The 54788-nt window shown below is 62.1% G+C and carries 60 protein-coding genes and 1 pseudogene; 41 read left to right on the top strand and 20 right to left on the bottom strand.

All coding sequences use genetic code 11. From position 1 onward, the window contains the following. Window positions 1-57: 57 nt before the first annotated feature. Complete coding sequence (locus MK745_RS10005; protein WP_243613152.1) at window positions 58-963, bottom strand: DMT family transporter; 906 nt, start codon at window positions 961-963, stop codon at window positions 58-60. Window positions 964-1030: 67 nt separating this feature from the next. After that, complete coding sequence (gene betI, locus MK745_RS10000) at window positions 1031-1639, bottom strand: transcriptional regulator BetI (protein WP_243613151.1); 609 nt, start codon at window positions 1637-1639, stop codon at window positions 1031-1033. 106 nt (window positions 1640-1745) lie between these two features. On the opposite strand from betI, the gene betA reads away from it, so the two are divergent. Both betA and MK745_RS09990 read left to right on the top strand, forming a co-directional pair. Beyond that, window positions 1746-3404, top strand: coding sequence for a choline dehydrogenase (gene betA / locus MK745_RS09995; RefSeq protein ID WP_243613150.1), 1659 nt, complete (start codon window positions 1746-1748; stop codon window positions 3402-3404). Between the two features lie 97 nt (window positions 3405-3501). Next, complete coding sequence (locus MK745_RS09990; protein WP_243613149.1) at window positions 3502-3741, top strand: YdcH family protein; 240 nt, start codon at window positions 3502-3504, stop codon at window positions 3739-3741. Here the strand turns inward: MK745_RS09990 and MK745_RS09985 are convergent. The 3 genes from MK745_RS09985 to MK745_RS09975 all read right to left on the bottom strand — a co-directional run bounded on the left by MK745_RS09985 (window position 3723) and on the right by MK745_RS09975 (window position 7258). Then, window positions 3723-4583, bottom strand: a complete 861-nt coding sequence (locus MK745_RS09985; RefSeq protein WP_243613148.1) for an alpha/beta hydrolase — start codon at window positions 4581-4583, stop codon at window positions 3723-3725. The two genes, MK745_RS09990 and MK745_RS09985, sit on opposite strands and share 19 nt — an antisense overlap. Beyond that, entirely contained in the window at window positions 4570-5970 is a 1401-nt protein-coding gene (locus MK745_RS09980; RefSeq protein WP_243613147.1) for a helix-turn-helix domain-containing protein, read from the bottom strand. Before MK745_RS09980 ends, MK745_RS09985 begins: the two co-directional genes overlap by 14 nt. 73 nt (window positions 5971-6043) lie before the next feature. Further along, window positions 6044-7258, bottom strand: a complete 1215-nt coding sequence (locus MK745_RS09975; protein ID WP_243613146.1) for a multidrug effflux MFS transporter — start codon at window positions 7256-7258, stop codon at window positions 6044-6046. 295 nt (window positions 7259-7553) lie between these two features. On the opposite strand from MK745_RS09975, the gene MK745_RS09970 reads away from it, so the two are divergent. The 7 genes from MK745_RS09970 to MK745_RS09940 all read left to right on the top strand — a co-directional run bounded on the left by MK745_RS09970 (window position 7554) and on the right by MK745_RS09940 (window position 13452). Beyond that, window positions 7554-9086 carry an acyl-CoA carboxylase subunit beta gene (locus tag MK745_RS09970; protein ID WP_243613145.1) on the top strand — a complete coding sequence of 511 codons (1533 nt, stop codon included), beginning with the start codon at window positions 7554-7556 and terminating at the stop codon, window positions 9084-9086. A gap of 74 nt (window positions 9087-9160) precedes the next feature. After that, entirely contained in the window at window positions 9161-9517 is a 357-nt protein-coding gene (locus tag MK745_RS09965) for a hypothetical protein (protein ID WP_243613144.1), read from the top strand. Between the two features lie 4 nt (window positions 9518-9521). Next, window positions 9522-9920, top strand: coding sequence for a DUF6497 family protein (locus MK745_RS09960; RefSeq protein WP_243613143.1), 399 nt, complete (start codon window positions 9522-9524; stop codon window positions 9918-9920). Window positions 9921-10134: 214 nt separating this feature from the next. Then, on the top strand, window positions 10135-10281 hold the full coding sequence (locus tag MK745_RS09955) for a hypothetical protein (protein WP_243613142.1): 147 nt from the start codon (window positions 10135-10137) through the stop codon (window positions 10279-10281). 72 nt (window positions 10282-10353) lie between these two features. Next, window positions 10354-10713, top strand: coding sequence for a hypothetical protein (locus MK745_RS09950; RefSeq protein ID WP_243613141.1), 360 nt, complete (start codon window positions 10354-10356; stop codon window positions 10711-10713). 349 nt (window positions 10714-11062) lie between these two features. Beyond that, complete coding sequence (locus MK745_RS09945) at window positions 11063-11272, top strand: hypothetical protein (protein WP_243613140.1); 210 nt, start codon at window positions 11063-11065, stop codon at window positions 11270-11272. A 134-nt stretch (window positions 11273-11406) separates the two neighbouring features. Then, entirely contained in the window at window positions 11407-13452 is a 2046-nt protein-coding gene (locus tag MK745_RS09940; RefSeq protein ID WP_243613139.1) for an acetyl-CoA carboxylase biotin carboxylase subunit, read from the top strand. A gap of 105 nt (window positions 13453-13557) precedes the next feature. On the opposite strand, the gene MK745_RS09935 is transcribed toward MK745_RS09940, so the two are convergent. Then, window positions 13558-14010 carry a DUF4174 domain-containing protein gene (locus tag MK745_RS09935; protein ID WP_243613138.1) on the bottom strand — a complete coding sequence of 151 codons (453 nt, stop codon included), beginning with the start codon at window positions 14008-14010 and terminating at the stop codon, window positions 13558-13560. 81 nt (window positions 14011-14091) lie between these two features. Between MK745_RS09935 and scpA the strand changes: the two genes are divergently transcribed. Next, complete coding sequence (gene scpA / locus MK745_RS09930) at window positions 14092-16242, top strand: methylmalonyl-CoA mutase (RefSeq protein ID WP_279391782.1); 2151 nt, start codon at window positions 14092-14094, stop codon at window positions 16240-16242. Between the two features lie 85 nt (window positions 16243-16327). Here the strand turns inward: scpA and nhaA are convergent, their stop codons facing one another. Next, on the bottom strand, window positions 16328-17503 hold the full coding sequence (gene nhaA / locus MK745_RS09925; protein ID WP_243613136.1) for a Na+/H+ antiporter NhaA: 1176 nt from the start codon (window positions 17501-17503) through the stop codon (window positions 16328-16330). A gap of 83 nt (window positions 17504-17586) precedes the next feature. Between nhaA and MK745_RS09920 the strand changes: the two genes are divergently transcribed. From MK745_RS09920 to MK745_RS09900, 5 genes are all read left to right on the top strand, one after another. After that, window positions 17587-18192 (top strand): VOC family protein, encoded by a 606-nt coding sequence (locus MK745_RS09920; RefSeq protein WP_243613135.1) that lies wholly within the window; start codon window positions 17587-17589, stop codon window positions 18190-18192. After that, a complete protein-coding gene (locus MK745_RS09915) occupies window positions 18189-18668 on the top strand; it encodes a GNAT family N-acetyltransferase (protein WP_243613134.1) in 480 nt (159 codons plus the stop codon). Before MK745_RS09920 ends, MK745_RS09915 begins: the two co-directional genes overlap by 4 nt. Before the next feature lie 66 nt (window positions 18669-18734). Further along, window positions 18735-19418 (top strand): molecular chaperone DjiA, encoded by a 684-nt coding sequence (locus tag MK745_RS09910; RefSeq protein ID WP_243613133.1) that lies wholly within the window; start codon window positions 18735-18737, stop codon window positions 19416-19418. Beyond that, window positions 19418-20443 carry an endonuclease/exonuclease/phosphatase family protein gene (locus tag MK745_RS09905; protein WP_243613132.1) on the top strand — a complete coding sequence of 342 codons (1026 nt, stop codon included), beginning with the start codon at window positions 19418-19420 and terminating at the stop codon, window positions 20441-20443. The genes MK745_RS09910 and MK745_RS09905 overlap by 1 nt, the downstream gene beginning before the upstream one ends. Window positions 20444-20482: 39 nt before the next feature. After that, window positions 20483-20878, top strand: a complete 396-nt coding sequence (locus MK745_RS09900; protein ID WP_243613131.1) for a hypothetical protein — start codon at window positions 20483-20485, stop codon at window positions 20876-20878. Here MK745_RS09900 and ppx read toward each other — a convergent pair. The 4 genes from ppx to MK745_RS09880 all read right to left on the bottom strand — a co-directional run bounded on the left by ppx (window position 20875) and on the right by MK745_RS09880 (window position 26512). After that, entirely contained in the window at window positions 20875-22416 is a 1542-nt protein-coding gene (ppx, locus tag MK745_RS09895) for an exopolyphosphatase (RefSeq protein ID WP_243613130.1), read from the bottom strand. The two genes, MK745_RS09900 and ppx, sit on opposite strands and share 4 nt — an antisense overlap. A gap of 91 nt (window positions 22417-22507) precedes the next feature. Continuing rightward, window positions 22508-24682 carry an RNA degradosome polyphosphate kinase gene (locus MK745_RS09890; protein WP_243613129.1) on the bottom strand — a complete coding sequence of 725 codons (2175 nt, stop codon included), beginning with the start codon at window positions 24680-24682 and terminating at the stop codon, window positions 22508-22510. Window positions 24683-24737: 55 nt separating this feature from the next. Further along, the gene (locus tag MK745_RS09885) at window positions 24738-25436 is read right to left on the bottom strand and encodes an HdaA/DnaA family protein (protein ID WP_243613128.1); all 699 of its coding nucleotides are present in this window, start codon (window positions 25434-25436) and stop codon (window positions 24738-24740) included. A gap of 2 nt (window positions 25437-25438) precedes the next feature. Next, window positions 25439-26512 (bottom strand): AI-2E family transporter, encoded by a 1074-nt coding sequence (locus MK745_RS09880; RefSeq protein WP_243613127.1) that lies wholly within the window; start codon window positions 26510-26512, stop codon window positions 25439-25441. A 188-nt stretch (window positions 26513-26700) separates the two neighbouring features. Here MK745_RS09880 and proS point away from each other — a divergent pair, with 188 nt between their 5' ends. The 4 genes from proS (at window position 26701) to MK745_RS09860 (ending at window position 30859) form a co-directional block, all read left to right on the top strand. Then, window positions 26701-28053, top strand: coding sequence for a proline--tRNA ligase (gene proS, locus MK745_RS09875; protein WP_243613126.1), 1353 nt, complete (start codon window positions 26701-26703; stop codon window positions 28051-28053). A gap of 151 nt (window positions 28054-28204) precedes the next feature. Continuing rightward, window positions 28205-28831: a GDSL-type esterase/lipase family protein gene (locus MK745_RS09870; protein ID WP_243613125.1), complete on the top strand. Its 627-nt coding sequence runs from the start codon at window positions 28205-28207 to the stop codon at window positions 28829-28831. Between the two features lie 65 nt (window positions 28832-28896). Further along, the gene (locus tag MK745_RS09865; RefSeq protein WP_243613124.1) at window positions 28897-30183 is read left to right on the top strand and encodes a lipoprotein-releasing ABC transporter permease subunit; all 1287 of its coding nucleotides are present in this window, start codon (window positions 28897-28899) and stop codon (window positions 30181-30183) included. Further along, window positions 30176-30859, top strand: coding sequence for an ABC transporter ATP-binding protein (locus tag MK745_RS09860; RefSeq protein WP_243613123.1), 684 nt, complete (start codon window positions 30176-30178; stop codon window positions 30857-30859). Before MK745_RS09865 ends, MK745_RS09860 begins: the two co-directional genes overlap by 8 nt. 3 nt (window positions 30860-30862) lie before the next feature. Here the strand turns inward: MK745_RS09860 and MK745_RS09855 are convergent, their stop codons facing one another. Then, on the bottom strand, window positions 30863-31309 hold the full coding sequence (locus MK745_RS09855; RefSeq protein WP_243613122.1) for a DMT family transporter: 447 nt from the start codon (window positions 31307-31309) through the stop codon (window positions 30863-30865). Between the two features lie 22 nt (window positions 31310-31331). Beyond that, entirely contained in the window at window positions 31332-31742 is a 411-nt protein-coding gene (locus tag MK745_RS09850) for a PaaI family thioesterase (RefSeq protein WP_347813648.1), read from the bottom strand. A gap of 146 nt (window positions 31743-31888) precedes the next feature. Here MK745_RS09850 and MK745_RS09845 point away from each other — a divergent pair, with 146 nt between their 5' ends. From MK745_RS09845 to MK745_RS09835, 3 genes are read left to right on the top strand one after another with little or no spacing between them, the layout of a single operon-like run. After that, on the top strand, window positions 31889-32254 hold the full coding sequence (locus MK745_RS09845; protein ID WP_243613121.1) for a c-type cytochrome: 366 nt from the start codon (window positions 31889-31891) through the stop codon (window positions 32252-32254). Window positions 32255-32280: 26 nt separating this feature from the next. Next, complete coding sequence (locus MK745_RS09840; RefSeq protein WP_243613120.1) at window positions 32281-32691, top strand: c-type cytochrome; 411 nt, start codon at window positions 32281-32283, stop codon at window positions 32689-32691. Beyond that, window positions 32688-33098, top strand: coding sequence for a c-type cytochrome (locus MK745_RS09835; RefSeq protein WP_243613119.1), 411 nt, complete (start codon window positions 32688-32690; stop codon window positions 33096-33098). The genes MK745_RS09840 and MK745_RS09835 overlap by 4 nt, the downstream gene beginning before the upstream one ends. A 19-nt stretch (window positions 33099-33117) precedes the next feature. On the opposite strand, the gene MK745_RS09830 is transcribed toward MK745_RS09835, so the two are convergent. From MK745_RS09830 to MK745_RS09820, 3 genes are all read right to left on the bottom strand, one after another. Then, the gene (locus tag MK745_RS09830; RefSeq protein WP_243613118.1) at window positions 33118-34185 is read right to left on the bottom strand and encodes a YeeE/YedE family protein; all 1068 of its coding nucleotides are present in this window, start codon (window positions 34183-34185) and stop codon (window positions 33118-33120) included. A 54-nt stretch (window positions 34186-34239) separates the two neighbouring features. After that, window positions 34240-34578: an ArsR/SmtB family transcription factor gene (locus tag MK745_RS09825; protein ID WP_243613117.1), complete on the bottom strand. Its 339-nt coding sequence runs from the start codon at window positions 34576-34578 to the stop codon at window positions 34240-34242. 173 nt (window positions 34579-34751) lie between these two features. Next, entirely contained in the window at window positions 34752-35120 is a 369-nt protein-coding gene (locus MK745_RS09820; protein WP_243613116.1) for a thioredoxin family protein, read from the bottom strand. A gap of 73 nt (window positions 35121-35193) precedes the next feature. Between MK745_RS09820 and MK745_RS09815 the strand changes: the two genes are divergently transcribed. The 16 genes and pseudogenes from MK745_RS09815 to MK745_RS09740 all read left to right on the top strand — a co-directional run bounded on the left by MK745_RS09815 (window position 35194) and on the right by MK745_RS09740 (window position 48839). Beyond that, window positions 35194-35934 (top strand): cytochrome c biogenesis CcdA family protein, encoded by a 741-nt coding sequence (locus MK745_RS09815; protein WP_243613115.1) that lies wholly within the window; start codon window positions 35194-35196, stop codon window positions 35932-35934. A gap of 35 nt (window positions 35935-35969) precedes the next feature. Then, window positions 35970-36548 (top strand): thioredoxin family protein, encoded by a 579-nt coding sequence (locus MK745_RS09810; RefSeq protein ID WP_243613114.1) that lies wholly within the window; start codon window positions 35970-35972, stop codon window positions 36546-36548. Between the two features lie 196 nt (window positions 36549-36744). Next, window positions 36745-37221, top strand: coding sequence for a sulfur oxidation c-type cytochrome SoxX (soxX, locus tag MK745_RS09805; protein ID WP_243613113.1), 477 nt, complete (start codon window positions 36745-36747; stop codon window positions 37219-37221). Between the two features lie 37 nt (window positions 37222-37258). Beyond that, window positions 37259-37675 carry a thiosulfate oxidation carrier protein SoxY gene (gene soxY, locus MK745_RS09800; protein ID WP_243613112.1) on the top strand — a complete coding sequence of 139 codons (417 nt, stop codon included), beginning with the start codon at window positions 37259-37261 and terminating at the stop codon, window positions 37673-37675. A gap of 18 nt (window positions 37676-37693) precedes the next feature. Beyond that, entirely contained in the window at window positions 37694-38023 is a 330-nt protein-coding gene (soxZ, locus tag MK745_RS09795; RefSeq protein WP_243613111.1) for a thiosulfate oxidation carrier complex protein SoxZ, read from the top strand. Window positions 38024-38098: 75 nt separating this feature from the next. Next, entirely contained in the window at window positions 38099-38953 is an 855-nt protein-coding gene (gene soxA, locus MK745_RS09790; RefSeq protein ID WP_243613110.1) for a sulfur oxidation c-type cytochrome SoxA, read from the top strand. A 113-nt stretch (window positions 38954-39066) separates the two neighbouring features. Next, window positions 39067-40764, top strand: coding sequence for a thiosulfohydrolase SoxB (soxB, locus tag MK745_RS09785; RefSeq protein ID WP_243613109.1), 1698 nt, complete (start codon window positions 39067-39069; stop codon window positions 40762-40764). A 76-nt stretch (window positions 40765-40840) separates the two neighbouring features. Continuing rightward, window positions 40841-42118, top strand: a complete 1278-nt coding sequence (gene soxC / locus MK745_RS09780) for a sulfite dehydrogenase (protein WP_411028137.1) — start codon at window positions 40841-40843, stop codon at window positions 42116-42118. Then, window positions 42102-42737, top strand: a pseudogene (locus tag MK745_RS09775) (c-type cytochrome); the annotation flags it as partial. The gene soxC and the pseudogene MK745_RS09775, both read left to right, overlap by 17 nt. 272 nt (window positions 42738-43009) lie before the next feature. Continuing rightward, a complete protein-coding gene (locus MK745_RS09770) occupies window positions 43010-43711 on the top strand; it encodes a c-type cytochrome (RefSeq protein WP_243613108.1) in 702 nt (233 codons plus the stop codon). Window positions 43712-43740: 29 nt separating this feature from the next. Further along, window positions 43741-45012, top strand: coding sequence for an NAD(P)/FAD-dependent oxidoreductase (locus MK745_RS09765; protein WP_243613107.1), 1272 nt, complete (start codon window positions 43741-43743; stop codon window positions 45010-45012). Window positions 45013-45334: 322 nt separating this feature from the next. Continuing rightward, window positions 45335-45964 (top strand): ATP-dependent Clp protease proteolytic subunit, encoded by a 630-nt coding sequence (locus tag MK745_RS09760; RefSeq protein ID WP_243613106.1) that lies wholly within the window; start codon window positions 45335-45337, stop codon window positions 45962-45964. 143 nt (window positions 45965-46107) lie between these two features. Then, on the top strand, window positions 46108-47370 hold the full coding sequence (gene clpX / locus MK745_RS09755; protein WP_243613105.1) for an ATP-dependent Clp protease ATP-binding subunit ClpX: 1263 nt from the start codon (window positions 46108-46110) through the stop codon (window positions 47368-47370). A 101-nt stretch (window positions 47371-47471) separates the two neighbouring features. Further along, window positions 47472-47855: an NADH:ubiquinone oxidoreductase subunit NDUFA12 gene (locus MK745_RS09750; RefSeq protein ID WP_243613104.1), complete on the top strand. Its 384-nt coding sequence runs from the start codon at window positions 47472-47474 to the stop codon at window positions 47853-47855. 19 nt (window positions 47856-47874) lie between these two features. Continuing rightward, window positions 47875-48324, top strand: coding sequence for an outer membrane lipid asymmetry maintenance protein MlaD (mlaD, locus tag MK745_RS09745; RefSeq protein WP_243613103.1), 450 nt, complete (start codon window positions 47875-47877; stop codon window positions 48322-48324). Next, the gene (locus MK745_RS09740; protein WP_243613102.1) at window positions 48321-48839 is read left to right on the top strand and encodes a DUF2155 domain-containing protein; all 519 of its coding nucleotides are present in this window, start codon (window positions 48321-48323) and stop codon (window positions 48837-48839) included. Before mlaD ends, MK745_RS09740 begins: the two co-directional genes overlap by 4 nt. On the opposite strand, the gene aat is transcribed toward MK745_RS09740, so the two are convergent. The 4 genes from aat to MK745_RS09720 form a co-directional block, all read right to left on the bottom strand. Then, window positions 48779-49432 carry a leucyl/phenylalanyl-tRNA--protein transferase gene (aat, locus tag MK745_RS09735; protein WP_243613101.1) on the bottom strand — a complete coding sequence of 218 codons (654 nt, stop codon included), beginning with the start codon at window positions 49430-49432 and terminating at the stop codon, window positions 48779-48781. The genes MK745_RS09740 and aat overlap by 61 nt on opposite strands. Beyond that, window positions 49432-50784: an acetyl-CoA carboxylase biotin carboxylase subunit gene (accC, locus tag MK745_RS09730; protein WP_243613100.1), complete on the bottom strand. Its 1353-nt coding sequence runs from the start codon at window positions 50782-50784 to the stop codon at window positions 49432-49434. Before accC ends, aat begins: the two co-directional genes overlap by 1 nt. Before the next feature lie 10 nt (window positions 50785-50794). After that, window positions 50795-51295, bottom strand: coding sequence for an acetyl-CoA carboxylase biotin carboxyl carrier protein (gene accB, locus MK745_RS09725; RefSeq protein WP_243613099.1), 501 nt, complete (start codon window positions 51293-51295; stop codon window positions 50795-50797). Between the two features lie 153 nt (window positions 51296-51448). After that, complete coding sequence (locus MK745_RS09720) at window positions 51449-51991, bottom strand: helix-turn-helix domain-containing protein (RefSeq protein ID WP_243613098.1); 543 nt, start codon at window positions 51989-51991, stop codon at window positions 51449-51451. 112 nt (window positions 51992-52103) lie between these two features. On the opposite strand from MK745_RS09720, the gene MK745_RS09715 reads away from it, so the two are divergent. The 3 genes from MK745_RS09715 to MK745_RS09705 all read left to right on the top strand — a co-directional run. After that, complete coding sequence (locus tag MK745_RS09715; RefSeq protein ID WP_243613097.1) at window positions 52104-53615, top strand: class I adenylate-forming enzyme family protein; 1512 nt, start codon at window positions 52104-52106, stop codon at window positions 53613-53615. Continuing rightward, window positions 53612-54415 carry a 3-hydroxybutyrate dehydrogenase gene (locus MK745_RS09710; protein ID WP_243613096.1) on the top strand — a complete coding sequence of 268 codons (804 nt, stop codon included), beginning with the start codon at window positions 53612-53614 and terminating at the stop codon, window positions 54413-54415. Before MK745_RS09715 ends, MK745_RS09710 begins: the two co-directional genes overlap by 4 nt. 274 nt (window positions 54416-54689) lie before the next feature. After that, the coding region (locus MK745_RS09705; RefSeq protein ID WP_279391780.1) for a CoA-transferase at window positions 54690-54788 on the top strand (99 nt) is incomplete at its 3' end.

Here is a 54788-nt window from a genome sequence, read left to right as displayed (position 1 = left end):
ATTGCGCGCCACGCTAGGCCCGCGGCGTGGCGCGGGTCAATCGCGAATTGGACCGGATCAGACCTTGGGGGCGTTTACAGAAGGGGTCACGGCGCGGCGTTTCAGCACCGCTTCGCGCCACGTGATGAAAGTGATGGCGGAGATGATGATGCCGCCGCCGATCAACACCCAGATGTCGACACCTTCGTCGAACACCAGCCAGCCCATCAAAACGGCCCAGACCAATTGCAGGAAGGCGACGGGTTGGGTCACGGTGATGGGGGCGGCAGCAAAGGCGAGGGTCATCGTGTAGTGACCCGCCGTTGCGAAGGTGGCGACCCCGAACAGGATAAGCACTTCCCAGAGTGTCGGTGTGACCCAGACCAGCGCCGCGAGCGGGGCAAGGCCGATGGTGACCGTCACCGAGAGCATGGCGACCACCATGGCGGGGCTGACTTCTTCGCTCATGATCTTGGCGATGAGATAGCCGACGGAAAAGACGACGGCAGTGCCAAGCATGGCAATATGGCCGGGGCTAAGCTCGCGAAAGCCGGGCCGTAGGATGAGAAGCGCCCCAAGCAAGGCGGCAATGACGGCGAGGATGCGACGCACGGCGAGGGTTTCGCCAAGGAACAAAGCGGCGGCGATGGTGACAAAGATCGGCGAGAGATAGTTCATCGCCGTCACCTCGGCGATTGGGATCTGGGTCATGGCAAAGAACCAGAAAGAGACCCCGATCGTATGCGCCACGCCGCGCAGGCCAAAGAGGCCGATCTGGCGCTTGGTGAGCCGGGTGCGCAAGAGTGGTCGGATCATGGGCAGCAGGAAGACAAGGCCAAGCGCATAGCGCAGGAAAGCTGCTTCGGGTGCGGGCACGCTAGGGCCGAGATATTTCACCAGCGCGGTCACCATGACGAAACAGACGCCAGTCACCAACATCCACAAGACCCCGACGATGGGGCGCGCATTCACACTCTCGCTCATGCGGGCATTAAGACCCGGCAGGCGCGGGATGTCGAGGCAGTTCACATGTGAAACACGCCGCGTCGTGTCATTTTTCTTGGTGGGTTTGTGTCTCGGGCGGGCGGGAGAGCAAGAGCCGGGCCACGGCGCGGGCTTCGGCGCGGGCGGTGGCGGCGTCGGGCGGTGTTTGCGATTGTGCCGCTTCGAGCCAGACCCCGTCCATGTAGCTTTGCAGCACGTGGCGCACCGTGTCGCGGCGGTCGGCTGCGACGAGGGGGGCGAGCGCGTGGTCGAGATGCGCCGCAACCCGAGCGCGGTTGATCCGGTGCAGCCGCGCAAGGCCCGGCGCATGGGGCGCGTTGGCCCAGAATTGGGTCCAGAGGGCGCATTGGGCCGGGGTAAAGAGACGGTCTGCGAAATTCGCCTCGACCACGGCGAGGAGGCGGTCCTCGAGGGTGCGGGCGGTGCGGATTCGATCAAGGAATGCGGCACGCAAGAGGCGCAGGAGATGGCGCATGGTGTCTTCCATGAGCCGGTCCTTGGAGCCGAAATAATAGGTGATCGAGGGCGCGGTGCTACCGGCCTCGGTAGCGATGTCGGCCATGGTCACCGCGGCAAAGCCATGCGCCTGCACAGCGCGGATCGTGCCAGCGATCAGTTCTTCATGCCGAATATCGCGGATCTTGCGTCGTGCCATGCGCCCAGTGTGGCGCGGGCTTGCGGGCGCGGCAAGGCGAATTGTTTGATGTGTCAAAAAATTGTATGATCATACAAGAAATGCGAATCTGGAGCCGGAGAACAGGATGCAAGCCGAGTATGTGATCGTCGGGGCGGGGAGCGCGGGCTGTGCGCTGGCCTATCGGCTTGCCGAGGCCGGAAAGCGCGTGATCGTGATCGAACATGGCGGCAGCGACGCTGGCCCGTTCATCCAGATGCCCGCCGCGCTCAGCTATCCGATGAACATGCGCCGCTATGATTGGGACTATCAGACGCAGCCTGAGCCGCATCTTGGCGGGCGTCGGCTTGCGGCGCCGCGTGGCAAGGTCGTGGGCGGGTCCAGTTCGATCAATGGCATGGTCTATGTGCGCGGCCATGCCCGCGACTATGACCATTGGCAGGAGGCCGGCGCGACGGGATGGGGCTATGGCGACGTGCTTCCCTATTTCAAACGCATGGAGCATTGGCACGACGGCGGGCAGGGGGGCGATCCGGCGTGGCGTGGTGCGGACGGACCGCTTCATGTGACGCGTGGGCCGCGGGACAATCCGCTCCATGCCGCCTTTGTCGAAGCAGGGCGGCAGGCGGGCTATCCGGTCACTGAGGATTACAACGGCCAACAGCAAGAAGGCTTTGGCCCGATGGAGATGACGGTGTGGAAGGGGCGACGCTGGTCGGCAGCCAATGCCTATCTGCGCCCCGCCCTCAAGCGCGAGAATTGCACCCTTCTGCGCGCTTTTGCCGAGCGCGTGGTGATCGAAGACGGCCGCGCCGTGGGGGTTGAGGTCACACGCAAGGGGCAGAGAGAGGTGATCCGGGCCGAGCGCGAGGTGATCCTCGCGGCCTCGGCGTTCAATTCGCCCAAGCTCTTGATGCTCTCGGGGATCGGGCCGGGGCGGCACCTTGTGGAGCGCGGGATCAAGCTTGTTGCGGATCGCCCCGGTGTGGGGAAGAACCTACAGGACCACCTAGAGGTCTACATGCAGATGGCGAGCAAGCAGCCGATCACGCTCTACCGCCATTGGAACCTCATCTCGAAGGGGATGATCGGGGCGCGCTGGCTTTTGACCAAGGCGGGGCTTGGGGCGTCGAACCAGTTCGAGAGCGCGGGGTTCATCCGCTCGCGCGCCGGGATCGACTATCCGGATATCCAGTTTCATTTCCTGCCCATCGCGGTGCGCTATGACGGCAAGGCGGCGGCGGAGGGCCACGGGTTTCAGGCCCATGTTGGGCCGATGCGGTCCGCCTCGCGCGGGGCGGTCACATTGGCGAGTGCGGATCCGGCGGCGCCGCCGGAGATCCTTTTCAACTATATGAGTCGTGAAGAGGACTGGGCCGATTTCCGCGCCTGTGTGCGCCTCACGCGGGAGATTTTCGGACAAGAGGCCTTTGCGCCCTTCGTGAAACACGAGATTCAGCCCGGTGTCGCGGCGCAGAGCGATGCCGAGATCGACGCCTTTCTCAAAGAACATGCCGAGAGCGCCTATCACCCCTGCGGCACCTGCCGGATGGGGGCGAAGGACGATCCGGGCGCAGTGGTTGATCCGGAGTGCCGGGTGATCGGGGTTGAGGGGCTTCGCGTTGCGGATAGCTCGATCTTTCCGCGCATTCCCAATGGCAACCTCAACGGCCCCTCGATCATGACCGGCGAAAAGGCGGCGGATCATATCCTCGGGCGGCCTCTTTTGCCGCGCGATCCGGGCGAGGCGTGGGTGCATTCGGACTGGCAGACTGCGCAGCGATAAAAAGTAGTGTTGCGCGTTTCTTTTTGATCCCTGTCAAAGCAGGTGGCGGGCGGGCATCGCTAAGGTCGGTCGAACGTTAGAAGAAGGAACGCACAACATGTCTCACGTCCCGCACGATCTTGCCGCGGAATTCCCGGAATTCGCAGAGAAGATGAGCGAGCTGAAAGTCAGCGACAAGCACTTTGCGAAGCTGGCCGGCGACTATCAGGAACTCAACGACAAGGTCCACCTTGCCGAAACCAACGTCCAGCCGCGCGAGGAACTTGCCGAAGTGGACCTGCGCAAGCGCCGCGCCGCGCTCAAGGACGAGATCTACGCCTATCTCAAGGCGAACTGATCGATGAAAGCCCAGAGGCGCGGGAGCATGTCGGTCCGCCAGAGATCGGTATGACCTGCGCCCTTGACGGGCAGGAAGCTCTTGTTTCGGGATGGGGCGGCAGAGGTGATCTGCCGCCCCATTTCTATTGGGATGAGCGCGTCTTCGGTGCCGTGCAGGACAAGGAGCGGCGCTTGGAGGTCGGCAGCGCGGGTGAGGCTTGGCCACGCACTGTCGAGGTTCGCGGCAAGGGCGCGGGTGCCGGGGTAGTGATGTTCCGCCAGATCGGGGATCGAGGTGAACGGTGCTTCTAGGATGACACCGGCGAGCGGGCCGTGGCCTTTTTCCGGGTGCAGCGCGGGGGAGGCCATGAGGGAGAGCGCGACCGCCGTGCCGAGGCTCTCGCCGTAAAGGACAACGCGGCGCGCGGTGAGAGCGGGCATCTCGGCGAAGAGCCTGTGGAACGCGACCTCCGTGTCCCAGATGAGGGCGGCCTCGCTTGGGGTGCCGCTGCTGCCCGAAGAACCACGATAGGCCGGCGCGAAGAGACCATAGCCGCGATCAAGGAAACGGCGGAAGCGGCCCGCGCGGGCGGCGAGGTTTCCGGCATTGCCATGCAGGTAGAAGATCACTGGCTTGCCGCGCTTGGGGGCTGCGGTCCAAGCGATGAGGGTCTCGCCGTCATTGTCGAAGTGGAGTTCCTCGACGCCCGGGAGACCGGCCTCGGCAGGGGGCGCACGGGTCGCGTCAAAGGGATAGAGCACCCAGCGTTCGGCCATGCTTCCGAGAGCGACCGTCGCGGCGGCGAGGATCAGCAGAACCACGCCAAGGCGCAGCAGCCCGCGCATGTCAGTCGACCTCATAAGGCAACACGCCGCGTTCGTTCTCGCGGATGGTCAGGCGGCGTTCGAGCGGTGGGACCGAGCGTTGGTGGCAATGGGTGCGTTCACAGATGCGGCAGGAAATGCCGATCGGCTCAAAGGCTTCGGGGGTCGTGATGTCCATATGATCGGCATAGATCAGGGCGTCGGCATGGCGCACCTCACAGCCCAAAGCGATGGCGTAGCGGCGCACCGGCGCGCCGAAATGGCCGCCGGGCTTGGAGACATCGCGGGCCAGCGAAATATAGCGGACCCCGTCCGGCGTCTCGGCCAATTGGCGCAGGAAGCGGCCCGGCGTCTCGAAGGCGCGGTGCACGTTCCACAAGGGACAGGCCCCGCCGAAGCGCGCGAATTGCAGGCGGGTCGCGGAGTGGCGTTTGGTGATCGTACCGGCCTGATCGACGCGGACAAAGAAGAAGGGAATGCCCTTGGCGCCGGGGCGTTGCAGGGTCGAGAGCCGGTGCGCGACCTGTTCGATGGAGGCGCCGAACCGGTTGGCGAGCACCTCGAGATCATGGCGCGTGTCGCGGGCGGCCTCAAGGAAACGCGTGTAGGGCATCATCGCGGCCCCGGCGAAGTAGTTGGCAAGGCCGATCTTGGCGATGGCGCGGGCGGCGTCGGATTGGAAGCGGGCGAGGTCGAGCGTCGCCTCGAGAAGCTTATCCGACTGCAAAAGCGCCAGTTGCAGGAGCATCTGAAAGGTCTGGGTCTCGAACGCTGCGCGGGCCGAGATATAGAGCCGCCGCGTTTCAGGGTCGTAGTGGCGCAGGCGGTCGGCGTCGGTCAGCTCGAGCGTGATGCCAAGATCGGCGAGGGTTCGGATCACTGCGGGACGGATGCCGTCAGCCGCCAGCGCGCGATTGGCAAAATTCTCGGCGGCGTGGTCCACCGCGTCGATATAGTTGTCGCAGTAGTGAAAGAAATCGCGCACCTCGTCCCAGGGAGAGGGCTGCATCCGCACGTCTTCGCGCCCAAGGGCCTCGTCGAGCGAGGCGAGGCGTTCGTGGGTCTGGCGGTAGGCGCGGTGCAATTCGAGAAAGGCTCGGGCAAAGGCGGGCGCATTGGAGGCCGTCAGGCGCAGATCGGCAAGCGGGGCTGTGGCCTCGGCCAGAACCGGGTCGGCCATCGCCTCGCGCATGTCAGACACCAACCGCTCGCTATCGCCGGTCGACAATTCGGTGACGTCAAAGCCGAACTCCTGCGCCAGCGCGAGCACCACCGTGGTCGAGACCGGGCGGTTGTTGTTCTCCATTTGGTTCAGGTAGGGCAGGGAGACGCCGAGCTTGGCGGCAAACTCCTTTTGCGTCAGTTCGAGCCGAGAGCGAATTTCACGCAGCTTGGCGCCGGCGTAGAGTTTCTGGGTTGCCATGAGCGGTCCGGGATTGCTTTGCTGTTGCAAATATAGCTTTGCAAACCCTGCGCGTCAGCCCCCTGATTTCGCCTCAGATGTGGAGGCGGCGAGAGCGGCGGATCACGAGATGGATCGCGATGATCGCACCGATGGCCGTGATGAGCATCAGGCCGAGGAGGGGGTAGGCCCCGGTTTCCGGCGACAAGAGCGCGCCTGCGAGGGCCGAAAGCCCCGCGCCGCCGCCAAGCATGATCGCGCCCGATAGGCCCGACGCCGTCCCGGCAAGGTGCGGACGCACCGAAAGCGCGCCAGAGGTGGCGTTGGGGATCGACATGCCGTTGCCGAGGCCGACAAGCGTCATCAGGCCGAAAAAGCTCTCGGCTGAGCCAAGACCGACGGCAAAGAGGAGGAGCGACAAGGCAATGCCGATAAAATTGATATAGCAGCCCCATTTGACCATGGTGTCGACGCCGATCCGTGCCGAATAGCGGCCTGAGAGGAAGTTGCCGAAGAAATAGCCAAGCGCGGGCGCACCGAAGTAAAATCCCATCATCGTGGGGTTCATGCCGAAAAGCTCGGTCGCGACGAAGGGCGCACCACCGAGATACGAGAAGAACGCCCCCGAGGAGAAGCCGCAGGAGAGCGCATAGCCCCAAAAGCGCGGGCTCTTGAGGAGTTCGGGGTATTCGCGGAATTGGCGGCCAAGGGAGAGGCCGCTCTTGCGCCCGGTTTCCCCAAGGTCTTTCCATGTCAGGAACAGGACCAGCGCGCCGACGATAAACAAAAGCCAGAAATTGGCGCGCCAATCAAAGAACCCCTCGAGGACGCCGCCAATCACAGGTCCGAACATCGGCACCACGGCCATGCCCATCGTGACATAGCCGATCATCGCCGCCGCTTCGTCCTGGGGAAAGATGTCGCGCACCACGGCCCGGCCAAGCACCATCGCGGCGACCACGGTCGCCTGGGCCATGCGGAAGGCGAGGAAAATCTCAGCGGTCGGGGCGTAGATACAGCCGATCGTCGCCACGAGGAACAGCGACAGACCCCAGAGCACCACGGGGCGCCGCCCGAATTTGTCCGCGATCGGGCCGACGAGGATTTGCAGGAAGGCGTTCACCGCGAGGTAAAGCGCCACCGAAAGCTGCATGATGTGATAGTCCGTGTTGAACCATTCCGTCATCGCCGGCAGCGATGGCAGGAAGATGTTCATGCAAAGCGCGGAAATCCCGGTGAGCAGGATCAGCGTGCTGATATGGGGCGGTGTGGCGCGGTCGAGGTATCGCGACTCGGGGCGATCAGTCATGTCTTCTGACCTAGGTCAGACAGTTGACTTATGCAACCTTTTCCCAGCGTCTCGCGGAAAGGTGACGGGACGTCCTCTGCGCGATATTGTGGAAAGTGGCCATCCTGCCTATGACGAGGACGCGTGTTCTCCCTCTCGAGGGGCATGGATTGATTGGGCGTCTATGCCCGGCGTGAACTTAGCAAGTTTGCAATATTCACCGTCTGTATTTTCTGTGATTTGCAAATTTGCCGGATTCTTCTTTGTGTCTGGGCCAAGACCTCTTAGTGTCGCGACAAATTCAAGGGGACCTATGATGAAAGATATTCTTCAGCAGTTGGAAGAACGCCGCGACACCGCGCGTCTTGGCGGTGGCCAGAAACGGATCGACAGTCAGCATGGCCGGGGCAAGCTCACGGCGCGCGAACGCATCGAGCTTCTGCTCGACGAGGACTCCTTTGAAGAGTTCGACATGTTCAAGACCCATCGCTGCACCGATTTCGGCATGGAAAAACAACAACCCTATGGCGATGGTGTCGTGACCGGTTGGGGCACGATCAATGGCCGTATGGTCTATGTCTTCAGCCAGGACTTTACCGTGTTTGGCGGCTCGCTCTCGGAAACCCACGCCGAGAAGATCTGTAAGATCATGGATATGGCGGTGCAGAATGGCGCGCCGGTCATCGGCATCAACGACTCGGGCGGTGCGCGTATCCAAGAGGGCGTGGCCTCGCTTGCCGGCTATGCCGATGTGTTCCAGCGCAACATCATGGCCTCTGGTGTCGTGCCGCAGATCTCTGTGATCATGGGCCCCTGTGCGGGCGGCGCGGTCTATTCCCCGGCGATGACCGACTTCATCTTCATGGTGAAAGACACGTCCTATATGTTCGTGACCGGCCCTGACGTTGTGAAAACCGTGACCAACGAACACGTGACCGCAGAAGAGCTTGGCGGAGCCTCGACCCACACCAAGAAATCCTCGGTCGCGGATGGTGCGTTCGACAATGATGTCGAAGCCCTCGCCGAAGTGCGCCGCCTTGTTGACTTCCTGCCGCTCAACAACCGCGAAAAGCCGCCGGTGCGCCCCTTCTTCGATGAGCCGGGCCGCATCGAGGACAGCCTGGATACGCTGATCCCGGAAAACCCGAACACGCCCTATGACATGAAAGAGCTCATCACCAAAGTGGCGGATGAGGGCGATTTCTACGAGATTCAGGAAGACTACGCCAAGAACATCATCACCGGCTTCATCCGCCTCGAAGGTCAGACCGTGGGCGTCGTCGCCAACCAGCCGATGGTGCTTGCAGGCTGTCTCGACATCGACTCGAGCCGCAAGGCGGCGCGTTTCGTGCGTTTCTGCGACTGTTTCGAAATCCCGATCCTCACCCTCGTGGACGTGCCGGGCTTCCTGCCGGGGACGAGCCAGGAATATGGCGGCGTCATCAAGCACGGTGCGAAACTGCTCTTTGCCTATGGTGAAGCGACCGTGCCGAAAGTGACCGTCATCACCCGCAAGGCCTATGGTGGTGCCTATGACGTGATGGCGTCGAAGCATCTGCGCGGCGACTTCAACTATGCCTGGCCGACCGCCGAGATCGCCGTGATGGGCGCCAAGGGCGCAACCGAGATCATCCACCGTGCCGACCTTGGCGACGAAGAGAAGATCGCGGCGCATACCAAGGATTACGAAGATCGCTTTGCCAATCCTTTCGTGGCCGCCGAGCGGGGCTTTATCGACGAGGTGATCCAGCCGCGTTCGACCCGCCGCCGCGTGTCGCGCGCCTTTGCGAGCCTGCGCAACAAGAAGCTCACCAACCCGTGGAAGAAACACGACAACATCCCGCTCTGATCGCTTCTTCTCTGTAACAAATACTCCCGCCGGAGGCATGAAATCTGCTCCCGGCGGGACGTAAGGAGACCGGCTTGGCCCGAAATGACTGGCATATCTTGCGTGACGACACGCGCCTGACGTTGGCGCGTCAGGTGCCTGTGCGCTTTGACGTGAGCGCCGAGACGGTGCTGCCCGATGGCAGCCGTCTGGCGATCGCGCGGCAAGTGCGTCAGGATCTCTGGCGCCGCTTGCAGGGGCAGCGCGGCTTTTCGCCGGTGATTGAGGTCACCCGCGAGGGAGATCGCTGCCACGTGCGGGCTGGGGGGCGGATCGAGGGGCGCTTTGCCAAGGCGCGTCTGGAGGCCGAGATTGCCGATCTTTTGGCCGAGCCCAAGACCCGTGCCCGTTGGAGCGCTCATGCGGCGCATCGCGAGGTGCGCCATGGGTAGGCTCTTGCAGATTTTGAACATTGCCGCGTTTGGAGGGACCCTTGCGGGCGCGGCCATGGCCGGGGCTGAGGAGACCCCGGCCGTGCCCTCCGGCTATCACCTCTACCTGCAACAGAGCTTCTTTGAGACCCGCACTGACCAGAGCCGCGTGCTGCGCCTGCGCTATGTGATGCCCGCGATCGCCGAGGTGCCGCTTGGGTATGGCGCGGTAGAGGCGGATTTCCCCTATCTCTGTGCGTCCGTGGCGGTTCCGGTGCTGTCTGCGAATGACGAAACCGTCGTGCAGGTGATCATCTCTCTGGCCGATCAGGAGACGCCTTTCGGCGAGCCCGCCCCCGAAGCAACCCAGTATTTCGAGGCGTTTCGCGTCGAAAACGGGGCCTGTATCTGGGAGGGTTTCTGATGGCACCACTATATCTTGCGGCCTGTGCCGATGGGGGCGCGGCAAATGCGTCTTTCCGGCCACAACACTTCAACGGTGACGTCTATCTCTATATTTTTACGTCTGAATCCTCTATTCTGCGCCTCGGTTACACCCAAGTGACCTCGTATAAGAAACTGGGGCAGGCAGGGTCAAAAGACCTTGTTCAAACAAAGACAGAAAACTGGAGTAAGACATGTCGAACAGCTTCAAAGCACTCCTCGCGCTTGGCCTCGTGGCCTTTGTCGCAGCCTGCGCGGACACCGCGCCGGTCGAAGAATACGTCGTGGTCGATCCCGAGCCCATCTCGGAAGAGCCGGTCTACACCGGCAAGTGGAAATAATCCCACACTGACCTCTTGGCGGGCCGTTCGGCCCGCCGATTCCCGTTCCCTTCCGTCACGAAAGGGTGCGGTATGCTAAAACATCGTGGCTTTCCCAGCAGACTTCCGGGCACGGATTTTCAATTCACCATCCGCCGCGCCAACCCGCGTGGTGTGACGGAGATCGTGCGCCGGGAACGCTATCGCGACCGCCGTCCCGCCGATAAGCGCGCCGATGTCGGCTTTCTCAAGGCGCTTTGGGAACAGTTCGGCGATGCGCCTTTCGAGCGCGGCAACCTTGATGCCGGGCGCATCAGCTGGCTTTTCGAGCGCGAAGTTGTGGCGGCGGAAGAGCCTTTTGATCCGGCCAGTTACGACGCGCTTTTGCAGATTGACGTGGAAGTTGCGCGCGCGTCTTTCCCCGAGGTGTTTGACGGGGAGGATTGGGCATGAATTCGCCGATGACCCGTCCTGCTGCGCAGAAAGCGGCCTATTTCCGGGATTTGTCACAGGGGGTGGTTGCGGGAACGCATTCGGCCACCCAAGTTGGTGTCATGGCAGACGGGCTGACCAGGGCCTCTGCTTGTAACAGTATTCGTTACCCTTCCCCTTCCGGGTGGTCCGCTCGCGTTCCCTGCGGATCACCCGTTTTTCTTTCCGATCTGTGTTTTTCGTTTGAGACCAACCCGTTACGCAAGCGAAAGCTTGCCGATACCGGGCGGGGTCTTGCGAAAGGCCTTTCTTTCCCGCGTCGGAGGGTTCTAAATCCGAATGTAGCAGTACATTCGAGAGGAAAAGACCAATGCGTAGAACTTCGATTGCGGTCCTTGCAGGCTTCGCGGCGCTCTCGCTCGCGGCATGCGGGGACACGATGGGCGAACAGGCCCTCTATGGTGCAGGCACCGGCGCGGCCGCTTCGGCCATTCTTGACGGGAACCTTGTCACCGGCGCTGTCATCGGGGCTGGGGCAAACGTGCTTTATTGCCGCGAAAACCCGAGCAAGTGCGACTAATCTGAATTCCTCGGCGCGTTTCGGCGCGCTGACCACCGAGACCAAGCCATCGGCGCCTTTGGGCCGCCGGTGGCTTTTTTGTTGCCAGATGCCTGCCGCGATCCCGGCAGGCCAAGAACCAGAAGGGACATGACATGTTCGACAAGATCCTGATTGCCAACCGGGGCGAAATCGCCTGCCGAGTGATCAAGACCGCCCGCAAGATGGGCATCAAGACCGTCGCGATCTACTCCGATGCCGACAAGCAGGCGTTGCATGTGCAGATGGCGGACGAGGCGGTGCATATCGGCCCGCCCCCGGCGAACCAGTCCTACATCGTGATCGACAATGTCATGGCAGCGATCAAGGAAACCGGCGCGCAGGCGGTGCATCCGGGCTATGGCTTCCTGTCGGAGAACTCGAAATTCGCTGAGGCGCTCGAGGCTGCTGGCGTGGCCTTTGTCGGCCCGCCGAAAGGCGCGATTGAGGCAATGGGCGACAAGATCACCTCGAAGAAGATCGCACAGGACGCCGACGTGTCGACCGTGCCGGGCTATATGGGCCTGATTGAGGATGCCGAGGAAGCGGTGAAGATCTCTAACGAGATCGGCTATCCGGTGATGATCAAGGCCTCGGCTGGCGGCGGCGGCAAGGGCATGCGCATCGCATGGAACGATGACGAGGCACGCGAGGGCTTTCAGTCGTCCAAGAACGAGGCCGCGAATTCCTTTGGGGATGATCGGATCTTTATCGAGAAGTTCGTGACGCAACCGCGCCACATCGAAATTCAGGTGCTCTGCGACGCGCATGGCAACGGCGTCTATCTTGGCGAGCGCGAATGCTCGATCCAGCGCCGCAACCAGAAAGTCGTCGAAGAGGCGCCGTCGCCGTTCCTTGACGAGGCAACCCGCAAGGCCATGGGCGAACAGGCCGTGGCGCTTGCCAAGGCCGTGGGCTATGCCAGCGCGGGCACCGTGGAGTTCATTGTTGATGGCAACAAGAACTTCTACTTCCTCGAGATGAACACCCGCCTTCAGGTGGAACACCCTGTGACCGAACTCATCACCGGGGTCGACCTTGTGGAGCAGATGATCCGCGTCGCCGCGGGCGAGCCGCTCACCATCACGCAAGACGATGTAAAGCTGACTGGTTGGGCGATTGAAAACCGTCTTTATGCCGAAGACCCGTATCGCAACTTCCTGCCCTCGATTGGTCGCCTGACGCGCTATCGTCCGCCGGCGGAAATCGCGGCTGGCCCGATGCTCGTCAATGACAAGTGGCAGGGCGACGCGCCGAAGGGCGACGTGGCCGTGCGCAACGATACCGGCGTCTACGAGGGCGGCGAGATCTCGATGTATTACGACCCGATGATCGCCAAGCTCTGCACATGGGCTCCGACTCGTGAAGAGGCGATCGAGGCGATGCGTATCGCGCTCGACAGTTTCGAGGTCGAAGGCATCGGTCACAACCTGCCGTTCCTGAGCGCGGTGATGGATCACCCGATTTTCATTTCCGGCGACATGACCACCGCCTTTATCGAAGAGCAGTACCCGGACGGTTTCCAGGGCGTCGCGCTTGGCGAGAAGGACCTGCGTCGCGTGGCAGCGGCGGCGGCGGCAATGCACCGTGTGGCGGAGATCCGTCGCACCCGCGTGTCGGGCCGCATGGACAACCACGAGCGCCGCGTCGGCACCGATTGGGTCGTGACGCTGCAGGATCATTCCTTCCCGGTCACCATCGCGGCGGATCATGACGGCTCGACCGTGACGTTTGATGATGGCGCGGTGATGCGTGTTGCGTCGGATTGGACGCCGGGCGACCAACTTGCCGAGATTGATCTCGATGGCACGCCGCTGGTGCTCAAGGTTGGTAAGGTTTCGGGCGGCTTCCGCCTGCGTACTCGGGGCGCGGACCTCAAGGTGCATGTGCGCACCCCGCGTCAGGCCGAGCTGGCCGAGCTGATGCCGGAGAAACTGCCGCCGGATACGTCCAAGATGCTGCTCTGCCCGATGCCGGGCCTCGTCGTGAAACTCGACGTTGAGGTGGGTGATGAAGTGCAGGAAGGCCAGGCCCTTTGCACCATCGAGGCGATGAAGATGGAGAACATCCTGCGCGCCGAGAAGAAGGCCGTTGTCACCAAGATCAACGCGGGCGCTGGCGATAGTCTCGCGGTGGACGACGTGATCATGGAGTTCGAATAAACCATGACGATGGCGCAGCCATACCACGGACTGCTTTCGCTCGGGGCCATGCCCCGCGCGACGTGGCCGGGCTGCGCCCAGATCACGGTGGGGCGCCTTTCGCACCTAGCGGATCGGATCGGCGCGGCGGTCTTTGATTTCCTGCTGGCGCAACGGCATCTTGTCGATGGAACGAGAGATCTCGCGCACGTCCCAAGGAAAGGGTTTGCGCAGGTAGATCGTGCCGTCCTTGCCGATCAGCACCATCATGAATCCACGCGGGCGCAGCCGTTCGCGCAGGGCGGACTCGGACTTGGGGTCGGTATCGGTCAAGACGATCACATCGCGTTCGCGCAGCGCTTCGGGTCGCTCTTCAAGAAGATCGATCTGCTGGATGTACCGGGGGTCGTTGGGGCTGTCGGCAAAGACGACGACGGTGCGTTTCAACCAATGGAACGCATCAATCTCGATCTCTGTGCCGTCCACGAAGAGCGGATCAGCCTCGGGCTCGCCCGCCTCTTCCGCCGCAAGGGCGGGGCCGGTGAGAAACGCAATCAAAACAAGTGCCAAGCGGCGCATCTGGAACCCTCCTGTCGGGTTCAATATAGGTCGCAGCAAGGCAATTCATAGAGCTAACATGGTCGGAACGCAGATTGCGGTCTGACAAGCAAAGAGGACTGGAACATGACCAAGAAAGACGAGTGGTCGGCACTGGCGGAGAAGGAGCTTCGCGGGCGCCCGCTTGAAGACCTGAACTGGAACACGCTCGAAGGTATCACGGTCAAGCCGCTTTACACCGAAGAGGATACCAAGGATCTGCCGCATATGGGCAGCCTGCCGGGGTTCGGTCCCTTCACCCGTGGCCCCAAGGCGACGATGTATGCGGGTCGTCCCTGGACCATCCGCCAATACGCGGGCTTCTCCACCGCGGAGGAATCCAACGCGTTCTACCGCCGCAATCTCGCGGCAGGACAGCAGGGCGTCTCGGTCGCCTTCGACCTTGCAACGCACCGGGGCTATGACTCGGACCATCCGCGCGTTGTCGGCGACGTGGGCAAGGCCGGTGTGGCCATCGACTCGGTCGAGGATATGAAAGTCCTGTTTGACGGTATCCCGCTCGACAAGGTTTCGGTCTCGATGACGATGAACGGCGCGGTGATCCCGATCCTCGCCAACTTTATCGTCACCGGCGAAGAGCAGGGCCATGACAAATCGCTTCTGGCAGGGACCATTCAGAACGACATCCTGAAGGAGTTCATGGTCCGCAACACCTATATCTACCCGCCGGAACCGTCGATGAAGATCATCTCGGACATCATCGAGTATACCTCGAACGAGATGCCGAAATTCAACTCGATCTCGATCTCCGGCTATCACATGCAGGAAGCGGGCGCGAACCTCGTGCAGGAGCTGGCCTATACGCTGGCCGATGGGCGCGAATACGTGCGCGCGGCGATGGATGCGGGCATGGATGTCGACAAGTTCGCAGGCCGTCTGTCGTTCTTCTTTGCCATCGGTATGAACTTCTTCATGGAAGCGGCCAAGCTGCGCGCGGCGCGCACGCTCTGGCATCGCGTGATGACTGAGTTCGGCGCCAAGAGCGAACGCTCCAAGATGCTGCGCACCCACTGTCAGACCTCGGGCGTGAGCCTGCAGGAGCAAGACCCCTATAACAACGTGATCCGCACCGCCTATGAGGCGCTTTCGGCGGTCCTTGGTGGCACCCAGTCGCTGCATACCAACGCGCTTGACGAAGCCATCGCGCTGCCGACCGACTTCTCGGCCCGCATCGCGCGCAACACCCAGCTTGTCCTTCAGGAAGAGACCGGCGTGACCAATGTCGTCGATCCGCTGGCGGGATCTTACTATGTCGAGAGCCTCACCAACGAGCTGATCGAGAAGGCGTGGGAGTTGATGCAAGAGGTCGAGGAGATGGGCGGTATGACCAAGGCCGTGGCCTCTGGCATGCCGAAGCTGCGGATCGAGGAATCCGCCGCGACCCGTCAGGCGATGATCGACAAGGGCGACGAGGTGATCGTCGGGGTCAACAAGTACCGCAAGGACAAGGAAGACCCGATCGACATTCTCGACGTGGACAACGTGGCCGTGCGCGAAAGCCAGATCGCCCGCCTCGAGAAGATGCGTGCGACACGCGACACCGATGCCTGCGAGGCGGCTCTGAACGAGCTGACCCGCCGGGCGAAAGAGGGGGGCAACCTGCTCGAGGCGGCCGTGGAGGCGGCGCGTGCACGGGCTTCTGTTGGGGAAATCAGCATGGCTATGGAAAAGGAATTCGGCCGTCACCGCGCCGAGGTCAAGACGCTGGCCGGGGTCTATGGCGCCGCCTATGAGGGCGACGAGGGCTTTGCCGCGATCCAGAAATCGGTTGAAGATTTTGCCGAGGCCGAAGGCCGTCGTCCGCGGATGTTGGTGGTGAAAATGGGGCAGGACGGCCATGACCGCGGCGCCAAGGTCATCGCCACGGCCTTTGCCGATATCGGCTTTGACGTGGACGTGGGCCCGCTGTTCCAGACGCCTGATGAGGCGGCGCAGGACGCGGTTGACAACGACGTGCACGTGATCGGCATTTCCTCGCAGGCGGCGGGCCACAAGACCCTCGCGCCGCAGCTTATCCAAGCGCTCAAGGAGCGTGAGGCTGAGGATATCCTCGTGATCTGTGGTGGCGTGATCCCGCAGCAGGATTACGACTTCCTGATGAAGGCGGGGGTGAAGGCGATCTTTGGCCCCGGCACCAATATCCCGGAAGCGGCTCAGGACATTCTGCGCCTGATCCGCGAAGCCCGCGCCTGACGCAAAGGGCGGGGGGCTGGCTGCCCCCCACGTCGCGAGTATATTTACAGAGAAGAAGAGGCGGCCCCCGTGGGGGCCGTTTTTCCTATTCGGCAGCCACCGGTTCTTCCTGCGGTGCGGTGACGAGCAGGAAATAGCCCAGCAGCCCCGAGATCAGCGAGCCGGTCAGGACGCCGAGGCGGGTCTCGTTCATCAGGGCGGGGGCGGCATAACTCAGCCCGCCGATAAAGAGCGACATGGTAAAGCCGATCCCGGCAAGGCAGGCGATGGCGTAGATATGGCGCCACGTTGCCCCGTGCGGCAGGCGCGCAAGGCCCATCTTCACCAAGAGCCATGTAAAGCCGAAGACGCCGACCTGTTTGCCGATCACGAGACCGAGGATGATGCCGAGCGTGAGCGGGTCGGTGAAGGCCGAGAGCGACAGATCCGAAAGCACCACGCCGGCGTTGGCAAAGGCAAAGACCGGTACGATGAAGAAATAGACATAGGGCGTCAGGCCGTGCTCGATCGAGTGCAGCGGGGATTTGCCCCAACGGTCATAGAGCGGGATGAAGAAGGCGGTGACCACACCGGCGAGCGTCGCGTGGACACCGGATTTCAGCACCAAGACCCAAAGCACCGTGCCAAGCAGGATGAAGGGCGCGATGCGGTGGATCTTCATCTGGTTCAACACGAAGAGCGCCGCCAGCGGCGCCAGCGCCATGACGAGGAAATGCACTTTGAGGTTGGCGGTATAGAACAGGGCGATGATGAGGATCGCGCCGATATCGTCGAGGATCGCCAGCGTTAGCAGGAAGACCTTGAGAGAGGTCGGGGCGCGGGCCCCCACGAGAGCAAGGATACCAAGGGCAAAGGCGATGTCCGTTGCCGCCGGAATGGCCCAGCCTGAGAGGGTCTCGGGGCTGTTCCAGTTGAGCGCGGCAAAGATGATGGCGGGAAAGGCCATGCCGCCCACGGCGGCGGCGCCGGGAAGGAGCACATCGCGCGGGTTCTTGAGCTTGCCTTCCAGAAGTTCGCGTTTGAGTTCAAGGCCGATCAGGAAGAAGAACACCGCCATAAGCCCGTCATTGATCCAAAGGATCATCGGCTTCTCGATCCCCTTGCCGTTCATCGACACTTCGCCGATGGTTTCGAGGATAAAGTTGTAGGCAGGCGCAAAGCCGGAGTTGGCGATCAGCATGGCGGCCACCGTAGCCAGCATCAGCATGATGCCCCCGGCAGCTTCATGTTTGAAAAAGCGGTCTATAGCGGCGATGATCATCTGTATCCCTGAGTCAAATTGTCGTTCTATGACAGATGGGGTGATTTGGCGTCAGGACAATACCAAAAAGTGGGGAAACGCGCATGTTATTGGATCATTTGGCCGTCGCTGGCGAGACGCTCAAGGCGGCGGTTGCACATGTGGAAGAGGCGCTTGGCGTGGAAATGGGGCCGGGTGGGAAGCATGCGCATTTCGGAACGCACAACCGTCTGATCGGTCTTGAGGCGGGGCTGTATCTTGAGGCGATCGCCATTGATCCCTCGGCAAGTCCGCTCTCCTATCGGCGTTGGTTCGCGCTGGACGATTTTCACGGCGCGCCGCGGATCGGCAATTGGATCTGTCGCGTGGACGACCTTGAGGCCAGCCTCAAGAGCCTACCGGAGGGGGCGGGCAGGCCCGTGGACCTTGCGCGCGGCGACCTGCGCTGGCGCATGGCGGTGCCGCCGGACGGACGCTTGCCTTGCGGCGGGGCGTTTCCGGCGCTGATCCAGTGGCAGGTCGAGACGCTTCCGGGCGATACCCTGCCGGGCAAGGGCATCCGCCTTGCGCGGTTCGAGATCGCCCATCCCGAAGCGCGTTGGCTGCGCGATGTGGTGCCGCTTGCGGATGCGCGGGTGATCTTCACGGAAGGCGCAGCAGAGATGCGCGCAACGTTTGAGACCCCGCATGGCGAACGGGTGCTCAGATGATGGTTCGGAGCGCGCGGGCGGGCGATGTGGCGGCAATGGCGGCGATCTGGAACCCGATCATCCGCGATACGGCCATCACCTTCACAACGGAGGAAAAGACCGCTGCCGGGCTTGAGGCGATGATTGCCGCGCCCGAGGGCCGATGGCTCGTTGCAGAGGAGGACGGTGTCGTTCTTGGTTTCGCGGGCTATGGCGCGTTTCGCGGTGGGCCGGGCTATGCCCATGCGCGCGAACATACCATCCTCCTTGGTGAGGGCGCGCGCGGGCGCGGGGTTGGGCGGGCGCTCATGCGGGCGCTGGAGGCTGAGGCGCGCGATGCGGGCATCCACGTGCTTGTCGCCGGGATCAGCGCCGAGAACCCCGGCGCAGTCGCCTTTCACGCGGCCCTTGGCTTTGCAGAGGTCGGGCGGATGCCGGAGGTCGGGCAGAAGTTCGACCGTTGGATGGCGCTTGTCTTGATGCAGAAAATCCTCTGATGCGCCATTTTGCCAGTGCAGCATTTCGCGCCTGACTTTCCTGCTTTGCCACGATAGGCTTGGCCCATGTCGATCTGGACCCGCATATCCGACGCGCTGGCCGCCCTGACCAAGGGCGAGGGGCTGACGGCTGTTTTTGACCGACTGAAAGCACCGCCGGAACGCTCGGTCGCCTTTGCCATTGCGGTGGTGGCGCTTGGGGCGAAGATGGCCAAGGCGGACGGCCTTGTGACGCGGGATGAGGTGACGGCCTTTCGCGAGGTGTTCCGCATCGCGCCCGAGGATGAGGCCGGCGCGGCGCGTGTCTTCAACCTCGCCCGTCAGGACGTGGCGGGATTCGAAGAATACGCCATGCGCATCAAGGGCCTCTTCGGGCAGGAGAACGAGAGCTACTGCGATCTCATGGAAGGGCTTTTCCATATCGCGATGGCGGATGGCGAATATCACGAGAACGAGGATCGGTTCTTGTGGCGGGTGGCCGAGATATTCGGCATGAGCGAGGCGGAATTCGCCTCGATGCGGGCGCGGCTCGTGCCGGATGCAGAGCCGGACCCCTACACGATCCTTGGCGTGACACCGACGACGCCGATCCCGGAGATTCGCAAGGCCTGGCGCGCGCAGGTGCGCGAGACCCATCCCGACCGCATGATCGCGCGCGGCGTGCCGGAAGAGGCGGTGCAGATGGCCGAAACCCGGCTCATCGCGCTCAACCGCGCCTGGGAGGCGATCAACGAAAAGGCCGAGGCCTGATGCGGATCGCGACCTACAACGTCGAATGGTTCACCAACCTCTTTGACGAGCAAGGTCATCTATTGATGGACGATGGGTGGTCAGGGCGCCAAGACGTCACGCGGGCGCAGCAGATCGAGGCGCTTGGCATTGTGTTCACGGCGCTTGACGCCGACGCGATCATGGTCATCGAAGCACCGGATGAGAACGGCAAACGTTCGACTGTGGCAGCGCTCGAGACTTTTGCCGCCGCCTTTGGCTTGCGAGCGAAGAAAGCGCTTCTTGGGTTTCGCAACGACACCCAGCAGGAGATCGCGCTTCTTTACGATCCCGAGGCCGTCACGGCGCGGCATGACCCGCTCGGGCCCGAGACTGGCAAGAAGGGCGCCGAGGATGCGCCGCGCTTTGACGGGGTGTTCCGGATCGACCTTGATATCGACGCGACCGAGGACATGGTGCGGTTCTCCAAGCCGCCTTTGGAGGTCGCGCTCGAGACTGCGAAAGGCACGGAGCTGCGCCTCATCGGCGCGCATCTCAAGTCCAAGGCGCCGCATGGTGCGCGCGGGCGCGACGAAGTCATGCGCATGTCGATCGCCAACCGGCGCAAGCAGTTGGCGCAGGCGATCTGGCTTCGGCGTCGGGTCGAGGGGCATTTGGCGGCAGGGGATGCGTTGATCGTTCTGGGCGATCTCAACGATGGTCCGGGATTGGATGAATACGAGCATCTCTTCGGGCGTTCCTCGGTCGAGATCATCATGGGCAATGGGGCTGAACCTTGCCTTTACGACCCTCATGCCCGCGAAGCCCTTGGGAGCCGGATCGGCGCGGCGGCGACCACCTCGCGCTTCTACCTTGCCAACGAGAAACGCTATCTTCAGGCGTTGCTGGACTATGTGATGATTTCGCAGGACTTGCGCGGTCACGATCCGCAATGGCGTATCTGGCACCCGTTCAACGATGTCGATTGCTGGTCCGTGCCAGACTTGCGCGCAGCCCTGCTTGCGGCGTCGGATCATTTCCCCGTGACGCTTGATATTGATATCTGACCCTTGAAAACAGGGGCATCGCGCCCCCAAATATATGCCATGAAACCCATCGTGATCGCCTTTTCCCTTGCTCTGACTGCGTTGCCCGTCGCTGCGCAGGAGGACGCCGCGCCCGAAGCTGAGGCCCCAAGCGAGGGGTTTTCGCTCATGGAAGAGGGGGCAAAGCTCTTCCTCAAGGGGCTTCAGAGCCAGATGGAACCAGCCCTTGATGGGGTCGAGGATTTCGCCTCAAAGGTTGGCCCGGCGTTCGGCTCTTTCCTGAAGGAAATGGGGCCCGCGCTTTCGGAGATGGCTGGCAAGGTCGAGGATTGGAGCGTCTATGAGGCGCCGGAGATGTTGCCCAATGGCGATATCATTCTGCGCCGCAAGCCGGAGATCACGCCGGAAGAGACGCCAGAGGTCGAACTTGACGAAGACGGGTCGACAGAGCTTTAGCGCTTGATCTTGACGATCGGCGTCGCCTCGAGTGCGGCGGCGAGCGAGGCAAATCGCGCCTCGGCAACTTCTCCGAAGAGTGCTTCCGAGCCTTGTGGCAGGTGCAACTCCAACTCGCCCTTTTTCGGACGCCACTTGAGATTGCCAAGGTCGGCGGAGGGGTCCATCCAGAGCATCGCGCCAAAGCGCATCGCCTTGCCTAGGACTTCGGCCTTCTTTTGGGTCTTCTCGTCGATCAGGTCATAGAGGCCCTCGAACCGTGTCCCCTCGCGCTTGTTGCGGTAGCGGTGCAGCAGGGCGAGACCAAGGAAGACGCGTTCGGAATGGCGCAGACCGCCGAGATTGGCGCGGGTGGCGTTGTCGAAACAGACCTCGGCGCGGTAATCGGGATGCGCCCGCCAGCTTACGTCATGCAACAGGCACGCCGCCCGCACGAGGCGCAGCGTATCGTGGCGGGCCGAGTTAAAGAGCGGGCGGATGAAGTAGTAGAGCTGCCGTCCGAAACCGGGCAGGCGTGCGTCCTTATCCTCGGCAAAGCGGCAGGCCTCGATCAGCGGATCGCGGGCGCGCAGCGGGTCGGGCATCTGTTCGTAGAGCATGCCTTCGCGGATACCGTAGGAACTGACCGCGATGTCATGTGGCTTGAACTGGCGCACCACGGCTTTGAGCACGTCGATCGCGTAAGGCACGAGGGCCATGCGGTTCGACGATACGCCACAGCGCGTGCGCAGCTCTTCGGGATCATGCGCGGCGATGTATTTCGCGGTGGCGTTGATCGCCTTGGCGCTCATCCGATATTCGTGCAGCACGTGCAAGGGATAGCCGCGCCGCTCCATGTCGATGCGCGCGATGGCGCGCCATGAACCGCCGACGAGGAACAGGCGGTTGCGCTGGCTGCCCATCGTGTCCTCGAGCTGGGCGAGCGTCTCTTTGATAAAGGCCTTGCGCCCCTTTTTACCGCCCTTGATTTCCTTGAGCTTGAGGGGGCCAAGGGGAGAGGTAACGCGCTTGCCGACCTCGCCATCGTTGATCTCTGCAAGCTCCATGGACGAGCCGCCAATATCACAGACAAGCCCATAGGAGCCGGGCCAGCCGAGAAGCACCCCCTGCGCCGAGAGGCGGGCTTCTTCCTGGCCGTCGATCACGTGAATCTTGAGGCCGGTCTCGCGCAGCACTTCGGCGCAAAAATCCTGCCCATCCTCGGCTTCGCGCACGGCGGCGGTTGCGACGGCAGTCAGCTCACCATGACAAATCTGGCTTGCAAGGGCCTGAAACCGTCGGATCGCCGAGAGGGCGCGCGCGCGGCCTTCGGGGTTGAGCCGTCCGGTCTCCGACAGCCCCGCACCCAGGGCGCACATGATCTTTTCGTTGTAGAAATAGGCCGGGCTTCGTGCGGCACCATCAAACACCACGAGGCGGACAGAGTTTGACCCGACATCGACAACCCCGACCCGGCTCAGGGCGCGGGAGGAGGGATCCTTGAACAGGGGCCGACCGAAGACGCCCCAATCCTGTGCTGCGTCGATATCGCCGTCCATGATTCCCCCGGTTCGTCTCGGGCCAGTTTATCCGCCCCGGCCCGGTGCAGGTCAACCATGCAAGGCAGCGTTTTCGCGAAAGAAAACGCTCTTAGTCCTCGGTATGCGTCAGTTTCGGAACGTCCGACGCGCCCGCCGAACCGCGGCCTGAAAGCGACGGATACTCCATAAAGAAGCGGTGGCAGGAAAAGGCGAACTCGCCCTCGGGGATCTCGGCGCGCTGGAAATGACCATCCGGTTTCATGACCCAGCTCTGTGCCACGTCGGCAAGGTTCGCGGCCATGATCTGGCTCACGATCTGGGCCTTCACGGTGGCGTTGTTGATTTCGACAAGTGTCTCCACCCGGCGGTTGAGGTTGCGCCCCATCCAGTCGGCTGACGAGATGAACACCCGTGCTTTCTTGGACGGCAGCCCGGCGCCATTGCCGAAACAGACGATGCGCGAATGTTCGAGGAACCGGCCGACCACGGATTTGACCCGGATGTTCTCGGACAGCCCTTTGACACCGGGACGCAATCCGCAGATGCCGCGGATCACCAAAGAGATTTTCACCCCCGCCTGGCTTGCCCGATAAAGCGCGTCGATGACCTCGGCGTCGATCAGGGCGTTCATCTTGGCCCAGACTTCCGCAGGTTTGCCCGCCTTTGCGTGTTCGATCTCGCGGTCGATCATCTCGATCAGGCGCGGTTTGAGCGAATGGGGCGAAATCGCAAGGTTTTCAAGCTTCTCGGGTTTTACGTAGCCAGAGAGATAGTTGAACACCTTGGTTGCGTCGCGGCCGAGTTCGGGATCACAGGTAAAGAGGCTGAGGTCCGTGTAAATCTTCGCGGTGATCGGGTGATAGTTGCCGGTGCCGTAATGGGTATAGGTCACGAGGTTGTCGCCCTCGCGGCGCACCACGGTTGATATCTTGGCGTGGGTCTTCCAGTCGGTGAACCCATAGACCACATGCGCGCCGGCGCGTTCAAGGCGGCGGGACTGGCGAATGTTGGCGGCCTCGTCGAAGCGGGCCTTGAGTTCCACAAGCGCGGTCACGGATTTGCCGTCTTCCGCCGCCTCGCAAAGCGCCTCGACGATGGGAGAATTCTTCGAGGTGCGATAAAGCGTCTGCTTGATCGCCACCACGTTGGGATCGCGCGCTGCCTGTTGCAGGAAGCGCACCACCATGTCGAAGGTCTCATAGGGATGATGCAGGAGCATGTCCTTCTGGCGGATCGCGGCGAACATGTCGCCGTCGAAATCCTGCACCCGCTCAGGCACGCGCGGGATGAAGGACGGCCACAAAAGGTCCGGGCGCTCGTCCACGACAAGTTCCTTGAGGTCTGCAAGGCCGATCATGCCGTCGATCTCGACGACCTCGTCCTCGGTCACGTGCAGCTCTTCCATGATGAGCGATTTGAGCGCGTCGGGCGCGTCGGTCGAGATTTTCATCCGCACCACTTCGCCGCGACGGCGACGTTTGAGTGCCACCTCGAATTCGCGCACGAGGTCTTCGGCCTCATCCTCAACCTCGAGATCGCTATCGCGCAGCACGCGGAACGAACAATGCCCCTTGGCCTTGTAGCCGGGGAACAGGCTATCGAGATGCAGAAGCAGCAGTTCTTCAAGCGGCAACGCCCGCGTCACCCCATCGGGCGAGGGCAAAAAGATGAAGCGATCAATCTGATGCGGGATCGGCAAGAGCGCCTTGAGTGTGCCCTTGTCCTTGTTCCGCTCAAGCTGCAGCGCAAGGGAATAGCCGGTGTTGGGGATAAAGGGGAACGGGTGCGCCGGGTCGATGGCCAGCGGCGACAGCACCGGAAACACCTTGTTGAGGAAGGTATCGGCAAGGAACTCCCGGTCCTCGGGCTCAATCGCCTTGTGGTCGAGGATATGGATATTCTCCGCTTCCATCTCGGCGCGCAGGGACCGGAACATGCGCTGCTGCGATTGCAGGAGGTTGCGGGCGTCCTCGTTGATGAGGATAAGTTGCTCGGCGGGCGTCAATCCGTCCTGGGCCGGGGTGGTGTTGTTCTCGCGCACAAGCTCGCGCAGGCCGGCGACGCGGACGGTATAGAACTCGTCAAGGTTGGTGGCCGAGATGGAGAGGAAGCGCAGCCGTTCCAGAAGCGGCACGCGCATATGCTCCGATTCCTCCAGCACACGCCAGTTGAAACCAAGCCAGCTCAGCTCGCGATTGTAGAAGCGGCTTGGGCCCTCGGGATCAATCTCGGGGATATCAACAGCGGCGGGGAAGTCGGATTTCAGAAAGTCAGCTTGTGTCATGGCGTTGATATCGCATCGTCAGGTAACGGAGAAATGACACTATCTGCCTGTTTTTTCAGGAAGTCCAGCCGGGCAGGGGCGGGTTCTCGGAGTGCTCGAAGACCCGCCGGGCGAGGGCACGGGTGAGCGGGCGTTGTTCGCTGAGAGAGAGCGCATCAAGGCGCTCGACAATCTGGCGCGCGGCGTCAAAAGAGCGGTCCATGCGTCCGACAAGATAGGGGATCACATCCGTGTGCGGCGTCAGTTGCCGGTCGCTGAAAAGCTTGGCGAGGACCACGGCCAGAAGCGTATCATCCGGTTCTTCAAGGGTGGCCACTGTGGTGCCCTGCATCCGGCTCTTGAGATCAGGGAGCGTCAGCCCCCAATGCGCCGGATCGCCATGCCCGCTAAGCAGAAGGCTATGGCCCTCAGCAAGCACAAGGTTGTGCAGGTGAAACAGCGCGGTCTGCGCCTCTGGGTCATCGGCGATTTCCGGCACGTCCTCGACGGCGACAGGCCCGCCAGCAAGGGCCGGGATATCGGCCTCTGCCAGAGCCTGTGCGGCAAGGATCGTCGCGCCGGACCGCGCGGCCCAAACATGGGTCAGGTGCGTTTTGCCTGCTCCGGCGGGGCCGGACAGGAGCAATTTCCCCCCCGGCCAGTTCGGCCAGCTTTCGACAAGACCAAGCGCCATGGCGTTGGCGGGGCTGACAAAGAAGTCGTCGCGCCCCAGCGCGGTGCGCACTGGAAGGGTGAGGTTTAACTGCTCGGGCATGTTCAGTCCTCAGACTCCGCCCTGCCGGAAAGGCCGGTATAGAGGCGAGACCCCTTGTAGTGACCAATGGCAAAGCGTGCGAGCACACCCATCGAGGCCGCCACAGGCACCGCGACGAGCATCCCGACAAAGCCGAAAAGCGCCCCGAAGACCGAAAGCGCAAGGATGAGCCAGACCGGGTGCAACCCCACGGACGATCCGACGAGGTTCGGGGTCAGGATATTGCCCTCGACCACCTGCCCAAGGATGAAGATCCCCGCGACAAGGCCAAGCGAGACCCAATCGCCCCAGAACTGAAACAGGCCGAGGCCGATGGCCAGTGCGCCACCAAGGATCGCGCCGACGTAGGGAATAAAGGTAATCAGCCCCGCAAAGGCCCCGACGACGAGGCCGAATTGCAGCCCCACCAGCATCAGCGCGATGGCGTAGTAGGTGCCAAGCACAAGGCAGACCGTGCCCATGCCGCGAATGAAAGAGGCGAGCGTGGTGTCGATCTCCCCCGCAAGCTTGCGGATGGTCGGGGCATGATCGCGGGGCAGGAGGTTGTCGACCTGCGCCACCATGTTGTCCCAGTCCATCAAGAGGTAAAAGGCCACAACCGGCACGATCACCAAGAGCAACACGATATTCAGAAGCGAAAGCGCCGAGCTCAGCACGCCTTGCAGAAGCGCGCCGCCGCGTTCCTGCACCGCTTGGCCGACCTTCATCAGCGTCTCACGCGCTGCCGATCCTTCACGCAGGAGATCCGGGAAGCGTTCATTGAGGAAGCTCTGGAGGTCGCGGGCAATATCGGGGGCGATATTGAACAGGGTCACAAGCTGTTGGATCAAGGTCGGAATGACAGCCAGGGCAAGGACGACAAAGATCACCAGCGCGACAAGCGTGATCACCACGGTTGCCATCACCCGGCTAAGCCCCATCGTCTCGAGACGGTCGGCCACCGGGTCGAGGAAATAGGCAATCGCGCCGCCAAGGATAAACGGCAGCATGATGTCGCCAAGATACCAGAGTGCGAGGCCGAAGACGGCCAGTGCAACACCCCAGTATTTCATCTGGTCGCGGATCGGTAGCGCCATGGCCCCCTCTTTGTCGCTTGTTCTTCCACATTGCCCACCGCGCGCGCCAGTTCAAGAGGGCAGGGAAATTATATCGTCCCCCGGCGAAGATGCGCGCACCCCCGCGTTGCGGCTCTGCACCCTTGTGCGGGCGCGTGCAAAGCCATAAACGGAGGACGAAACCCAAGTTTAACGCCGATGGAGCCGACATGCGCCTCTCCCGCTACTTCCTGCCCGTTCTGAAAGAGACGCCTTCCGAGGCGCAGATCGTGAGCCACCGCTACATGCTGCGCGCGGGCATGATCAAACAGCAATCCGCCGGGATTTATTCCTGGCTGCCGCTCGGCTTCAAGGTGCTGCGCAAGATCGAGAATATCGTCCACGAGGAACAAATCCGTGCGGGCCATATTCCGATCCAGATGCCGATCCTTCAGGGCGCGGACCTGTGGCGCGAATCCGGGCGCTATGACGACTATGGACAGGAAATGCTGCGGATGCAGGACCGGCACGGCCGCGACATGCTCTATACGCCGACCGCCGAAGAGATGGTGACGGATATCTTCCGCGCGCATGTCTCCTCCTACAAGGATCTGCCGCTGACCCTCTATCAGATCCAGTGGAAATTCCGCGACGAGATCCGCCCGCGTTTCGGCGTCATGCGGGGCCGCGAGTTCTACATGAAGGACGGCTATAACTTTGACCTTTCCAAGGAAGACGCGCTGCACGCCTATAACCGTCACCTCGTGAGCTACCTGCGCACCTACGAGCGCATGGGCCTTCAGGCGATCCCGATGCGCGCCGATAGTGGCCCGATCGGCGGCGACGATACGCATGAGTTCCTCGTTCTGGCCGAAACCGGCGAGTCGGAAGTGTTCTATGACAGCGCCGTGACCGACCTGACCTTTGGCGACCGCGAGATCGACTATGACGACGTGGCGCAGTGTCAGGGCGTTCTTGAAGAGTTCACCTCGAAATACGCCCGCACCGACGAAACCCATGACGAAGCCCTGTTCAACCAAGTGCCCGAAGAGCGCCGCCGGGTGGCGCGCGGTATCGAGGTCGGTCAGATTTTCTATTTCGGCACCAAGTATTCCGAAGCCATGGGCGCTACCGTGCAGGACAAGGACGGCAATAAGGTTCCGGTCCACATGGGCAGCCACGGTATTGGCGTGTCGCGTCTCCTCGGCGCGATCATCGAGGCCAGCCATGACGACAAGGGCATCATCTGGCCTGAGGGCGTGACGCCGTTCCATTGCGGTATCGTCAACCTCAAGCAAGGCGATGACGAGGCCGATGCGGCCTGTGACGCGCTTTACAAGTCGCTGACCGCGCTGGGCCTCGAGCCGCTTTATGATGACCGCAAGGAACGTGCCGGGGCGAAATTCGCCACCATGGACCTGATCGGCCTGCCGTGGCGGATCACTGTCGGTCCGCGCGGCCTCAAGAACGGTGTGGTTGAGCTCACCTGCCGACGCACTGGTGAGAGCGAAGAACTGCCGCCCGAACAGGCGGTTGCGAAGCTTGCCGGGATTTACGAATCCCACATGGTGCGCGGTCTCTGATCTGCGGTTCTGATCGGCGCGCCTTGCAGGCGCACAGGTTTTCTCGTCAGCCCCCCCTGATCGGGGGCGCTGCCTGCGCAGTCTTGCCTCCGGCGGGAGTATTTGTGCAAAGGTGAAGACAGGGACGCGCACATCAGTTCGGGAGGCAGATATGAAAACGGTTTTTTGTTTCGGTGATAGCCTGACCTGGGGGTCTTGCCCACAGACCGGTGGGCGGCACGGACACGCGGATCGTTGGCCTGTGGCGCTTGGCGAGACGCTTGTCGGGGTGGAGATCATCGCCGAGGGCTTGCGCGGGCGCAGCACGGTTTATGACCGCCCCACGGCACCGGCGGATATGAATGGTGGGCGCATCCTGCCTGTGCTGCTCCATAGCCACGCGCCGGTGGACCTCGTGGTGATCATGCTCGGGATCAATGATCTTTGCGAAGGTTGGGATGTGTCGCATGTGCGTGACGGGTTGATGCGCTTGGTCGAGATCGTGCGGCACCATCCCTGGCGTCTGCCAGAGACCGATGTGCCCGATATCCTGCTCGTCTCGCCACCGCCGATGACGCCCTGTTGGGATGCGGATGTGACGGCGCAGAAAGTCTCTCGGTCCGAAGCGCTCGCCGCGGCGATTGCGCCGCTGGCCGAGGCGATGGATGTGGGGTTCTTCGATGCGGCCAGCGTCGCGCGGGCAAGCACGGCGGATGGCTATCATCTCGAGGCGGCGGACAGCCGGGCCCTCGGCCTTGCCCTGCGCAATGTGGTAGCGGGGCGGTTGGGGCTTTCTTGACGCGCCCTGCGCCGCGGCCTAGGGTTCAGCGCAAGAAAAAGGCCGACTAGAGAGCCGGAGCAGACATGGCAGGCACACCCCCTCCTTTTGCCGCGTTCGAGTGGATGATCGCGTGGCGTTACCTTCGTGCGCGGCGCGCCGAGGGCGGCGTGAGCGTGATGACTTGGATCAGCCTTGTCGGGATCACGCTTGCGGTGTTCGCACTGATTGCGACGCTGGCGGTGCGCTCGGGATTTCGGGCAGAATTCGTCGACACGATCCTTGGCTCTAACGCCCATGTGACGGTCTACCGCTCGGGCGAAGTTGCCGAGAACGGCCGCATTGATCGCACGATTCAGGATTTCGAAGCCGTGGCCGAGCGCCTGCGCGAGGTGCCGGGCGTGGTGCGCGCGGCGCCACTCGTCAAGGGGCAGGTCATGTCCAACCTGCGCAACCGTAACGCCGGCGTGGAAGTTTTTGGAATCCGGCAGGAAAACCTTGCCGAGTTGCCTCGGATCGCGGACCCGGAAACTGGACGAGGCGACATCGCGCGCTTCGAGGAGGGCATCGCCATCGGCTCGGGTGTGGCGCAGGAACTGGGCGCCATCGTCGGCGACCGGATCAAGCTCATCTCGCCCAATGGCGTTAAGACGGCCTTTGGCACATCGCCACGCGTGAGTGCCTACGAGGTGGTCTATATCTTCTCGGCGGGGCGCTATGACATTGACCGCACGCGCGTCTACCTACCCTTTGCCGAGGCGCAGAACTTCTTTGACCGCGACGGTGTGGCGGACGAAATTGAAGTGATGGTTGAGGCGCCGGAAAAGGTCGCCGACATGTCCGTGGCTCTGTTGCGGGCGGGCGGCGATCGCACGCTGCTCTGGACATGGAAAGACGCCTCGGGCGGGTTCCTGCGAGCGCTCGAGGTCGAGGACAACGTGATGTTCATCATTTTGTCGATCCTCGTGTTGATCGCGGCGATGAATATCGTCTCAGGTCTCATTATGTTGGTAAAGAACAAGGGGCGCGATATCGGTATACTGCGCACCATGGGGCTCTCCGAGGGATCGGTTCTCAGAGTATTCTTTATCTGCGGGGCGTTTACGGGCCTTATTGGAACCTTTTTTGGCGTGCTGCTCGGATGTCTTTTTGCGATCTATATTGATCCAGTGTTCGCTTTTGTAAACATGATGATGGGCGGTGGCGTCTGGGATCCGTCCATTCGCGGCATTTATCAGCTCCCTGCAAAGCTTGAATTCGCGGATGTGATGAGCGCGGTTGGCCTGTCGCTTGGGCTATCATTTGGGGTGACGATCTTCCCGGCGCGCCGGGCGGCGCGGATGAACCCGGTGGAGGCGTTGCGCTATGAGTGATCCGATCCTGCGCCTGAGCGGCGTCGAGAAGAGCTATAACAAAGGTTTGGAGAGCGAAGTCAACGTGCTTGGCGGTATCGACCTCGAGATCGCGGCGGGCGAAATCGTTGCCCTTGTCGCGCCCTCCGGCGCCGGGAAATCAACGCTGCTGCACATCGCTGGATTGCTCGACACGCCGGATGCGGGAGAGGTCGCCATCGCTGGCGAAGTGCTCACCGGGCGCTCGGATCGCAAACGCACTTCTGCGCGTCGGCGCGATATCGGATTTATCTATCAATTCCATCACTTATTGCCCGAGTTTAATGCGATGGAGAATGTGTCTCTGCCGCAATTGGCAAATGGTATTTCCCGCAAGGAGGCTGACGCACGGGCGCAGGATTTGCTCGCGCGGGTGGGTGTTGCTGAGCGCGCAGATCATCGTCCGGCGGCGCTTTCGGGCGGTGAACAACAGCGGGTTGCTTTCTGCCGTGCGCTCGCCAATGCGCCGCGTCTTTTGCTCGCGGACGAGCCGACAGGAAACCTTGATCCGACGACCTCGGATCAGGTCTTTGACACGCTCATGGGATTGGTGCGCGAGACCGGTCTTGCGGCGCTGATCGCGACGCATAACCTTGATCTGGCGCGTCGGATGGACAGGGTTCTGCGGCTCGATGCAGGCGGGCTCACATCCGCCTGACTATCAGGCCTGTTGCGTGAGCCAGACGCCTGCCGCCATCAAGGCGATGCCGCCGGACCGTGTGAGCGAGAGCGGAGAGACTTGCGCACCGAAAAGTCCGAAATGGTCAATCGCGGCGGCCGAGATCAATTGCCCCAGAAGCACGAAGAACACCGCGTTGCCGACGCCGAAATGCGGCGCGACATAGGTGATCGACAGCACGTAGAAGGCCACGAGCAGACCCGCGAGAAAGAGGTGTTTCGGTGCGCCAGAGGCCTTGGCGAGTGCCGGTGCGCTGCCGGTCAGGACAAGCGTGACGACCGCCGCCGAGAGCGCCACGAGAAACAGGATCACCCCCGCCGCCACGGGCGCGCCGAGGCGTTGGCCGAGGGCGGCGTTGAGCGCGGCAAGCACAGGGATGCCGATTCCTGCGGCGAGCATAGTGGTGGCGTAGATGCTGGTCGGCGGCATGGGCGCGTCCTCGTGTGATCGATCAAGGGTTGTAGAAGGTGGCGGTGGCCGTGGCCACGGGCTTGTCATCGGGAAGCGCGACCATCGTCGCGCGGGTGAACAGAAGCGCCTTGCCCGCGCGCACGATCTCCGCATCGCAGCGGATACGCTCGCCTTTTCCGGGGCGCAGGAACTGGAGGTCGAGATTCGTGGTGGCGACGGGGGCGGGGGCTTGAAAATGGCCAATCGCGGCAAAGACCATCGCCGTATCCGCCATGGCGGCGAGCGCTTGGCCTGAGACGATTCCGCCAAAGCGGGACAGCTCGGGGGTGATCGGCATCGAGAGCGTGGCGCCGGAGGGCGAGATCTCGTCGATCGTCAGGTCGAGCGCCCGAACCCACGGCGCGAAATACTCGCCCAGAATCGTCTGGGCCTGTGCCGGTGTCATGCTCATGGTGCGCGTCTCCCCCCGCGAATGTCCTGTCGTAGGCGAGAATGGCGGTTGTTCCGGGAAATGTCACCTGCATATGATCGGGATCAAGGCGCGCCCTTGTGATGGGCTCGATCATGGGGCCACAGGACGACAGGAGAAAGCGACGGATGCGGCGAGCATTGGGAATAGCGGCACTGGCCCTTGCGGGCGTTGTGATTGGATGTGCGTCGGTCGAGTCACGTGGCCGCACGGTCTATGATCTGCATTGCGTGATGTGTCATGGAGAGAGCGGGCGCGGTGATGGATATTTTGCCGACCAGCTTCTGAGCCTGCCGCCCGATCTGACGCGTCTTGCGCGCGAGAATGGCGGGACGTTTCCGGCGACACGGGTGGCGCTTTCGATCACAGGCGAGGGCCGGGATGCGCACTTTAGCGGGGCGATGCCTGATTTCTCGGATCTGGATGTGTCGGGGATCGCACCGGATAGTCAGCTTGAGGCAGTGGTCGCCTATCTTGAGAGCATCCAGCAATAGACCCCTTTTCGGGGGAGGAGAGCGAGATGAAATACTTACCTGCATTGACAGCTTCGGCCGTGTTGAGCGTGCTTGGCGCTTGTCTTGGGGCCGCCGAAGGCGATCCGGAACGGGGCGAGGCGCTTTATCTTGAGCATTGTGTCGCCTGTCACGGCGTCGATCTTGAGGGCAAGGGGCCGATGGCGGGGGTGATGATCATCAAGCCCTCCGACCTGACGGCGCTCAGTGCCGGAAACGACGGGGTCTTTCCGCTTGTCCGGGTCATCAAGCGGATCGACGGGCGCGACCCGCTGGTCTCGCACGGGAGCCCGATGCCGGTCTATGGTTCGCTCTTTGAGGGGCGCGATCTCGCGCTGAAGACCGAGACGGGCCAGCCGATCATGACAAGCCAACCGGTGGCCGATCTTACGGTCTACCTTGAGGGGGTGCAGAAATGAAAACGGCGCTGACGATCTTGGCCACGGGCGGAGCCGTGGCGGTGCTTCTGGCGTGTACGGCATATGAAATGCCCGAGAACCGCGAAGGCCGGGCAATCTATGACGCGCATTGCGCCATGTGTCATGGCGCGGATGGGCGCGGGCAGGGGGATGTCGCGGCGGGCATGGTGCCGGCGCCTGCGGACCTGACCACCTTGGCGCGCGGCAATGGCGGCGCCTTCCCGGTCAACCGCGTGCTGAGCCAGGTGGATGGCTATCTCAAGGGCGAGGGCGGGGATGACATGCCGGAGTTTGGCGAGTTGCTCGAGGGCGATCTCGTCCCGGTCGAGACCGATGACGGCACGCTTACGCCCACACCGCGCCCGCTTGCGGCGCTTCTGGCCTATCTCGAGACGGTGCAGCGGTAAGGAAGGCGTCCGCCCGCGATTATTCCGCGGGCTGGAAGCCTTCGATCAACTGGCGCAGACCAATGGCCGCCCCGGCAAAGATCGCGAGGAAGGTGACCGGCGCGGAAATCGCCAGAAGCGAAAAGGCGGTGATGCCTTGCCCCACAGTGCAACCGATGGCGAGGATCGCGCCCGCGCCCATGATCATCGCGCCGACGATCTGACGGCGGAGTTCGCGCGGGTCTTCGCAGGCTTCCCAACGGAAATGCCCCCGGATCATCGACCCGATGAAGGCCCCGAGCCAGACTCCCGCGACCGATCCCACCGCAAAGGAGAGCGGGCGCACCGAGCCATTCATGGCCCAGAGGATGCTTTCGCCCACCGGGGCGGAGAAACTATGCGACACGAGCGGCGTGGCGCTGAAACTATTGCTGGAGACCCATTGGCTTCCGGCCCAGCCCGAGACCACGGCAAGGCCCACGGCAACGGCCCAGAAGATCGATTTCGGCTCGCGTAGCATTTCACGCGAGGCCAGCGCGCCGATGAGGATCAGCGCCCCGATGGCAAGGCCGACAAAGGCCGGGGCAACCCCGGTCCATGCGCCAAGCTGATGCGCGATGCTGGGCGGAACGGCACTTGTGACTTCGATTTGTGGAAAGGCCCAGTTGCGCAGGGGCGCAAGCGGCCCGGCGAGGACAACGTAGGTCGAAACCCCCATCACAAGGACGATCACAAAGCTGCGCAGGTCGCCGCCGCCAAGCCGCGCAATCGCGCCATAACCGCAGTTCCCTGAAAGCGCCATGCCATAGCCGAACATCAGCCCCCCGAGCACCGAGGCCAGCGGCATCCAGCGGATCGAGTAGTAGAAGGAGGCTTCCGGTTCGAGATGCCCCGATGCAATGAGCGTGAAGGAGCCAAGCACTGCGGTGCCGATGGCAATGCCCCACATGCGCATGCGCAGGTCGGAGCCACCGTAGAGAAGGTCTTCAATCGCGCCGAGGGTGCAGAACCGTCCAAGTCGCGCCGCAAGTCCGAGGACCACGCCCCCGAGACAGCCCAATAGGGCGACCATATTGGCGCCGCCCAGATATTCCAAAAGTGCCAGCATGTCCGGTTGCTCTCCTCAGGTACCGGTGTGCGTGTCCCGATCCCCGAGGCGCGGTCAGTCGTTACCGTTGCAGAAGAGATCGTAGACCACTTCGAGTATACGCCTTGGACGGTGATCCGCCAATCTATAATAGATCGTCTTGCCTTCGCGGCGCGGAATGACGAGCCCTTCGAGGCGCAGGCGGGAGAGTTGCTGCGAGACGGCGGCCTGCCGAGCCGAGAGGAGGTCTTCGAGTTCGGTCACTGATTTCTCGCCATTGACGAGGTGACAGAGGATCATCAATCGACCTTCGTGGCTGATTGCTTTCATGAAGTTCGAGGCCTTGGTCGCATTGGCGACCATGGCGTCCATTTCTTCGTCGCTGATGTCGTCGTTGAACACCGGAAGTGCCATGGGATCTGTCCTCGCTCCTGTCGGGTCCCCGTGTTGGGGAGGCCGGGCCTCTTTGTGCCTTCGCGGGTGCCTGTTTCGGACCCGGGCCGTCGTTTCTATCCCTCATGCAACGCTGTTTCGGGGGGCGTCTATCCGGAACGCTGCGTCGCGTTGGGCGGTCCGGCGCCTGTGTCTTAACGGGTGCTGCCTTCGAATGCAGTGTTGTCGGCCAGCATCTTTTCGATATGCCACCAGAAAAAATCCTCACCCGGATAGCCTTCGAGACGGGCAACCTCCCGGCCTTCGTCGATCAGAAGGAAGGTCGGCGTGTAGTTGATCGCGCGCGCATAGCGAAGATCGTCCGGTGCCTTGCGAAGGTCCTCGCGGCGCAACGGCGCAAACTGCCCGGCCTCGGTCTTGGGGTAGATCGGGGCAATCTCCTCGTTCCAGAGGCGACAGGTATAACAGCCTTTCTGCTCGACGATGACAAGCTCCACGGCCCAGGCGGGCAGGAGAGAGCCAAACAGAAGGGCGACAGACAAGAGCACAGAACGTAGCGTCATGAAAAATCCGGTAGACGAGCGCATTACGCAAAATATAATTTGAATATATGCATAAGGCAAGGAGGAGGGGAGGATGCTTGAAATATCCTTCGTGGGAGCGGCCGTTGCCGGGCTTCTATCGTTTTTCACACCCTGTGTTCTACCCATGGTGCCGTTTTACCTGTGCTACATGGCCGGGATCTCCATGTCGGAACTGCAAGGCGACGGCGGAATCGCCAAGGGGGCGCAACGCCGCCTGGTGATCTCTGCGATCTTCTTTGCGCTTGGGGTGACCACGATCTTCGTGCTGCTCGGCATGGGGGCAACCGCGCTCGGTCAGGCCTTCGCCCAATGGAAACAGCCCCTGTCCTATGCGGCGGCGGCGCTTCTGGCGCTGTTTGGTCTGCATTTCCTTGGCATCCTCAAGATCGGCCTGTTTTACCGCGAGGCCAAGATCGAAAGCACCGCCGAACCCAAGACCATCCTTGGCGCCTATGTCATGGGCTTGGCCTTCGGCTTTGGCTGGACGCCCTGCGTTGGCCCGGCGCTGGCCTCGATCCTGATGGTGGCCTCAGGCATGGGCGATCTGTGGCGCGGCGCGCTTTTGCTCTTCGTCTATGGTCTTGCCATGACCGCCCCCTTCATCATCGCCGCGCTGTTTGCCCAGCCGTTCCTGAAGTGGATGCACCGCAACCGCCGCTATCTGCCTTACGTGGAAAAAGTGATGGGGGTGATGCTGCTCATCTTCGCTATACTCATCGCGACCAATAGCGTGAATCACATCGCCAACTTTATGATCGAATACGGGCCGTCCTGGCTTTCGGGGATCGGCTGATCGCAATGTCATCAGTGCCAGGGGAGGGACCATATATGACACGCCTTTTCACAGCTTTTCTCGCCGTTCTCTTTGCCGTGCCGGTTTGGGCCGCGGATGTGGATGCGGACGGCCTGCACAAGGTCGATTGGTATCAGGACACCTGGAAAGACCTGCAAGAAGACTTTGCCACGGCCAAGGAAGAGGGCAAACGCCTTCTCATCATCGTAGAGCAGCGCGGCTGCATATATTGCCGCGAGATGCACGAGACCTCCTTCAAGGATGAGAAGGTGCAGGCGCGCCTGACTGAGGATTACTATCCGATCCGCATCAACCTGCACGGCGCGACCGAGATGGTCGACACCGATGGCGAAGCGATGGAGGAACGCGCGGCGGCGCGCAAATGGGGGGTGATGTTCACGCCCACTATGATCTTCATGCCGCCGGACCTGGACGAAGAAACCCCCGCGATCCGCCAGGCCGTTGCCGTCATGCCGGGCGCGTTCAAGCCGGGCACGACATATGACCTGCTGACATGGGTGCTCGAAGAGCGCTATCTCGACCAGTCCGAAGAGGATTTCCAGCGCTACCATGCGCGGATGATTCGGGAGCGTCGCGCCGAGCAGGGCGATTGAATCCAAAACATGCGGCGCGCGGATATGATTATTGCGCGCGCCGGGGTCTATTGAAAACAAATGAAAAGCCGCTCTGGCCCGCGATTTCGCGTGCAATTATTCACTAACGTGAATTTGTTGTTGCGTTAAGGGGGACCGGTAGCCTACGGTATACCGAGCTTACCTAGCCAGAGTAAGGTAGCCAAAGGGAGGAAACATGAAGCTTTCGACATTGACACTGGTGGCCTCGCTTGCCGCCGGCACCGCAATCGCCGGCCCGGTGGCCCCTGCCGATGTGGCCTATACGGAATATGGCGCCGTGGAAACATCGCTGTCGGGCACTGCGGGCGATCCCGCGAACGGTGCCAAGGTGATGACCACGAAATCGCTGGGCAACTGTATTGCTTGCCACCAGGTCACCGCGTTGAGCGAAGCGCCGTTCCACGGGAACGTCGGTCCGTCGCTGGACGGGGTTGGTGATCGCTGGAACCTTGCCGAACTGCGCGGCATCCTCAGCAACGCCAAGAAGACCTACGAGGGCACCGTGATGCCGGCCTATTATGTTGTCGACGGGTTCACCCGTCCGGGCAACGCCTATACCGGCAAAGCAGCGGAAGGTCCGCTGGATCCGCTCCTGAGCGCCCAGCAGATCGAAGATGTAATCGCTTTCCTCTCGACACTCAAAGACGAGTGACGAGGGACACATAAACTTAATACCCAAGGAGAATCAGATGGACTTCACGAGACGTGAAACTCTGGCACTCGGTGCAGGGGCGGCGGCGCTGACCGTTCTTCCCTTCCGTGTGCACGCTGCCGCCGACGAAGCGATCGCAGCATTCACCGGCGGTGCGGACGTTGCCGATGGCGGCGTTGACCTGACCGCCCCGGAGATCGCTGAGAACGGCAACACCGTTCCGATCAGCGTTGATGCAGAGGGCGCCGTGTCGATCCTGCTGCTCGCAACGGGCAACCCGACCCCGGGCGTTGCGACCTTCAACTTCGGCGAGTTGGCTGGCTCGCAGATGGCGTCGACCCGTATCCGTCTTGCCGGCACCCAGGACGTGGTTGCCATTGCCAAGATGGCGGACGGCTCGTTCGCAAAGGCATCGTCGACCGTCAAAGTCACCATCGGCGGCTGCGGCGGCTAATCAGAGGAGAATAGGAACATGGCATCTGGTGTGAAACCCCGCGTCAAAGCTCCGAAGAAGGCAGAAGCCGGCGAAGTTGTGACCATCAAGACCCTCATCTCTCACAAGATGGAATCGGGTCAGCGCAAGGACAAAGAGGGCAACCTCATCCCGCGTTCGATCATCAACCGTTTTACCTGCGATTTTAACGGTAAGAACGTGATCGACGTGACCCTTGAGCCCGCGATCTCGACCAACCCGTATTTCGAATTTGAAGCGACGATCCCGGAAGCGGGTGAGCTCAAGTTCACGTGGTATGACGACGATGGCGACGTGTACGACGAAACCAAAGCTGTCGCTATCGGCTAAATCTGGCCGCTAGACCAAGGCACATCTGTCCTGCCCCCACGAGAGGGGCAGGGCGGTTCCAAGGGAGGAAATGCGATGAAATTCAAGGCAACAACTGCGATTGCCGCACTTGTGATCTCGCTGCCGGCGTTGGCGCTGGCGGATCCGGACGACGACACGCTCGTCCTCAATGGCGAGACAGAAATGGTCACCAAGACCGCCGCGCCGGCACACCTGTCGGACGCACTGGACACCATCATGTCGGGCTGGCACTTCCGCTCGGATGAGACCCAGGTGATGCAGGCAGATGATTTCGACAACCCCGGCATGATCTTCGTCGAACAGGCGATGGATGACTGGAACACCGAGATGGGCACCAAGGGCAAGTCCTGCGCGTCCTGCCACGGTGACGTCGAAGAAAGCATGAAAGGCGTCCGCGCTGTCTATCCGAAATGGAATGACAGCAAGGAGAAAGTCTACACCATGGAGATGCAGATCAACGACTGCCTCACCGACGGTATGGGCGCAGAAGCCTGGAAGAAATCCGGCGCACAAATGGCCCGTATGGAGGCTCTGATCTCCGTGCAGTCGCGCGGCATGCCGGTCAACGTGGCGATCGACGGCCCGGCCGAAGCGACCTGGGAGTGGGGCAAAGAGCTCTACTATACCCGCACTGGTCAGCTCGACCTGTCCTGCGCGTCCTGCCACGAAGAAAACTATGGCAACCACATTCGCTCGGACCATCTCAGCCAGGGCCAGATCAACGGCTTCCCGGTGTATCGTCTGAAGAACGCGAAACTCACCACAGCCCACGGTCGCTTCAAGGGCTGCGTGCGCGATACCCGCGCCGAGACCTACAAGCCGGGTTCGGACGAGTTCGTCGCGCTTGAGCTTTATGTCGCCTCGCGCGGCAACGGCCTCTCGGTCGAAGGGCCCTCGGTCCGCAACTAACACCGCAAAGGCCCGCTCCCGAGCGTAAAACGGGGCGGGCCTTTGTTACATGTAATGAATTCACACATGCGAATATAAGCTGTGTGAGCAACAGATTGAAAGGCGCCTCGTCTATGATCTCTCGTCGCGATTTTCTTCAGGTCTCTATGGCGGCTTCGGCCATGGTCGGTGCGTCCGGCTTTGGCAATTGGGCCCGCCTCGCAGCGCAGCAAACGCTCACTCAGGATGACCTGCTTCAGTTTGACACCTACGGGAATGTCTCGCTCATCCACGTGACCGACATCCACGCCCAGCTGATGCCGATCTATTTCCGCGAGCCCGAGATCAACCTTGGCGTTGGCGATGCCCGCGGGCAGGTGCCGCACGTGACCGGTGCGGATTTCCGCAAGATGTATGGCATCGAAGATGGTTCGATGTCGCATTACGCCCTGACCTATAACGACTTCACCTCGCTGGCGCAGGCCTATGGCCGCGTCGGTGGCATGGATCGGGTGTCTACTGTGATCAACGCGATCCGCGCGGACCGCCCCGATGCGCTCCTGCTCGACGGTGGCGATACGTGGCACGGCTCCTACACCTGCTATCAGACGCAGGGGCAGGACATGGTCAATGTGATGAACGCGCTGAAGCCTGACGCGATGACCTTCCACTGGGAATTCACCCTCGGCTCCGAGCGTGTGAACGAGATCGTCGAAGGCCTGCCCTTCGCAGCCCTCGGCCAGAACATCTTTGACGCCGAATGGGACGAGCCCGCAGAACTGTTTCCTCCCTACAAGTTCTTCGAGCGCGGTGGCGTCAACATCGCCGTCATCGGTCAGGCCTTCCCCTATATGCCGATCGCCAACCCCGGCTGGATGTTCCCGGAATACTCCTTCGGGATTCGCGACGAGCACATGCAGCAGATGGTCGACGAAGTTCGCGCCAAGGGCGCAGAGTGCGTCGTCGTGCTGTCGCACAACGGTTTCGACGTGGACAAGAAGATGGCGGGCCGCGTCAAGGGTATCGACGTGATCCTCTCCGGGCACACCCACGACGCCCTGCCGGAACCGGTCCTCGTTGGTGAAACCATCGTTGTCGCCTCCGGCTCGAACGGCAAGTTCGTCTCCCGCGTCGACCTCGACATCCAGAATGGCAAGATGATGGGCTTCCGTCACAAGCTGATCCCGATCTTCTCGGACGTGATCACGCCAGACCCGGTTGTCACCAAGGTCATCGAGGAACAGCGCGCGCCCTATCTCGATCAACTGACCGAAGTGATCGGCCAAACCGACTCGCTTCTCTATCGTCGCGGCAACTTCAACGGCACCTGGGACGACCTGATTTGCCAGGCGCTCATCGAAGAGCGCGAGGCCGACATCTCCATGTCGCCCGGCGTGCGCTGGGGTCCGTCGATCCTGCCGGGTCAGGACATCACCCGCGAGGATATCTGGAACGTGACCTCGATGACCTATGGCGAGGCCTATCGCACTGAAATGACAGGTGAATTCATTCACGTGATCATGGAAGACGTGGCCGACAACCTGTTCAACGTCGACCCCTATTACCAGCAGGGCGGCGACATGGTTCGGATCGGTGGCATGGGCTACAAGATCGACGTTTCCAAGCCGCAGGGCTCGCGCATCTCCGAGATGACGCTGCTCAAGACCGGCGAGGCGATCGACCCCTCGAAGACATATCAGGTCGCGGGCTGGGCCTCGGTCAACGAAGGCACCGAAGGACCGCAGATCTGGGATGTGGTGGAAAACCACATCCGCAAGAAGGGCACGGTTCACGTCGAACCGCATGAAAACGTGAAGGTGACCGGGGTCTGATCCGGCACCACAGATTGACACATCCGGCTGACTATTTCGTCAGCCGGGCAATTGGATGAAAAGGAGGCATAGCCAGATGACAATGAGCTTCAAAGGCAAGCCCTCGCGCCGCGCGTTCCTCAAGGGCGCTGTCGCGGCCGGTGGCACCCTTGCCAGCGCCAGCGTGGCCAAGGCCGAGGCCGATCCGCTGATCACCGAGGTCCAGGATTGGGCGTCCTATACCGGCGACGGTGTGGATGCGACCCCCTACGGTCTTCCGATCGAGTTCGAATCGGACGTGGTGCGCCGGAACGTGGAATGGCTGACCGCAGACACGATCTCGTCGATCAACTTTACCCCGATCCACGCGCTGGACGGCACGATCACCCCGCAGGGCTGTGCGTTTGAACGCCACCACTCGGGCGCGATTGAGCTGCGCAAGGAAGACTACCGCCTGATGATCAACGGCCTTGTCGATACGCCGCTGGTCTTCACCTACGAAGATCTCGAACGCTTCCCGCGCGAGAACCACGTGTATTTCTGTGAATGCGCCGCCAACACCGGCATGGAATGGGCCGGCGCGCAGCTCAACGGCGCCCAGTTCACCCACGGCATGATCCACAATATGGAATATTCCGGCGTTTCCCTGCGCACCCTGCTCGAAGAAGCAGGCCTCGATGCCGCGGGCGAGCTCAAGGACAAATGGGTCTATGTCGAAGGCGCGGACGCCTCCTCGAACGGTCGCTCGATCCCGATGGAAAAGGCGCTCGATGACGTGCTCGTCGCGTTCAAGGCCAACGGCGAAGCGCTGCGCATGGAGCATGGCTATCCGGTGCGCCTCGTGGTGCCGGGTTGGGAAGGCAACATGTGGGTCAAGTGGCTGCGTCGCATCGAAGTCACCGACATGCCCATCGAGAGCCGCGAAGAGACGTCGAAATACACCGACACGCTCGAAGACGGCACCTCGCGCAAATGGACTTGGGTCATGGACGCCAAATCGGTCGTCACTTCGCCCAGCCCGCAATCGCCGATCAAGCACGGCAAAGGCCCGCTGGTCGTCACCGGCCTCGCATGGTCGGGCCGTGGTGCGATCACCGGCGTGGACGTGTCGCTTGACGGTGGCATGACCTGGCAAGAAGCACGCCTCGGCGCACCAGGGACCGACAAGGCGCTGACCCGCTTCTATCTCGACATCAACTGGAACGGTGAAGAGATGTTCCTCCAGTCGCGTGCGCGGGACTCGAGCGGCTATATCCAGCCGACCAAGGCCCAGCTTCGCGAAGTGCGTGGCCTGAACTCGATCTATCACAACAACTGTATCCAGACCTGGTGGGTCAAATCGAACGGGGAGGCAGAGAATGTCGAAGTTTCTTAATCTCGTAGCCGGAACAGCACTGGCATCGAGCCTGATCGCCGCGCCCGTGATCGCAGGGGAATACGGCCTTGGCCGCCCGGCGCTCGAGGAAGAGATCGCCGCGTGGGATCTCGACGTGGCTCCCGACGGCACCGGCCTTCCCGAAGGTTCGGGCAATGCCTATGACGGCGAGGAAATCTTCGCCGACTATTGCGCCGCCTGCCACGGCGACTTTGCCGAGGGTGTCGACAACTGGCCGAAACTGGCCGGGGGTATGGATACGCTGAACCATGATGACCCGCTGAAGACCGTGGGCTCCTACTGGCCGTATCTCTCGACGACCTTCGACTATGTGCGCCGCTCGATGCCGTTTGGCTCGGCCCAGACGCTGACCAATGACGAGGTCTATGCGATCGTGGCCTACATCCTCTACTCGAACGACCTCATTGATGATGAGTTCGAGCTCTCGAAAGAGACCTTCCTCGACGTGGAGATGCCGAACGCTGGTGGCTTTATCGTTGACGATCGCGAAACTTCGGAAGCGCATTTCTGGACCGATGAACCCTGCATGGAGAACTGCAAGGACAAGGTCGAAATCACCATGCGCGCCGCCGTTCTCGACGTGACGCCGGAGGACGAAGAGTAATCTTCGCCTTGGCCCGAAAATGGGCCGGAAGACAGCTTTGAAAAGCAGCCTCTGCGGGGGCTGCTTTTTGCGTTTTGGACCCACCGCCGCCGCGCCGCGCCGCAGCATCACATGGGCGTGATTTCGCATCTGGGAGAAAAGATTAACCTATTGGTAAAAAAGAGTTTTCATGGCGCGCAGAAAGTATGCGAATTTCCGCATTTTTTGCCCGAAATCCGTGCAAAATATGTTGATCGAGTCGGGGAAATGGCGCAGGCTTGGAAGCTATGAAAAAGACAATTTTACTTTCTGCGATTTGCGCGCTGGGATTGGCCCTTTCGGCCCGTGCCGAAGAGATCGGCGACCCCGACAAAGGGGCCAAGCTCTGGAACCAATGCAAAGGCTGCCACCAGATTGGCGCCGGTGCGGAAAACCGCATCGGCCCGCAGTTGAATGGCATTTTCGGCCGCCGCGCCGCCTCGGTCGAGGATTTTCGGTATTCCAAGTCGATGGCGCGGGCGGGCAAGGATGGCCTTGTCTGGCGGCTCGAGACGCTCGACGCATATATTCACAACCCCAAAGCGCTCGTTTCCGGCACGCGGATGAGCTACCGCGGCCTCAAGGACGATGGCGACCGGGCCGATCTTCTCGCGTTTCTGCGCTCGAAATCGGACAACCCGGCCAACATTCCCGAGGCCGAACCGACCGCCGAGCCGAACTATCCCCACCTCGATCCCGAAGTGCTCGCGATGGAGGGCGATCCGGCCTATGGTGAGTATCTGTCGAGCGAATGCACGACCTGTCACCAGCGCGACGGCTCGGACCAGGGGATTCCCTCGATTATTCAATGGCCGCAGGAAGATTTCGTCATCGCCATGCACGCCTACAAACAGAAATTACGTCCGCACCCGGTCATGCAGATGATGGCCAGCCGGCTTTCGGACGAAGAGATTGCGGCGCTCGCTGCATATTTCGAAACGCTCGAATAACCCGGGCGTTCCATAGGGAGGAGACCAGAATGACTTTGAACAGACGGAAATTCCTTGGTGTGGCCGCAGCCACGACCGCCGCATCGCTCTCCGCGCCGCAGGTCTGGGGCATGTCGTCCGGCAAGCCGCGCGTCGTCGTGATCGGCGGCGGGGCAGGCGGGGCCACTGCGGCACGCTATATCGCGAAGGATAGCAAGGGCGAGATCGACGTGACCCTCGTCGAGCCGACCCGCACCTATTACACCTGTTTCTTCTCCAACCTCTACATGGGCGGTTTCCGTTCGCTGGAGTCGATTGCCCATACCTATGGCACGCTGGCGGCCGAATATGGCATCAACGTTGTGCATGACTGGGCCGTGGGCGTCGATCGCGATGCCAAGACGGTGAGCCTCGCAGGTGGGGCCAAGCTGCCGTATGATCGGCTGATCCTGTCGCCGGGTATTGATTTCGTCGATGGTGCCGTGCCGGGCTGGGACGTGAGCAAGCAGAACAAGATGCCCCATGCCTATAAGGCCGGGTCGCAATCCGAACTGCTCAAGCGGCAGATCGAATCCATGCCGCAGGGCGGCACCTATGCCATGGTCGCCCCGCCGAACCCGTTCCGTTGCCCGCCGGGGCCGTATGAGCGGATTTCGATGGTGGCGCATGTGCTGAAAGAGAAGAACCCGACCGCGAAGATCATCATCGCCGACCCCAAGCCGAAATTCTCCAAGATGGCGCTGTTCCAGGATGGCTGGAGCCGGCACTACGATGGCATGATTGAATGGCTCGGCCCGGATTTCGGCGGCGGCAATGTCGAGGTCAACGCCGACGAGATGACGCTCTCGATCGATGGCGAAGTGACCAAGGTCGATGTTTGCAACGTCATCCCGGCGATGAAAGCGGGCCGGATTTGCGAAATGGCGGGCATCACCGAAGGCAACTGGGCGCCTGTGAGCGGCCACACCATGCAGAGCCGCGTTGACGAGAACATCCACGTGCTCGGCGACGCCACCAACCAGGGCGACATGCCAAAGTCGGGTTTCTCGGCCAACAGCCAGGCCAAGGTTGCGGCAATGGCGGTGCGCGGTGCGCTCACCGGGTCCAAGGTCTTCCCGGCGAAGTTCACCAACACATGCTGGTCGCTCATCGACTCCAACGATGGCGTGAAGGTCGGGGCCTCCTATCAGGCGACCGACGAGAAGATCGCCAAGGTCGATGGCTTCATCTCCAAGGTGGGCGAGGACGCGGACCTGCGCCAGCGCACCTTCGAGGAGAGCGTCGGCTGGTATGCGGGTATCACCACCGACATGTTCGGCTGATCTCACGGCCGACACCTCACACCGGAAGGGCGCCCTTTGTGGCGCCCTTCTTGTTGCTGGCCCTTCCTGTTGCTGGGTGGAGCGCGCCCGCAGGGCGCGCGCAGGGGGAGCGCCTTGTCAGGCGCGGAGCAGGGGGCGCGGCCCCCTCGCGATGCTTTTGCGAGGCAAAACCTTCGCTCACCCCCGGAGTATTTTCACAAAGGGGAAGCCGGGGGATGCGGCGAATTTTACGGGGTGCTCTTGCAGCCCCCTCGGGGCAGCACTAAGACTCTTGTATTAGGCTTTGGCCGAAGCGATGCACGCGAACAACAGGCAGGCGGATATGACAGACCCTTTCGAGACATATATGAACACCCTCGTGCCCATGGTGGTCGAGCAAACAAGCCGCGGCGAGCGCGCGTATGACATTTTCTCGCGCCTGCTCAAGGAGCGGATCATCTTCGTCAACGGCCCCGTCCATGACGGCATGTCGAGCCTGATCGTGGCGCAGCTTCTGCACCTCGAGGCCGAGAACCCGTCGAAAGAAATTTCGATGTATATCAACTCGCCCGGTGGTGTGGTGACGTCTGGTCTCTCGATCTATGACACGATGCAGTATATCCGCCCCAAGGTCTCGACCCTTGTGATCGGGCAGGCGGCGTCGATGGGCTCGCTTCTGCTGACGGCAGGCGCGCCGGGGATGCGCTTTTCGCTCCCCAATAGCCGGATCATGGTGCACCAGCCCTCGGGCGGCTATCAGGGTCAGGCGACGGATATCATGATCCACGCCGAGGAAACCCTGAAGCTCAAGAAACGCCTGAACGAGATTTACGTGCGCCACACGGGCCAGAAGCTCAAGGCCGTGGAAGCCGCGCTCGAACGGGACAACTTCATGAGCCCCGAAGACGCCAAAGATTGGGGTCTTATTGACGAAATCGTCGAGTCGCGCGCCAAGGGCGACGACGAGGCGTAAGGGTTTGCGCCCCTTGGACAGCCGTTCGAGGGGCGCTAAATTCGCCCATTGTAGCCCGTTTCAAGCTGCCTTAGACTTGGGTGAGACGAAGACGCGACGCAGATTGCCCCCGGCATTTATCGCGGGGGACCGAAAGGTAGGACATGTCGAACAACTCCGGTGACAGCAAGAACACCCTCTATTGCAGCTTCTGCGGCAAGAGCCAGCACGAGGTACGCAAACTGATTGCCGGGCCGACCGTGTTCATCTGTGATGAATGCGTTGAACTTTGCATGGACATTATCCGCGAAGAGACCAAGTCGAGCGGCCTCAAGGCGTCTGAAGGCGTGCCGACGCCGCAGGAGATCTGCGATGTGCTCGACGATTACGTGATCGGTCAGGCGATGGCCAAGCGTGTGCTCTCGGTCGCGGTGCACAACCATTACAAGCGTCTCAACCACGCGCAAAAGAGTGGCGATATCGAGCTTTCGAAATCGAACATCCTTCTGATCGGTCCGACGGGCTGTGGTAAGACGCTGCTGGCGCAGACATTGGCGCGCATCCTTGATGTGCCCTTTACCATGGCCGATGCCACGACGCTCACCGAGGCGGGCTATGTCGGCGAGGATGTGGAGAACATCATTCTCAAGCTGTTGCAGGCGTCGGAATATAACGTCGAGCGCGCACAGCGCGGCATCGTCTATATCGACGAGGTCGACAAGATCACCCGTAAGTCGGAAAACCCCTCGATCACCCGCGATGTCTCGGGCGAGGGGGTGCAGCAGGCGCTCTTGAAGCTCATGGAGGGTACTGTCGCCTCCGTGCCGCCGCAGGGCGGACGCAAGCATCCGCAGCAGGAATTCCTTCAGGTCGACACCACCAACATCCTCTTCATCTGTGGCGGGGCCTTTGCCGGTCTCGACAAGATCATCGCGCAGCGTGGCAAGGGCTCGGCGATGGGCTTTGGCGCCGATGTGCGCGACAATGACGATCGCGGTGTGGGCGAACTCTTCAAAGAGCTCGAGCCGGAAGATCTTTTGAAATTCGGCCTGATCCCGGAATTTGTCGGTCGTCTGCCGGTTCTGGCGACGCTCGAGGATCTCGACGAGGATGCGCTTGTGACGATCCTGACCGAGCCGAAGAACGCGCTTGTGAAGCAGTATCAGCGCCTGTTCGAGCTTGAAGATGCGGCCCTGACCTTTACCGATGATGCGCTCAAGGCGATCGCCAAGCGCGCCATTCAGCGCAAGACAGGCGCCCGTGGCCTGCGGTCTATCCTCGAGGATATCCTTCTCGACACCATGTTCGAACTGCCCGCGATGGAGAGCGTCAAGGAAGTGGTTGTGAACGAAGAGGCCGTGACCTCGGAGGCCGCGCCGCTGATGATCCATGCCGAGGCCGACAAGGAATCCGCCACCGCGGGCTGATGTCGCGCGGTGCAAGGCGGGAAGGTGCTGTCCGGGTGGTCTACTGACTGGACCTCCGATCCAATTTGCGGCATATCGGGTGCAGACCATCGGAGACGAACATGGGCATTCTGAGCACGATCAACGGCATCTTCACCTGGTGGAACGGGGCGACCCTCAACACCCGTCTTTTTACCCGTCGCAAGGGCATCAAGGTCGGCGAAGATGATCAGGGCAACGTCTATTACCACACCAAGGATGATTCCAAGCGCTGGGTGATCTTCAACGGCGAGGCCGAGGCAAGCCGCATCAGTGCCGATTGGCATGGCTGGCTGCATCGCACCTTTGACGAGATCCCGTCGGAAAAACCGCTGCCGCACAAGGCTTGGGAAAAACCGCATGTGGAGAACCTGACCGGGACGGCGATGGCCTATGCGCCCGCCGGGTCGATCCGCAAGGGCGCTCCGGCCGACCGCCGGGACTACGAAGCCTGGGTGCCGGAATAACCAAGGGAACACGCGCGATATGTCTGCCCACCGCACAGAAGTGACCGTTGGGGCCGCCGTTGTGGCGGTCGCTGCAGGGTTTCTCATCTACGCGAGCCAGTTTACCGGCGTCTCGTCGGGCAATGCGGGCTACCCGCTCTCGGCCTCCTTCCGCTCGCTCGAGGGGGTGACGGTCGGCACGGATGTGCGCCTTGCGGGGGTCAAGATCGGCTCGGTCACGGGCATCTCGCTCAACCCCCAGACCTTCCGCGCCGATACCGAATTCACCATCAAGGACGGCATCATCCTGCCTGACGACAGCGCCGTGGTGATCTCTTCCGAGGGCCTCCTTGGCGGCAACTTCGTCGAGATCCTGCCGGGGGGGTCGCCCTTCAATTTCGAAGAAGGCGCCGAGATCGAGGACACGCAAAGCGCGGTGAGCCTGGTCGGCCTGCTGATGAAATTCGTGACTGGCGGGGACGACGAGTGATCCGCCGGACCGCCCTGTCGCTTTTGCCGCTGATCCTCGCGACGCCGCTCGCGGCGCAGTCGATCACTGTCGAATCGCTCGATCCGACAGAGCCGCCCGTCATCATCGAACAGCCCGACCGCGAGGTCTTTTCCCTCTCACCGCTGGAAGAAGACCTCGGGCGCGTGACTTCGGAACTGGTCACGCCTGTGGTGACCGGCACCGGCGCTCAACTGCGCGGCCTTGACAAGCTCAACGGCAAGACCGTCGATTTCACCTTGGACAACGGCTATAGCGTGATGTTCGGCGACCTGCGCGTTGATCTTGCCGAATGTCGCCACCCCGAGGACAACGCCGCCGGTGAGGCCTTTGCGTTTCTGACGATCTATAGCGGCGAGGAAGCGTCCGAGCCGCCAGTCTTCCAAGGCTGGATGATCGCCTCATCCCCGGCGCTCTCGGCGCTGGACCACGCGCGCTATGACGTTTGGGTGCTGCGCTGCAAGACACCCGCCGCCGAATCCGGCGAGACCGAGTAGAAATCCGCATCCACCTCGAGCGCCTCGGCCAGTGCCGCGCGATACGCGGCGCGGGGAATCTCGATCGCCCCAAGCGAGGCGAGATGCGGCGTGATGAATTGCGTATCAAAAAGCACATAGCCACAGCGACGCAGGTGATCGACAAGCCAGGCCAGCGCGATCTTTGAGGCGTCGCGGGCGCGCGAGAACATGCTTTCCCCGAAAAAGGCGCGCCCAAGCACGACACCATAAACCCCACCGATCAGGCGTCCTTCGCGCCACACCTCGATGGAATGGGCCTGTTGGCGGAGATGCAGCTCTGTGTAGAGGGCGTGGATCGGCGCGTTGATCCAAGTGTCTGTCCGGTCGGCACAGGCGCTGAGCACCCCTTCGAAATCCGCATCGAGCGTGACCTCATAGTCGGCCCGACGGATCGCCTTGGCAAGCGAACGGGAGATATGGAAGCCGTCGAGCGGAAACACCCCGCGCATCACCGGATCGACCCAGAAAATCTCTGGGTCGTCGCGGTGTTCGGACATGGGAAATACGCCGCTGGCGTAGGCGCGCATGAGAAGAGACGGTGTGATCTCCGTCTCAGGCGCGCCGTCGCTCATCAGCCATCGGCCATGTTCGACTCGAGCCAATGTTCGAGCCAATGGATGTTGTACTCGCCGCTATGGATCGAGTCTTCCTGAAGCAGGGCGGCAAACAACGGCAGCGTGGTATCGATCCCGTCGATGATGATCTCGCCAAGCGCCCGGTTGAGCCGCGCCAGCGCTTCGGCCCGGTCGCGCCCATGCACGATGAGTTTGCCAATGAGCGAGTCATAGTAGGGCGGGATCGAATAGCCATCATAAAGCGCCGAATCCATCCGCACACCAAGCCCGCCGGGGGCGTGGTATTGCGTGATCCTGCCGGGGCAGGGGGCGAAATTCGGCAGGCGCTCGGCGTTGATCCGGACCTCGATCGCGTGGCCATTGATCGCAAGATCGTCCTGTGTGAACGACATCGGCAGGCCCTCGGCGACGCGAATTTGTTCGCGCACGAGGTCGACGCCAAAGATCGCTTCGGTCACCGGGTGTTCGACCTGAAGGCGGGTGTTCATCTCGATGAAATAGAACTCGCCATTCTCGTAAAGGAACTCGATTGTGCCCGCGCCGATATAGTTGATCTTGGCGACAGCGTCGGCACAGATCTTACCGATCCGCGCGCGTTCCTCTTCCGAGATACAAGGGCCGGGGGCCTCTTCGAAAACCTTCTGGTGACGGCGCTGGAGCGAACAGTCCCGCTCGCCAAGATGCACCGCGTTGCCCTTGCCGTCCCCAAAGACCTGAATCTCGATATGGCGCGGCGTGGTGAGGTATTTCTCGATATAGACTTCGTCGTTGCCGAAATTCGCCTTGCCTTCCGCACGTGCGGTCTGGAACGCGGATTTCATCTCTTCTGCGGTGTGGGCGACCTTCATCCCCTTGCCGCCGCCGCCGGCGGTGGCCTTGATGATGACCGGATAGCCGAACTCTTCGCCGATCTTGAGCGCCGCATCGAGGTCGGGCACGCCGCCCTCGGAGCCGGGCACACAGGGCACGCCAAGCGCTTTCATCGTGTCCTTGGCGGTGATCTTGTCGCCCATGACGCGGATGTGTTCCGCGGTCGGGCCGATAAAGGTCAGGCCGTGATCCTCGATGATCTGCACGAAATTGGCGTTCTCCGACAGAAAGCCATAGCCGGGGTGGATCGCTTGCGCACCGGTGACCTCACAGGCGGCAATCACCGATGCCATGTTGAGATAGCTCTCGGTGCTCGAAGGCGGGCCGATACAGACGCTCTCGTCGGCCATGCGCACGTGCATGGCGTCGGAATCGGCGGTCGAGTGCACGGCAACGCTCTGGATGCCCATTTCGCGGCACGCACGGATGACGCGCAGGGCGATCTCTCCGCGGTTGGCGATCAGGATTTTGTCAAACATGGCCACGCCCTTATTCGAGGATGACCAGCGGCGCGCCGTATTCGACCGAGTCGCCGTCGCCCACGAGGATGCGCTTGACGGTGCCAGCCTTGGGAGCGGGAATGTGGTTCATGGTCTTCATGGCTTCAACGATCAGAAGCGTGTCGCCTTCGGAGACCTTGTCACCGACGCTGACGAAGGCCGGTGCGCCCGGCTCGCCCTGAAGGTAGACCGTGCCAACCATCGGCGAGATCACGGCGCCGGGGTGGTTGGCCGGGTCGTCCTCTGCCGGGGCGGCTGCGGCGGGCGCGGCGGCCGGGGCCGCGACGGGGGCTGCCGCCGGTGCGGCGGCCACGGGTGCCTGTGCCACGACGCTCGCGGCGACTTGGGTCTGACGGCTCACGCGCACGTTCAGGCTGTCGTCCTGGCCATATTCGCGCATCACTTCGAGTTCCGTGAGATCGTTCTCCCGCAGAAGCTCTGCAAGGGCCTGAATAAAGGCAACGTCGGTGTCGTGGTTCTTTTTGCTCATCTGTGTCGATCCTCTGCAGCGCTTCGATGCGCGCGTGTTGAGTCTTTTTGGTTTCCCCTGGGTCGGCCTTATATGGCAGAACCGCGCAGGTGAAAAGCGCAGGTGTTCACGTTAACATGGGTCTTTTCGGCCTCATGTCCAAGCCTGTTTTTGCTAGAGCGGCATACCCGAGAGTTTGGCCACAAGCTCTGCAAGCTTGCGCGCCCCGAACTTGCGCAACAGACGCGCGCGGTATTCCTCGACAGTGCGATAGCTGAGGCCAAGCTCGAGCCCGACCTCCTTGCTCGTGAGACCCCGGCAGGTCAGGATCGCCACTTCCCGCTCGCGCTGGGTCAGCTCGACAATGGGGCGCTCTTCCGACAGGTCCGCAAAGGACCAGATGCCGCGCTGAAACGGGTTTTCCGGCGTGAGCGACTGCCCCCGCACCCGGCACCAGAACAACGCCCCGTCACGCCGCCGCATGACGCGCTCGTCATGATAGCGCCCGGTCTCGCGCATGACGGCAAGGCCGCGTTCACCAATGGTCTGGAAATCCTCCTCGCTGGCATAGAACTCGCCAAGCGACACGCCCTCGCAATCCTTCGGGTCTTGCCGGAACATCTCCCCAAAGGCCGTGTTACAGCGCCGGATGATCCGGTTCTCCAGCACGGCAAGCCCCACGGGCGCGAAATCAAAGGCAATCGCATCAAGCTCCATCCACGCACCATGCACCGAAGCGCGGGGGAGGCCAAGGGCCGAGTATTTCTACGAATTGCCCCCGCGCACCGCCCAAGGGTAACTCTCGGCCCACACAGGAGGAGGGGACAACATGAACCTGGCACAATGGCTGGAGCGGGTGGCCAAAGCTGCGCCCGAACGCCCGGCGCTTTTTCACGGACGCGACCTTGATGCGACCTATGGCGAGTTCTACGCCCGCGCCATGGCCGTCGCGGGCTGGCTCAAGGCTGCGGGCGTCGGGCCCGGCGACCGGGTCGGTCTATTCCTGAAGAACCTGCCGCAATACCTCGTCGCGCAATACGGGGTCTGGGCCGCAGGGGCCGCCGTCGTTCCGATCAATGCCAAACTTCACGCGCGCGAAGCCGCATGGATTCTCGACAATGCAGGCGCAGCGCGCTGTTTTACGTCGCCGGGCCTGCACGAGGGGCTTGTCACGGTGAGCGACATTCCCTGCCATGACGTAACCGGCACCGACTTCGAAGCCGCGCTTGCCCATGCCCCGCTCGACACCATCGTGCCGCGCGGCCCCGAAGACCTCTCTTGGCTCTTCTACACCTCCGGCACCACGGGGCGCCCCAAGGGCGTCACCATCACCAACCGCATGCTGCACGCCATGGCGCTGAGCTATTTCGCGGATGTGGACGAGGTCACGGGCGAGGACACCGCCCTCTACGCCGCCCCGATGAGCCATGGTGCGGGTATCTACAACCTGATGCATGTCCTCAAGGGCGCGCGCCATGTGACGCCCGTTTCTGGCGGCTTTGACGAGGCCGAGATTTTCGACCTCGCGCGCCATCACGCCCGCGTCCACATGTTCGCCGCCCCCACCATGGTCAAACGCATGACCGACACCGCCAAAGCCACAGGCGAAAGCGGCGAGGGCCTGCGCACCATCGTTTATGGCGGCGGGCCGATGTATGTCGCCGATATCGTCGAGGCGGTCGACCATTTCGGCCCGATCTTCGTACAGATTTACGGTCAGGGCGAATGCCCCATGTGCATCACGGCGCTCACGCGCGAAGAAGTGGCCGACCGCACCCATCCCGACTGGCAAGCGCGCCTTGCCTCCGTGGGCCGCGCGCAATCCGTGGTCGAGGTTGCGATTGGCGACGCGGACGGCACTCCGCTCCCGGCGGGTGAGGTCGGCGAGATCATGGTGCGCGGCGATGCGATCATGGCAGGCTATTGGCAAAACCCCGAAGCCACGGCCAAGACGGTGGTCGATGGCTGGCTGATGACCGGCGACATGGGGACGCTCGACGCGGGCGGCTACCTGACGCTCAAGGACCGCTCCAAGGATGTCATCATCTCCGGCGGTACCAATATCTACCCCCGCGAAGTCGAAGAGGCGCTTCTGCTGCACCCATCTGTGCGCGAGGTTTCGGTCATTGGCCGTCCCCATCCCGAATGGGGCGAGGATGTGGTCGCCTTCGTGGTCTGCAACGGAGAGATGGACGCCGCCGCGCTTGACGCCCATTGCCTCGACCAGATCGCCCGCTTCAAACGCCCCAAGGCCTATTTCGCCTTGGAGGAACTGCCCAAGAACAACTACGGTAAGGTCTTGAAGACCGAGCTGCGCAGCAAACTGGAGGAACAGGAATGACCGACCTCAAAGGAAAAACCGCCCTCGTGACCGGCTCGGTCCAGGGCATCGGCCTCGCCATCGCAGAAGCTCTGGCAGGTGCGGGCGCGCGGATCGCCGTGCATGGCCTTGCCACCGCCGAAGAGGGCGCCGCGACCTGCCGCGTGCTCGACGCCAAGGGCGCGCCAGAGACCCGCTTCTTTGACGCCGATATGCGTGACCCGGCCGCGATCTCCGCCATGATGGACGACATCGCCGCATGGGGCGGGGCCGACATCCTCGTCAACAACGCCGGTATCCAGCATACCGCCGCCCTCGCCGACATGCCTGCCGAGAAATGGGACGCGATCCTTGCGATCAACCTTTCGGCGGCGTTCCACACCATGCAGGCCGCCATGCCCGGCATGGCCGAACGCGGCTTTGGCCGGGTGATCAATATCGCCTCGGTGCATGGTCTTGTCGCCTCCAAGGAAAAAGCCCCCTATTGCGCCGCTAAGTTTGGCCTCGTCGGTCTAAGCCGCGTCGCCGCGCTCGAGTATGCCAACCAAGGGACCAAAGCGGCGGGCGGTGTGACCGTCAACTGCATCTGCCCCGGCTGGACCGAAACCGCGATCATCGAACCCCAGATCGAAGCCCGCGCCGCCGCGCATGGCGGCGACCGGGATGCCGGGATCGCGGAACTCCTCTCCGAGAAACAGCCCTCGCAACGTACCTCGGACCCTTCGGAGATCGGCGCGCTCGCGCTCTGGCTCTGCAACCCGGTCGCCCATAACATCACGGGAACCTCGATTCCCGTCGATGGCGGCTGGACCGCGCAATAGGGGCGGGGGCGGTGCGTCGGGCCCTGTTCCCCGCCTTCGGGCTTCTCCTCGCCGCCTGTAGCGGCGGGCTGCCGCCCAAAGGGGCCTCTGCGCCCTATGTGCCGCGCTACCCCGATCCCATCGCCGTCACGATGCCCGCGACGGCCCCCTCGATCACCCAGCAATTCCGCGCCCCGGCGAGCGCGCTTGGCGAGGGGCGGGAATGGAGCGATCACAACGGTCTCGATGTGCACGCCCCTATCGGCACACCCGTCCGCGTGAGGAGGCTTGATCCATGGCTTGGGACCGTAACCAGATGGCCGCACGCGCGGCACAGGAACTCGAAGACGGCATGTATGTGAACCTCGGCATCGGTATTCCGACGCTCGTGGCG

This window comes from Shimia aestuarii (assembly GCF_022814865.1).
Lineage (GTDB): Bacteria > Pseudomonadota > Alphaproteobacteria > Rhodobacterales > Rhodobacteraceae > Shimia > Shimia aestuarii_A.
Note: the sequence above shows the minus strand (reverse complement) of the source record. Positions and strands in the feature narration are given on the sequence as shown.

Bases quoted from the DNA above. Each gene is read 5' to 3' on its own strand.
- MK745_RS10005 (WP_243613152.1), bottom strand. From the start codon at position 963: ATGAGCGAGAGTGTGAATGCGCGCCCCATCGTCGGGGTCTTGTGGATG.
- betI (WP_243613151.1), bottom strand. From the start codon at position 1,639: ATGGCACGACGCAAGATCCGCGATATTCGGCATGAAGAACTGATCGCT.
- betA (WP_243613150.1), top strand. From the start codon at position 1,746: ATGCAAGCCGAGTATGTGATCGTCGGGGCGGGGAGCGCGGGCTGTGCG.
- MK745_RS09990 (WP_243613149.1), top strand. From the start codon at position 3,502: ATGTCTCACGTCCCGCACGATCTTGCCGCGGAATTCCCGGAATTCGCA.
- MK745_RS09985 (WP_243613148.1), bottom strand. From the start codon at position 4,583: ATGAGGTCGACTGACATGCGCGGGCTGCTGCGCCTTGGCGTGGTTCTG.
- MK745_RS09980 (WP_243613147.1), bottom strand. From the start codon at position 5,970: ATGGCAACCCAGAAACTCTACGCCGGCGCCAAGCTGCGTGAAATTCGC.
- MK745_RS09975 (WP_243613146.1), bottom strand. From the start codon at position 7,258: ATGACTGATCGCCCCGAGTCGCGATACCTCGACCGCGCCACACCGCCC.
- MK745_RS09970 (WP_243613145.1), top strand. From the start codon at position 7,554: ATGAAAGATATTCTTCAGCAGTTGGAAGAACGCCGCGACACCGCGCGT.
- MK745_RS09955 (WP_243613142.1), top strand. From the start codon at position 10,135: ATGTCGAACAGCTTCAAAGCACTCCTCGCGCTTGGCCTCGTGGCCTTT.
- MK745_RS09950 (WP_243613141.1), top strand. From the start codon at position 10,354: ATGCTAAAACATCGTGGCTTTCCCAGCAGACTTCCGGGCACGGATTTT.
- MK745_RS09945 (WP_243613140.1), top strand. From the start codon at position 11,063: ATGCGTAGAACTTCGATTGCGGTCCTTGCAGGCTTCGCGGCGCTCTCG.
- MK745_RS09940 (WP_243613139.1), top strand. From the start codon at position 11,407: ATGTTCGACAAGATCCTGATTGCCAACCGGGGCGAAATCGCCTGCCGA.
- MK745_RS09935 (WP_243613138.1), bottom strand. From the start codon at position 14,010: ATGCGCCGCTTGGCACTTGTTTTGATTGCGTTTCTCACCGGCCCCGCC.
- nhaA (WP_243613136.1), bottom strand. From the start codon at position 17,503: ATGATCATCGCCGCTATAGACCGCTTTTTCAAACATGAAGCTGCCGGG.
- MK745_RS09920 (WP_243613135.1), top strand. From the start codon at position 17,587: ATGTTATTGGATCATTTGGCCGTCGCTGGCGAGACGCTCAAGGCGGCG.
- MK745_RS09915 (WP_243613134.1), top strand. From the start codon at position 18,189: ATGATGGTTCGGAGCGCGCGGGCGGGCGATGTGGCGGCAATGGCGGCG.
- MK745_RS09910 (WP_243613133.1), top strand. From the start codon at position 18,735: ATGTCGATCTGGACCCGCATATCCGACGCGCTGGCCGCCCTGACCAAG.
- MK745_RS09905 (WP_243613132.1), top strand. From the start codon at position 19,418: ATGCGGATCGCGACCTACAACGTCGAATGGTTCACCAACCTCTTTGAC.
- MK745_RS09900 (WP_243613131.1), top strand. From the start codon at position 20,483: ATGAAACCCATCGTGATCGCCTTTTCCCTTGCTCTGACTGCGTTGCCC.
- ppx (WP_243613130.1), bottom strand. From the start codon at position 22,416: ATGGACGGCGATATCGACGCAGCACAGGATTGGGGCGTCTTCGGTCGG.
- MK745_RS09890 (WP_243613129.1), bottom strand. From the start codon at position 24,682: ATGACACAAGCTGACTTTCTGAAATCCGACTTCCCCGCCGCTGTTGAT.
- MK745_RS09885 (WP_243613128.1), bottom strand. From the start codon at position 25,436: ATGCCCGAGCAGTTAAACCTCACCCTTCCAGTGCGCACCGCGCTGGGG.
- MK745_RS09880 (WP_243613127.1), bottom strand. From the start codon at position 26,512: ATGGCGCTACCGATCCGCGACCAGATGAAATACTGGGGTGTTGCACTG.
- proS (WP_243613126.1), top strand. From the start codon at position 26,701: ATGCGCCTCTCCCGCTACTTCCTGCCCGTTCTGAAAGAGACGCCTTCC.
- MK745_RS09870 (WP_243613125.1), top strand. From the start codon at position 28,205: ATGAAAACGGTTTTTTGTTTCGGTGATAGCCTGACCTGGGGGTCTTGC.
- MK745_RS09865 (WP_243613124.1), top strand. From the start codon at position 28,897: ATGGCAGGCACACCCCCTCCTTTTGCCGCGTTCGAGTGGATGATCGCG.
- MK745_RS09860 (WP_243613123.1), top strand. From the start codon at position 30,176: ATGAGTGATCCGATCCTGCGCCTGAGCGGCGTCGAGAAGAGCTATAAC.
- MK745_RS09855 (WP_243613122.1), bottom strand. From the start codon at position 31,309: ATGCCGCCGACCAGCATCTACGCCACCACTATGCTCGCCGCAGGAATC.
- MK745_RS09850 (WP_347813648.1), bottom strand. From the start codon at position 31,742: ATGAGCATGACACCGGCACAGGCCCAGACGATTCTGGGCGAGTATTTC.
- MK745_RS09845 (WP_243613121.1), top strand. From the start codon at position 31,889: ATGCGGCGAGCATTGGGAATAGCGGCACTGGCCCTTGCGGGCGTTGTG.
- MK745_RS09840 (WP_243613120.1), top strand. From the start codon at position 32,281: ATGAAATACTTACCTGCATTGACAGCTTCGGCCGTGTTGAGCGTGCTT.
- MK745_RS09835 (WP_243613119.1), top strand. From the start codon at position 32,688: ATGAAAACGGCGCTGACGATCTTGGCCACGGGCGGAGCCGTGGCGGTG.
- MK745_RS09830 (WP_243613118.1), bottom strand. From the start codon at position 34,185: ATGCTGGCACTTTTGGAATATCTGGGCGGCGCCAATATGGTCGCCCTA.
- MK745_RS09825 (WP_243613117.1), bottom strand. From the start codon at position 34,578: ATGGCACTTCCGGTGTTCAACGACGACATCAGCGACGAAGAAATGGAC.
- MK745_RS09820 (WP_243613116.1), bottom strand. From the start codon at position 35,120: ATGACGCTACGTTCTGTGCTCTTGTCTGTCGCCCTTCTGTTTGGCTCT.
- MK745_RS09815 (WP_243613115.1), top strand. From the start codon at position 35,194: ATGCTTGAAATATCCTTCGTGGGAGCGGCCGTTGCCGGGCTTCTATCG.
- MK745_RS09810 (WP_243613114.1), top strand. From the start codon at position 35,970: ATGACACGCCTTTTCACAGCTTTTCTCGCCGTTCTCTTTGCCGTGCCG.
- soxX (WP_243613113.1), top strand. From the start codon at position 36,745: ATGAAGCTTTCGACATTGACACTGGTGGCCTCGCTTGCCGCCGGCACC.
- soxY (WP_243613112.1), top strand. From the start codon at position 37,259: ATGGACTTCACGAGACGTGAAACTCTGGCACTCGGTGCAGGGGCGGCG.
- soxZ (WP_243613111.1), top strand. From the start codon at position 37,694: ATGGCATCTGGTGTGAAACCCCGCGTCAAAGCTCCGAAGAAGGCAGAA.
- soxA (WP_243613110.1), top strand. From the start codon at position 38,099: ATGAAATTCAAGGCAACAACTGCGATTGCCGCACTTGTGATCTCGCTG.
- soxB (WP_243613109.1), top strand. From the start codon at position 39,067: ATGATCTCTCGTCGCGATTTTCTTCAGGTCTCTATGGCGGCTTCGGCC.
- soxC (WP_411028137.1), top strand. From the start codon at position 40,841: ATGACAATGAGCTTCAAAGGCAAGCCCTCGCGCCGCGCGTTCCTCAAG.
- MK745_RS09770 (WP_243613108.1), top strand. From the start codon at position 43,010: ATGAAAAAGACAATTTTACTTTCTGCGATTTGCGCGCTGGGATTGGCC.
- MK745_RS09765 (WP_243613107.1), top strand. From the start codon at position 43,741: ATGACTTTGAACAGACGGAAATTCCTTGGTGTGGCCGCAGCCACGACC.
- MK745_RS09760 (WP_243613106.1), top strand. From the start codon at position 45,335: ATGACAGACCCTTTCGAGACATATATGAACACCCTCGTGCCCATGGTG.
- clpX (WP_243613105.1), top strand. From the start codon at position 46,108: ATGTCGAACAACTCCGGTGACAGCAAGAACACCCTCTATTGCAGCTTC.
- MK745_RS09750 (WP_243613104.1), top strand. From the start codon at position 47,472: ATGGGCATTCTGAGCACGATCAACGGCATCTTCACCTGGTGGAACGGG.
- mlaD (WP_243613103.1), top strand. From the start codon at position 47,875: ATGTCTGCCCACCGCACAGAAGTGACCGTTGGGGCCGCCGTTGTGGCG.
- aat (WP_243613101.1), bottom strand. From the start codon at position 49,432: ATGAGCGACGGCGCGCCTGAGACGGAGATCACACCGTCTCTTCTCATG.
- accC (WP_243613100.1), bottom strand. From the start codon at position 50,784: ATGTTTGACAAAATCCTGATCGCCAACCGCGGAGAGATCGCCCTGCGC.
- accB (WP_243613099.1), bottom strand. From the start codon at position 51,295: ATGAGCAAAAAGAACCACGACACCGACGTTGCCTTTATTCAGGCCCTT.
- MK745_RS09720 (WP_243613098.1), bottom strand. From the start codon at position 51,991: ATGGAGCTTGATGCGATTGCCTTTGATTTCGCGCCCGTGGGGCTTGCC.
- MK745_RS09715 (WP_243613097.1), top strand. From the start codon at position 52,104: ATGAACCTGGCACAATGGCTGGAGCGGGTGGCCAAAGCTGCGCCCGAA.
- MK745_RS09710 (WP_243613096.1), top strand. From the start codon at position 53,612: ATGACCGACCTCAAAGGAAAAACCGCCCTCGTGACCGGCTCGGTCCAG.